The organism is Sulfuricurvum sp. (genome assembly GCF_041651515.1).
Classification (GTDB): Bacteria; Campylobacterota; Campylobacteria; order Campylobacterales; family Sulfurimonadaceae; genus Sulfuricurvum.
This window is the reverse complement of the sequence record NZ_JBAZJF010000006.1, coordinates 57672-115342: the sequence shown is the minus strand read 5'-3', so window position 1 is coordinate 115342 and position 57671 is coordinate 57672. Positions and strand designations below refer to the sequence as shown.

Annotated in this window: 58 protein-coding genes and 6 tRNA genes (2 of these 64 cut by a window edge); 30 read left to right on the top strand and 34 right to left on the bottom strand. The window is 44.3% G+C overall.

Annotation, left to right across the window (positions count from 1 at the left end):
• The 3 genes in view from WC407_RS11570 to WC407_RS11560 are tightly spaced (at most 10 nt apart) and all read right to left on the bottom strand, a layout consistent with a single transcriptional unit that may run on beyond the window.
• Positions 1-1620, bottom strand: the 5' portion of a protein-coding gene (locus WC407_RS11570; RefSeq protein WP_373022816.1) for a helicase-related protein. 1221 nt of this gene lie to the left of the window's left edge; only the first 1620 of its 2841 coding nucleotides appear in the window; the start codon lies at positions 1618-1620; its stop codon lies beyond the left edge, outside the window.
• Position 1621: 1 nt separating this feature from the next.
• Complete coding sequence (locus WC407_RS11565) at positions 1622-1915, bottom strand: HigA family addiction module antitoxin (protein WP_373022815.1); 294 nt, start codon at positions 1913-1915, stop codon at positions 1622-1624.
• A gap of 10 nt (positions 1916-1925) precedes the next feature.
• Positions 1926-2207 (bottom strand): type II toxin-antitoxin system RelE/ParE family toxin, encoded by a 282-nt coding sequence (locus WC407_RS11560; RefSeq protein WP_373022814.1) that lies wholly within the window; start codon positions 2205-2207, stop codon positions 1926-1928.
• Positions 2208-2379: 172 nt separating this feature from the next.
• Here WC407_RS11560 and WC407_RS11555 point away from each other — a divergent pair, with 172 nt between their 5' ends.
• The 4 genes from WC407_RS11555 to WC407_RS11540 are packed head-to-tail and all read left to right on the top strand — an operon-like array spanning position 2380 to position 4462.
• Positions 2380-2688 (top strand): hypothetical protein, encoded by a 309-nt coding sequence (locus tag WC407_RS11555; protein WP_373022813.1) that lies wholly within the window; start codon positions 2380-2382, stop codon positions 2686-2688.
• Positions 2664-3002 carry a DUF309 domain-containing protein gene (locus WC407_RS11550; RefSeq protein WP_373022812.1) on the top strand — a complete coding sequence of 113 codons (339 nt, stop codon included), beginning with the start codon at positions 2664-2666 and terminating at the stop codon, positions 3000-3002. Before WC407_RS11555 ends, WC407_RS11550 begins: the two co-directional genes overlap by 25 nt.
• Positions 2987-3607, top strand: a complete 621-nt coding sequence (locus WC407_RS11545; protein ID WP_373022811.1) for an NAD(P)H-dependent oxidoreductase — start codon at positions 2987-2989, stop codon at positions 3605-3607. The genes WC407_RS11550 and WC407_RS11545 overlap by 16 nt, the downstream gene beginning before the upstream one ends.
• 9 nt (positions 3608-3616) lie before the next feature.
• Positions 3617-4462: a mechanosensitive ion channel family protein gene (locus tag WC407_RS11540; RefSeq protein ID WP_373022810.1), complete on the top strand. Its 846-nt coding sequence runs from the start codon at positions 3617-3619 to the stop codon at positions 4460-4462.
• A gap of 4 nt (positions 4463-4466) precedes the next feature.
• On the opposite strand, the gene WC407_RS11535 is transcribed toward WC407_RS11540, so the two are convergent.
• The 6 genes from WC407_RS11535 to WC407_RS11510 form a co-directional block, all read right to left on the bottom strand.
• Complete coding sequence (locus WC407_RS11535; protein ID WP_373022809.1) at positions 4467-5588, bottom strand: MFS transporter; 1122 nt, start codon at positions 5586-5588, stop codon at positions 4467-4469.
• A gap of 1 nt (position 5589) precedes the next feature.
• Positions 5590-6096: an RDD family protein gene (locus WC407_RS11530; protein ID WP_373022808.1), complete on the bottom strand. Its 507-nt coding sequence runs from the start codon at positions 6094-6096 to the stop codon at positions 5590-5592.
• A gap of 251 nt (positions 6097-6347) precedes the next feature.
• Entirely contained in the window at positions 6348-8243 is a 1896-nt protein-coding gene (locus WC407_RS11525) for a flagellar hook-basal body complex protein (RefSeq protein WP_373022807.1), read from the bottom strand.
• A gap of 56 nt (positions 8244-8299) precedes the next feature.
• The gene (locus WC407_RS11520) at positions 8300-9634 is read right to left on the bottom strand and encodes a flagellar hook protein FlgE (protein WP_373022806.1); all 1335 of its coding nucleotides are present in this window, start codon (positions 9632-9634) and stop codon (positions 8300-8302) included.
• Positions 9635-9636: 2 nt separating this feature from the next.
• Positions 9637-10329 carry a FlgD immunoglobulin-like domain containing protein gene (locus WC407_RS11515; RefSeq protein ID WP_373022805.1) on the bottom strand — a complete coding sequence of 231 codons (693 nt, stop codon included), beginning with the start codon at positions 10327-10329 and terminating at the stop codon, positions 9637-9639.
• Between the two features lie 21 nt (positions 10330-10350).
• The gene (locus WC407_RS11510) at positions 10351-11898 is read right to left on the bottom strand and encodes a flagellar hook-length control protein FliK (protein ID WP_373022804.1); all 1548 of its coding nucleotides are present in this window, start codon (positions 11896-11898) and stop codon (positions 10351-10353) included.
• Between the two features lie 167 nt (positions 11899-12065).
• Here WC407_RS11510 and typA point away from each other — a divergent pair, with 167 nt between their 5' ends.
• On the top strand, positions 12066-13874 hold the full coding sequence (typA, locus tag WC407_RS11505; RefSeq protein ID WP_373022803.1) for a translational GTPase TypA: 1809 nt from the start codon (positions 12066-12068) through the stop codon (positions 13872-13874).
• A gap of 50 nt (positions 13875-13924) precedes the next feature.
• Here the strand turns inward: typA and WC407_RS11500 are convergent, their stop codons facing one another.
• Complete coding sequence (locus WC407_RS11500; RefSeq protein ID WP_373022802.1) at positions 13925-15145, bottom strand: NAD(P)/FAD-dependent oxidoreductase; 1221 nt, start codon at positions 15143-15145, stop codon at positions 13925-13927.
• A gap of 93 nt (positions 15146-15238) precedes the next feature.
• Here WC407_RS11500 and WC407_RS11495 point away from each other — a divergent pair, with 93 nt between their 5' ends.
• From WC407_RS11495 to WC407_RS11485, 3 genes are read left to right on the top strand one after another with little or no spacing between them, the layout of a single operon-like run.
• Positions 15239-15553, top strand: coding sequence for a nucleotidyltransferase family protein (locus WC407_RS11495; protein ID WP_373022801.1), 315 nt, complete (start codon positions 15239-15241; stop codon positions 15551-15553).
• Positions 15546-15818 carry a hypothetical protein gene (locus WC407_RS11490; protein ID WP_373022800.1) on the top strand — a complete coding sequence of 91 codons (273 nt, stop codon included), beginning with the start codon at positions 15546-15548 and terminating at the stop codon, positions 15816-15818. Before WC407_RS11495 ends, WC407_RS11490 begins: the two co-directional genes overlap by 8 nt.
• A complete protein-coding gene (locus tag WC407_RS11485; protein ID WP_373022855.1) occupies positions 15764-15904 on the top strand; it encodes a HepT-like ribonuclease domain-containing protein in 141 nt (46 codons plus the stop codon). Before WC407_RS11490 ends, WC407_RS11485 begins: the two co-directional genes overlap by 55 nt.
• 138 nt (positions 15905-16042) lie before the next feature.
• Here WC407_RS11485 and WC407_RS11480 read toward each other — a convergent pair whose 3' ends face one another.
• Positions 16043-17143, bottom strand: a complete 1101-nt coding sequence (locus tag WC407_RS11480) for a deoxyguanosinetriphosphate triphosphohydrolase (protein WP_373022799.1) — start codon at positions 17141-17143, stop codon at positions 16043-16045.
• Between the two features lie 126 nt (positions 17144-17269).
• Here WC407_RS11480 and WC407_RS11475 point away from each other — a divergent pair, with 126 nt between their 5' ends.
• Together WC407_RS11475 and WC407_RS11470 are read left to right on the top strand one after the other, a co-directional pair.
• A complete protein-coding gene (locus tag WC407_RS11475; RefSeq protein WP_373022798.1) occupies positions 17270-17704 on the top strand; it encodes a hypothetical protein in 435 nt (144 codons plus the stop codon).
• 48 nt (positions 17705-17752) lie between these two features.
• Positions 17753-17840: transfer RNA gene (locus WC407_RS11470), tRNA-Ser, on the top strand.
• A gap of 32 nt (positions 17841-17872) precedes the next feature.
• Here the strand turns inward: WC407_RS11470 and WC407_RS11465 are convergent.
• Entirely contained in the window at positions 17873-18031 is a 159-nt protein-coding gene (locus WC407_RS11465; protein WP_373022797.1) for a hypothetical protein, read from the bottom strand.
• 33 nt (positions 18032-18064) lie between these two features.
• Complete coding sequence (locus WC407_RS11460; protein ID WP_373022796.1) at positions 18065-18250, bottom strand: hypothetical protein; 186 nt, start codon at positions 18248-18250, stop codon at positions 18065-18067.
• Between the two features lie 106 nt (positions 18251-18356).
• On the opposite strand from WC407_RS11460, the gene WC407_RS11455 reads away from it, so the two are divergent.
• The 3 genes from WC407_RS11455 to rplT all read left to right on the top strand — a co-directional run bounded on the left by WC407_RS11455 (position 18357) and on the right by rplT (position 19550).
• On the top strand, positions 18357-18716 hold the full coding sequence (locus WC407_RS11455) for a hypothetical protein (protein ID WP_373022795.1): 360 nt from the start codon (positions 18357-18359) through the stop codon (positions 18714-18716).
• Positions 18717-18907: 191 nt separating this feature from the next.
• On the top strand, positions 18908-19102 hold the full coding sequence (rpmI, locus tag WC407_RS11450; RefSeq protein ID WP_373022794.1) for a 50S ribosomal protein L35: 195 nt from the start codon (positions 18908-18910) through the stop codon (positions 19100-19102).
• Between the two features lie 94 nt (positions 19103-19196).
• Positions 19197-19550, top strand: a complete 354-nt coding sequence (rplT, locus tag WC407_RS11445) for a 50S ribosomal protein L20 (RefSeq protein WP_295052720.1) — start codon at positions 19197-19199, stop codon at positions 19548-19550.
• 152 nt (positions 19551-19702) lie between these two features.
• Here the strand turns inward: rplT and WC407_RS11440 are convergent, their stop codons facing one another.
• From WC407_RS11440 to rsmA, 4 genes are all read right to left on the bottom strand, one after another.
• A complete protein-coding gene (locus tag WC407_RS11440) occupies positions 19703-19951 on the bottom strand; it encodes a hypothetical protein (protein WP_373022793.1) in 249 nt (82 codons plus the stop codon).
• A complete protein-coding gene (gene thyX / locus WC407_RS11435) occupies positions 19948-20571 on the bottom strand; it encodes an FAD-dependent thymidylate synthase (RefSeq protein WP_373022792.1) in 624 nt (207 codons plus the stop codon). The genes WC407_RS11440 and thyX overlap by 4 nt, the downstream gene beginning before the upstream one ends.
• A gap of 79 nt (positions 20572-20650) precedes the next feature.
• Positions 20651-22783, bottom strand: coding sequence for an RNase J family beta-CASP ribonuclease (locus WC407_RS11430; RefSeq protein ID WP_373022791.1), 2133 nt, complete (start codon positions 22781-22783; stop codon positions 20651-20653).
• Positions 22784-22875: 92 nt separating this feature from the next.
• Positions 22876-23655 (bottom strand): 16S rRNA (adenine(1518)-N(6)/adenine(1519)-N(6))-dimethyltransferase RsmA, encoded by a 780-nt coding sequence (rsmA, locus tag WC407_RS11425; protein ID WP_373022790.1) that lies wholly within the window; start codon positions 23653-23655, stop codon positions 22876-22878.
• A 156-nt stretch (positions 23656-23811) separates the two neighbouring features.
• Between rsmA and hisF the strand changes: the two genes are divergently transcribed.
• Genes hisF through rlmN form a run of 3 tightly spaced genes read left to right on the top strand, consistent with a single transcriptional unit; the run spans position 23812 to position 26166 of the window.
• Positions 23812-24576: an imidazole glycerol phosphate synthase subunit HisF gene (gene hisF, locus WC407_RS11420; RefSeq protein ID WP_373022789.1), complete on the top strand. Its 765-nt coding sequence runs from the start codon at positions 23812-23814 to the stop codon at positions 24574-24576.
• The gene (locus WC407_RS11415) at positions 24573-25109 is read left to right on the top strand and encodes a purine-nucleoside phosphorylase (protein ID WP_373022788.1); all 537 of its coding nucleotides are present in this window, start codon (positions 24573-24575) and stop codon (positions 25107-25109) included. Before hisF ends, WC407_RS11415 begins: the two co-directional genes overlap by 4 nt.
• Complete coding sequence (gene rlmN, locus WC407_RS11410) at positions 25102-26166, top strand: 23S rRNA (adenine(2503)-C(2))-methyltransferase RlmN (protein ID WP_373022787.1); 1065 nt, start codon at positions 25102-25104, stop codon at positions 26164-26166. Before WC407_RS11415 ends, rlmN begins: the two co-directional genes overlap by 8 nt.
• A 160-nt stretch (positions 26167-26326) precedes the next feature.
• On the opposite strand, the gene WC407_RS11405 is transcribed toward rlmN, so the two are convergent.
• Together WC407_RS11405 and WC407_RS11400 are read right to left on the bottom strand one after the other, a co-directional pair.
• Positions 26327-27022 carry an outer membrane protein OmpK gene (locus WC407_RS11405; RefSeq protein ID WP_373022786.1) on the bottom strand — a complete coding sequence of 232 codons (696 nt, stop codon included), beginning with the start codon at positions 27020-27022 and terminating at the stop codon, positions 26327-26329.
• Entirely contained in the window at positions 27019-27846 is an 828-nt protein-coding gene (locus tag WC407_RS11400; RefSeq protein ID WP_373022785.1) for a M23 family metallopeptidase, read from the bottom strand. Before WC407_RS11400 ends, WC407_RS11405 begins: the two co-directional genes overlap by 4 nt.
• A gap of 120 nt (positions 27847-27966) precedes the next feature.
• Between WC407_RS11400 and WC407_RS11395 the strand changes: the two genes are divergently transcribed.
• From WC407_RS11395 to WC407_RS11355, 9 genes are all read left to right on the top strand, one after another.
• Complete coding sequence (locus tag WC407_RS11395) at positions 27967-28863, top strand: hypothetical protein (protein ID WP_373022784.1); 897 nt, start codon at positions 27967-27969, stop codon at positions 28861-28863.
• On the top strand, positions 28860-31322 hold the full coding sequence (locus tag WC407_RS11390; RefSeq protein ID WP_373022783.1) for an EAL domain-containing protein: 2463 nt from the start codon (positions 28860-28862) through the stop codon (positions 31320-31322). Before WC407_RS11395 ends, WC407_RS11390 begins: the two co-directional genes overlap by 4 nt.
• Positions 31323-31330: 8 nt before the next feature.
• Entirely contained in the window at positions 31331-32557 is a 1227-nt protein-coding gene (locus WC407_RS11385) for an EAL and HDOD domain-containing protein (protein ID WP_373022782.1), read from the top strand.
• 70 nt (positions 32558-32627) lie between these two features.
• Positions 32628-33836: a TolC family protein gene (locus WC407_RS11380; protein WP_373022781.1), complete on the top strand. Its 1209-nt coding sequence runs from the start codon at positions 32628-32630 to the stop codon at positions 33834-33836.
• On the top strand, positions 33836-34888 hold the full coding sequence (locus WC407_RS11375; RefSeq protein WP_373022780.1) for an efflux RND transporter periplasmic adaptor subunit: 1053 nt from the start codon (positions 33836-33838) through the stop codon (positions 34886-34888). Before WC407_RS11380 ends, WC407_RS11375 begins: the two co-directional genes overlap by 1 nt.
• Positions 34888-37947, top strand: a complete 3060-nt coding sequence (locus tag WC407_RS11370) for an efflux RND transporter permease subunit (protein ID WP_373022779.1) — start codon at positions 34888-34890, stop codon at positions 37945-37947. The genes WC407_RS11375 and WC407_RS11370 overlap by 1 nt, the downstream gene beginning before the upstream one ends.
• Positions 37944-38231, top strand: coding sequence for a DUF3240 domain-containing protein (locus WC407_RS11365; RefSeq protein ID WP_373022778.1), 288 nt, complete (start codon positions 37944-37946; stop codon positions 38229-38231). The genes WC407_RS11370 and WC407_RS11365 overlap by 4 nt, the downstream gene beginning before the upstream one ends.
• Positions 38232-38876 carry a response regulator transcription factor gene (locus WC407_RS11360; RefSeq protein WP_373022777.1) on the top strand — a complete coding sequence of 215 codons (645 nt, stop codon included), beginning with the start codon at positions 38232-38234 and terminating at the stop codon, positions 38874-38876.
• Positions 38866-40074: a sensor histidine kinase gene (locus WC407_RS11355; RefSeq protein WP_373022776.1), complete on the top strand. Its 1209-nt coding sequence runs from the start codon at positions 38866-38868 to the stop codon at positions 40072-40074. Before WC407_RS11360 ends, WC407_RS11355 begins: the two co-directional genes overlap by 11 nt.
• On the opposite strand, the gene WC407_RS11350 is transcribed toward WC407_RS11355, so the two are convergent.
• The 9 genes from WC407_RS11350 to WC407_RS11310 all read right to left on the bottom strand — a co-directional run bounded on the left by WC407_RS11350 (position 40060) and on the right by WC407_RS11310 (position 44881).
• A complete protein-coding gene (locus tag WC407_RS11350; RefSeq protein ID WP_373022775.1) occupies positions 40060-41418 on the bottom strand; it encodes an amino acid permease in 1359 nt (452 codons plus the stop codon). The genes WC407_RS11355 and WC407_RS11350 overlap by 15 nt on opposite strands.
• Before the next feature lie 149 nt (positions 41419-41567).
• Positions 41568-41652, bottom strand: a tRNA-Leu gene (locus tag WC407_RS11345).
• Positions 41653-41669: 17 nt separating this feature from the next.
• Positions 41670-41746 (bottom strand) — tRNA-Arg (locus tag WC407_RS11340).
• Positions 41747-41755: 9 nt separating this feature from the next.
• Positions 41756-41832, bottom strand: a tRNA-Arg gene (locus WC407_RS11335).
• A gap of 53 nt (positions 41833-41885) precedes the next feature.
• Positions 41886-41962, bottom strand: a tRNA-His gene (locus WC407_RS11330).
• Positions 41963-42009: 47 nt separating this feature from the next.
• Positions 42010-42087: transfer RNA gene (locus WC407_RS11325), tRNA-Pro, on the bottom strand.
• Positions 42088-42229: 142 nt separating this feature from the next.
• Positions 42230-43006: a thiazole synthase gene (locus WC407_RS11320; protein WP_373022774.1), complete on the bottom strand. Its 777-nt coding sequence runs from the start codon at positions 43004-43006 to the stop codon at positions 42230-42232.
• A gap of 1 nt (position 43007) precedes the next feature.
• Positions 43008-43565 (bottom strand): phosphoribosylglycinamide formyltransferase, encoded by a 558-nt coding sequence (purN, locus tag WC407_RS11315; RefSeq protein ID WP_373022773.1) that lies wholly within the window; start codon positions 43563-43565, stop codon positions 43008-43010.
• Positions 43562-44881, bottom strand: a complete 1320-nt coding sequence (locus tag WC407_RS11310; protein WP_373022772.1) for an NAD(P)H-hydrate dehydratase — start codon at positions 44879-44881, stop codon at positions 43562-43564. The genes purN and WC407_RS11310 overlap by 4 nt, the downstream gene beginning before the upstream one ends.
• Positions 44882-44924: 43 nt before the next feature.
• On the opposite strand from WC407_RS11310, the gene WC407_RS11305 reads away from it, so the two are divergent.
• From WC407_RS11305 to WC407_RS11290, 4 genes are read left to right on the top strand one after another with little or no spacing between them, the layout of a single operon-like run.
• Positions 44925-45893 (top strand): SIS domain-containing protein, encoded by a 969-nt coding sequence (locus tag WC407_RS11305; protein ID WP_373022771.1) that lies wholly within the window; start codon positions 44925-44927, stop codon positions 45891-45893.
• A complete protein-coding gene (locus WC407_RS11300) occupies positions 45890-46885 on the top strand; it encodes a pseudouridine synthase (RefSeq protein WP_373022770.1) in 996 nt (331 codons plus the stop codon). Before WC407_RS11305 ends, WC407_RS11300 begins: the two co-directional genes overlap by 4 nt.
• The gene (locus WC407_RS11295) at positions 46882-47280 is read left to right on the top strand and encodes a secondary thiamine-phosphate synthase enzyme YjbQ (protein ID WP_373022769.1); all 399 of its coding nucleotides are present in this window, start codon (positions 46882-46884) and stop codon (positions 47278-47280) included. The genes WC407_RS11300 and WC407_RS11295 overlap by 4 nt, the downstream gene beginning before the upstream one ends.
• Before the next feature lie 2 nt (positions 47281-47282).
• Positions 47283-48452: a replication-associated recombination protein A gene (locus WC407_RS11290; RefSeq protein WP_373022768.1), complete on the top strand. Its 1170-nt coding sequence runs from the start codon at positions 47283-47285 to the stop codon at positions 48450-48452.
• 58 nt (positions 48453-48510) lie between these two features.
• Here WC407_RS11290 and WC407_RS11285 read toward each other — a convergent pair whose 3' ends face one another.
• The gene (locus WC407_RS11285) at positions 48511-49101 is read right to left on the bottom strand and encodes a TetR/AcrR family transcriptional regulator (RefSeq protein ID WP_373022767.1); all 591 of its coding nucleotides are present in this window, start codon (positions 49099-49101) and stop codon (positions 48511-48513) included.
• Positions 49102-49247: 146 nt separating this feature from the next.
• Here WC407_RS11285 and WC407_RS11280 point away from each other — a divergent pair, with 146 nt between their 5' ends.
• A complete protein-coding gene (locus WC407_RS11280) occupies positions 49248-50480 on the top strand; it encodes a hypothetical protein (RefSeq protein WP_373022766.1) in 1233 nt (410 codons plus the stop codon).
• A 181-nt stretch (positions 50481-50661) separates the two neighbouring features.
• Here the strand turns inward: WC407_RS11280 and WC407_RS11275 are convergent, their stop codons facing one another.
• The 5 genes in view from WC407_RS11275 to metH are tightly spaced (at most 35 nt apart) and all read right to left on the bottom strand, a layout consistent with a single transcriptional unit that may run on beyond the window.
• Positions 50662-51285 carry a phosphatase PAP2 family protein gene (locus WC407_RS11275; protein WP_373022765.1) on the bottom strand — a complete coding sequence of 208 codons (624 nt, stop codon included), beginning with the start codon at positions 51283-51285 and terminating at the stop codon, positions 50662-50664.
• The gene (locus WC407_RS11270; protein WP_373022764.1) at positions 51282-52712 is read right to left on the bottom strand and encodes a glycosyltransferase family 39 protein; all 1431 of its coding nucleotides are present in this window, start codon (positions 52710-52712) and stop codon (positions 51282-51284) included. The genes WC407_RS11275 and WC407_RS11270 overlap by 4 nt, the downstream gene beginning before the upstream one ends.
• Positions 52713-52720: 8 nt before the next feature.
• A complete protein-coding gene (locus WC407_RS11265) occupies positions 52721-53947 on the bottom strand; it encodes a glycosyltransferase family 9 protein (RefSeq protein WP_373022763.1) in 1227 nt (408 codons plus the stop codon).
• Positions 53948-53982: 35 nt separating this feature from the next.
• On the bottom strand, positions 53983-54888 hold the full coding sequence (locus WC407_RS11260) for a lysylphosphatidylglycerol synthase transmembrane domain-containing protein (protein WP_373022762.1): 906 nt from the start codon (positions 54886-54888) through the stop codon (positions 53983-53985).
• Positions 54889-54903: 15 nt separating this feature from the next.
• Positions 54904-57671 carry the 3' portion of a methionine synthase gene (gene metH, locus WC407_RS11255; RefSeq protein WP_373022854.1) on the bottom strand. 730 nt of this gene lie beyond the right edge of the window, so the window shows 2768 of its 3498 coding nt (coding positions 731-3498); the start codon falls outside the window, past its right edge; it ends in the stop codon at positions 54904-54906.

Genomic DNA, 57671 nt, shown 5'->3' with positions numbered 1-57671 from the left:
AGCGCCGATGATGGCATTGGCCCACGCCCAGCCGCGATCACGGTCTCCGATCATTTGTACCTCATCGATAACACAGCAATCGACCTCGGTCTCAAAACTGAGCATCTCGATGGTGGAGCTGATATGCGTGGCATTTTCATCGACGAGCTGTTCTTCTCCCGTAATGAGCGATGCACTGATGCCGTGTTCACGCAGATCTTCATACCCTTCCAATGCCAAAAGACGCAGAGGCGCGAGATAATATCCCGTCCCGCCGTGTCGGAGTTGTTCCATGGCTGTGTAGGTTTTACCGCTGTTGGTGGGACCGATGTGCAAAATGAGTTTGCGTCGAAGTGAACGGGCAAGGGGGAAAAGATTTTTAAAATCTCGGATACTGCGTGCAAGAAGCTCTTGGCGCTGACGTTTGAGTAGCTCACCAGCAATACGTTGATCAAAGGCAAACAATACTCTCCGTTGAGTTTTAGCACCGATATGGATGGTGTGTTCCAAGTAGGGGAGGAGCAATTCATAGACAAGTGTTTGAAGCTTCTCTTCACTTAGGTCAAGAAGTTTTGCCCGCTCACGGCACTCCTGTACCAGGGCAGAAAGTTCCTGATAGAATAGAGTTTCTACCTCTTTGCTTTGTATTTCAACACTTTGAGTGAGGTCGAGATTCTCTTGATTCCAAATTTGCCGACTCAGTTCTGTCGCATCTAAATGCAGATGCAGTGTATAGTGTAATACTTCTGATGTGTGGGGGAGGAGAAGGGTCTTATTGACGGTAACCATCAAATCCTCTCCGCCGAGTGTCACTTGTGCCGAGGGGATATGGAGCGAAATAAGGTTTTGGAGTCGTAGGGTGTCCAGTTGAAGCGCATTATCCGAGGGGGGAGCACTTTTGAGAATACTAATGATATCGTTTTGACTGAGATAGCGGTGCGAGGTAAGAGGCAGCGCTTTTAAAAACGATTCGGTTTGGATCTGTTTGAGTCGTGTTAGCTCCAATTTGAGTTCGGTGATTTCGGGTACCAGTACCTCTAATGGCTCTTCATGAAGCCGTTTTTCATTGAGAGGAGGAGTTTTTAAGACATGGATCTTATTAAAACTCTCCTCTCCTAACACATAACGGATAGGTGCATAATATTCGAGACGGTTGTCGTAATCGATCTTTCCCTCCAACGCTTTTTCGAGCGATTCACGCTTGTGGGTATATCGGATATACTCCAATTTTGCCGCTATTTTTTCAGGGGTGATTTTACGGGTGCGGATATCAATAAACGAAGTATGTAATGCCCGACGTTCATCGGGTGTAATATCGAAGCTCTCCAGTAGTTCATCGATTTTTTCTTCCCGCTCATGCGGTTTCTCTTTGGGTTTAGGGTTAGGGTAGGTTTTCCCCTCATTTTTGAAAAAGGCTACGATCATCTCGCGATTATCGGTCTCCCCTTCCGACCACAAACGGCGGAAGTTTTTAATCAAGGTTACTTTATCGGTTGCACCGTTAAATATTCCCAGTGTATGTGCGAGGGCGATTAACGATTCTGTCGGAACCCGCTCTATCCCCTCATCAAATCCCTCATCGCCGAAAAAATGGCGGATGGATTGGTTCAGTTTGATCATTTTTTTCTTTTTCTTTGCCAAACTATACCACCCTTGCTTTCACTTGTGAACTGATTCTATCCCATGCACTCTCTTTGGCCATTTCCAAATCGTATTTGGATTGCAGATGGAGCCAAAAATCGGGAGATGTGCCGAAATAGATGGAGAGACGTAATGCAGTATCGGCAGTAATGGATCGTTTTTTATTAACGATTTCATTGATACGTCGCGGTGATACGCCGATAGCATTTGCTAATGCATTTTGGCTGAGGCTATAAGGCTCCAAGAACTCTTCTTGGAGGATTTCGCCGGGATGGATGGGTGTTATATCAAACATAATGTCCTCTTTAATGGTAGTCGATAATTTCGACATTTTCCGCATTGCCGTTGTTCCATTGAAAACAAATGCGGTATTGTTGGTTGATACGGATACTATAGGAGCCTTCACGATCCCCGATAAGTTTCTCAAGACGATTCGCAGGAGGAATTTTTAGGTCATCGATATTTTTTGCCGCATCCAACATTAGTAATTTTTTGTAGGCTCCTCGTTGGATGTCGTGAGGGAGCTTTTTAGAAAAGGTTCGGTTGAAAATCTTTTCAGACTCTTTGCAAAGAAATGTCGTTATCATAAAAAGCAGTATAGTACCTATAACGTTAAATGTAAATAAAATTATATTCTTACGTCTTGACAATAAATTTTTTGTCTGCATTTTTGACAATTTTTTTTTTGTTATGAATCCTTAGCTTATTGCAACAATTATATTGATAAACTTTCGCAAAATGATAGATAAAGGGGCGGAAATGATCGATCTAAATGTCGATGAGTGGACGCAGGAAGAGTATTTGAAAAACAGACGTGAGTTGGAAGAGCAAGGGGTCAAAGTTGTATTGATCGATACCATTTTGAACCCTATTGAAGGGACGGATATCGTGACATACAGTCCCCCTCTTTTGCGTCAGGAACCCTCAGGAAGCGTATTCGTATTTTATTGCGACACGGGCAAATCGTCCAAAGAGCGACTCAAAGAGTTTCGTACCAAATTCCCTGACCATGTGTGTATCAGTTTGCGGGGAGGGCGAGGGTATTGGCGCAAGAACTTACGGGTATAACAGAATCGTGTGAGGCGTTTCTCCAATCTATTGTGCAAGAGCGCTATTACGATGCTCATGAAGATTTGGAACCGATATGGTATCCTCGCCGTTTTGAGGATAATGATGAAGTGCGATTATGGAAAGGGTTTATTAATGCGGCGGTGAGTTTTGAACTCTTAAAGCGGGGTCGTCCTAATCCAGCAGAAGTCGCGTGGAGTACGTATCTCAAATATCATCCCCTTTTAGAGCGCATTGTTACTCCCCATAAAGAACTCTACGTTAAAATGGACACACTTATTCAAAACCGGAGGAGACTATGTCTGAATTTATAGAAGCAATGACTTTTCGCCATGCATGCAAACACTTTGACACGACCAAACAAATTCCTGCTGAGCAGTTCGAGTCTATTTTGGAAGTAGCCCGTATCTCGCCATCCTCTTTTGGGATGGAACCGTGGCGCTTGATAGTGGTGCGTAATGAGTCTTTGCGCAAAGCTCTTAAACCGTTGTGTTGGAATCAAAGCCAAATTACCGAGTGCAGTGAATTGGTGATCTTGACAACCGATAATGACATCGTACGCAGTCGTAGCCCGTATGTCCGTAAAATGTTTGAGCGACGGGGATTGTCTGCCGAAGCGGTAGATACCTATGTCGGGGTGTATAAAAACTATCTCGCTCCGATAGAAAACGACGAACTGTTATTGGAAAACTGGACGGCAAAACAGAGTTATATTGCTGCGGCCAATATGATGACCTATGCGGCGACGCTCAAAATTGACAGTTGCCCTATCGAGGGGTTTGAAAAAGAGCAGGTGGAAGCGGTGCTTGACCTCCCTCAGGGGAAAACGGTAGCGCTGATCTGTGCCTTCGGGTATCGGGTTGATCCGCAGAGTCCTCAGATGCGTCTTGCGATGAAAGAGATTGTAGAGTACCGATAAGGAGAGAGTATGTTGCAAAAGATTGAACATTACGGGGATAAAGTCGGGCATTACACGGATTTGGCGTATCAATACGGTACAGAATACGGAATCAAGATTTTAGGTTCACTCCTTATTTTTTTAATCGGTAAATGGATCGCGGGACAAATCGTTTCTCTGATTAAAAAAGGGATGCAAAAAACCCATGTCGATCCGACACTGGTCTCTTTTGCCGCCAATGCAACTTATGTGGCCTTGATCGTTGTCATTGTTATCGCCGCCATCAGTAATCTGGGGGTGGAGACGACCTCGTTTGTCGCCGTATTCGGTGCGGCGGGATTGGCTGTCGGTTTAGCACTTAAAGATACCCTCTCCAATGTCGGTGCGGCAGTGCTGATTATCTTTTTTCGCCCTTTTAAAGTAGGGGATGCGATTGAGGCTTCCGGGGTGATGGGGACGGTAAAATCGATCAATCTTTTCTCGACAACCCTCACAACTCCGGATAACCGCTCTATCATTATCCCTAACGGTGCACTCATCTCAGGAAATATCATTAATAATACGGGCAACGAGACACGCCGCATTGATATGGTTTTTGATATTGACTACAAAGATGATTTGAGCCTTGCGAAAGAGGTGATTATGAATGTCCTCCTCGCTAATTCGAAAGTTCTCTTAGAACCGGCTCCTGTTGTCGCTGTCGGGGCATTAGCACCGCATTCGGTACAAATTTTTGCACGACCGTGGGTAGCAGTGGATACCTATGGTGATACGACGTTTGAGATTATAGAAGCGGTAAAAATGGAATTTGATAAACACAAACTCTCTATCCCCTTTCCTCAAATGGAACTGCACGTCCGAAAAGAGGAATTATAATCGGCTAGTGTGCTAAAGATCGTCGATTTTTGGCACTGTAGAGATAAAATGCGCTCCCTGCTGCAAGAGCGGCAACCGCTCCCCCCACAAAAAGATACGCCGGAGCGTATTGATACAGTACTCCCGATCCCAATGCCCCTATAAACCCCCCTAACCCATACGAGATCCCAAAGAAAAACTGCTGAGATAATCGACGCATTTTGTAGAGGTGAAAAAGGGTTGCAATGGATGCTGAGTGGAAAAGGGCAAAACTGAAGGCATGCAGTACTTGCGACGCAAACAAAAGGGGAGTTGAATCGGGAAAAAGTGCGACGATAAGCCATCGGATAGCGGTGATAAAAGCGGTAATTTGAAGGATCCGTAACAAATTCCCTTTTAGAAGCGGTCCCTGAAAATAAAACATAACGATTTCGGCGATAACCCCAAAACTCCACAGCCATACGGTGGTGTCAAGCGATACCCCGTGGTCGGTAGCGTAGATGGTAAAAAAGTTATAAAAAGGGCCGAAACTTACCTGCATTAGGAAAAATCCGATCCATAGCGGAGTATCTTTACGGATAGAAAAATGGCACGGCTCCTCGTTTGCATTGCATTCAGAAGAGCTAACGCGGTGTTGTTGTTTTCCGATCAGAGATCCGAATACGATGGTAAGTATCGCCATAGTGATTAAAAAAACGATTCCGGTTTGAGGGGTGGAGAGGAACCGTACCAATACCAGTGCAACGGCGATAAATCCGAACGATCCGAACAAACGGATTCGGCCGTATCGCTCTTTGCCGATATGCTCTAGGGCAATAACTTCGATATAAGGGAGTATGAGGGCTATTCCGATTCCAAAGAGGATATTAACCGCTAAAAGAGGCCAGAAATGCTCCAAAGCGGGATAAAACCCTATTGCACCGATCCCCATCAGCCCTAAGGCGGTAAAAAATGTCCGTTGGTCGAGTCTAAATCCTTTTAAAAATAGAAACGGAACCGCGAATCGGACGAGCGGGGCTGAAGCAAAAATAATCCCGATGTGAATCGGATCGTATCCGACCATAGAGAGAATTTTTGGGACGAATATGATGTGCACCCCGATTAGGGCGAAATAGAAAAAATAGAAAAAGGAGATTAAAACACTCACGTTAGTCGTTACGGATAACGGCGGTACCGCTTAAGAGATCGTGTAAAGCCCGTTTGTCACGTCGAAAAAATCCGATAAAAAATCCGACTAAGGTAATTAGGGAGATAAAATAACCGATAAAACGCAAGATAAGTTTCCAGTAAGGGGCATTTTCAAGGGTTGTGGCATCCACGACACGGATATGGGCAAGCTTTTTTCCCGGAGTTTGACCCCAGCGGTGCCATAACCAGACATAAGTAAAGAGAAAAAGGGTTATTTGGGTGATGGAAGCGATCGGATTGGGGGGATTGAGACGCGCTTTATCGCTGTGGACGATCACATCCATAGCAGTTGCCGAGTGCATCTGCTCGTGGCCGAATACCATCATCATCAAGATGGATATAGGTAGACCGATCATAAAAATATCGGTTACAAATCCCAGTGCTCTAGGCCAAAAGAGGGCATAGCTTATTTGTCTTTTCGGTGTTACAGAAGAGGGTTTATTTTTTTTAATAGTTCGCCATCGCATGACGAAATTATAGCTATATTACTGTTGGTTTACTAATTTGTTTCATAATTCTTTTATCCCGACTGACAGCAGCAAGTCAAGGGTACTTTTTTCATTCATTTCCCACTCCTTAAGTTTTAAAGTCCCATCAACGTTAAATCGTTGATGGGACTATCTATTATCCAAATCATTTTTAACGTTTTGTAAGTTGTTTAAGAGAGAAATTGATGGCTCCGCGCATTAAGCGCGAAAAGAAAGTTAGAAGATAAAAATTATTGTTTAATACCTAACAAGGTTTGGAGCAGTTGATCCGCAGTGGTAATGGTTTTTGCATTGGCCTGATATCCACGTTGGATAACGATGAGATTGGTAAGCGATTTTGACAAATCGACGTTGGAACCTTCCAGTGCGGAAGCTTGCATAAATCCACGTCCTGCCGTTGCCGCGGTACCGATGATCGGATCACCGGAGTTGGCAGATTGGAGATAAACGTTGCCTCCATCGCTGGTAAGACCTTCATTATTGGCAAATTTTGCCATCCCGATTTGTGCTAAACCAAATGAACGTCCGTTAGAGAATGAACCGACAAGGGTACCGCTTTGATCGATTCGAACCCCTTGCAAATCTCCACCGGGGAAACCATCCTGAGAGATACCGCTGGTACCTGATGGGTTGTCAAAACTGGTAATCCCGTCAAATCCGTTCATCGTACCGAAATTTAAATTAATCGATTGATTCGGTTTCGAACCATTGTTTCCGGTAAAATCGATTGCGGGGATGTTATATCCAGAGAGTGCACCCGTAGTATTAAAGCTGATAACTCCGGCCGGATTGAGAATATTCTGATAGGGGGCAACGCCTCCGATATCTGCAGGCTTAGGAACACTGACGGTGTAACTCCAGCTTGTTCCCGTTGTTGGATTGCTCGATTGTTTTCGAAAATCCATTTTTAAGGTATGTTTACTCCCTAATGAGTCAAATACGTCGATACTCGCAGAGTGGGTCGCCGCATTAACCGCTTGCGATTGTTTTGCGGATGTTGATCCTATTGCAATATTTCCCGAAAGGGTCAGAAAGTTAGAAGTAAAAACATCGTTTTTAACGGTATTAACATCACTAATCCCGGCAACATTGATGCTGAGCGCGGAGGCTCCTGCAGCATTAGAGATTTGGAGCTTTCCTTGGGGATTGTAATTGACTGTAGCCCCTACAGATTTTCCAGGATTGGCCGCATTGGCCGTGGTCCAATCGGCAATAGCAAGTTGAAAATCTTTTGTAGAGTTAAAATAATAGACATTGGCGTCCGTTGAAGGAGCACCATTGGATTGAGCTGGAGGGGTCGCAACCACCCCTCCAACCCCTGTACCTGTTGGACTAACCATAGCACTGTTGTTGGTATAACGGAACTCAGCATAGGTTACACCGCCGTCCGTACTTATAAAAATACCGTCTCCACCTTTTGATGTTGCCAGTGGACTTGTGGCAGAGGCCAGAGAAAATGCTTGACCGCTTGCGTCAAACATAACTCCCATGTCTTCAGGTGCCGCAGGCATCCCATTGGTATTGACAAAAGCCCCCGCCGAATTTGTTTCATAGGTAGGGGAATATTGGGTGATAAGAGTACTCGCGCTTAAATTGGCTTTAACGGAAACTTCTGTACTCGCTTGAGCCGGTGTCGTCAGTCCTGGGGGAATTTGGATGTTGCTGATCGGTGCGGTGGAATCGACAAGACCGGTTTTTGGATCTCGTGACCACCCTTGTACGATGAATCCGTTGTTATCAACGAAGTTACCGGCAGCATCAAATTTAAAATCACCGGAGCGACTATATTTGTAGGTATTACCCGCATCCGGAGAGACGATGAAAAATCCGTCCCCTTGAATGGCTACGTCGGTATTTTTGTCGGTATTTTGGATTGAACCTTGAGACATGATTTTGGTGACGGAATTGATCGTTGTCCCCAATCCGATTTGAACCGCATTTTTACCGCCCAGCTGCCCTTGAGGAGCTGTTGCAATTTGATTGGTCTGTGCTAACAGATCCGAAAAGTTGGCACGGGAGTATTTAAACCCGATCGTGTTGACATTGGCGATATTGTTGGATTCGACGTCCATAGCAATCTGATGCGATTGCAAACCGGTGACGCCGGAGTCGAGAGCCTTCATCATAATATGTCCTTTGTATCACTTAAAGTAAAATATACAAGCAAAATTTGTACCAAAAATTATCGGTGCATTTGCAATGCTTTTTGTATCATCTGATCTACGGTAGTAATGGTTTTTGAGTTCGCTTGATATGCCCGTTGCGATATAATCATATCCGTTAATCCCGCAGCCATATTGACATTTGACCCTTCTAAATAGCCGCTTTGGACAGTTGCTCCCGTAATGGCATTGCCTGTTTTGTCTGTCCAAAAAGTAGCTTTGCCGCTGTTGGCACCTTCGGTATAGTAGGTTCCGCCAGTATTGTTTAATCCTTGGTCATTTTGGAAATGGTATACGGCAACACGACCGATAGCACTTTGCTGCCCATTGGAAAAATCAGCCATAATGATACCGTCAGAATTGATTCCGTATTTGGTCAGTGTTCCGCCGGATACACCGTCTGAGGTTGAAGATCCGCTCACGGCAACGCCATCGGTAGAGATAACACCGCTGTAATTTGTCCCTAAATCTATGGAAACGGGTGTGCCGTCATTGTTTACCGAAGAGATATTAAAACTGCTAAGTGCTCCGGACGCACCAAAAATCGCTTGACCATTTTTGGTATCGTACGTTTTACTGCCGTCATTGGATGTCACGGTGGCGACAACATCCCATGCAACTCCGTCTGTTGGCTGGACCGCACTTTTGGTAAATGCCAATTTAAGTCGATTCGTGTTGTTGTTTGCACTAATGACGTCAGCACTGATGGTACGTGTACCACTGGCAATACCGAGATTACCGGTAAAATGGGTCTGGGTTGTCGGTGTGACCGGATAGGCCAGTCGTGTCGGAAATTCTAAGGGCCCTTGGCTGCCGATTCCCGCTAATGAAACATTATTGGTCGGATTGTTAATGACATAGGCACCGGTGGCACCATTCGTCGTTTTATCCCCATAATCAAAGGTTTTTTTGTACGTAAAATTGGTAAGCATCGTACCGGTAACGTATTGCCCATCCGCCGTTACTAAACGAGCAGAGGAGGAATTAACATCGCCACTTACTTGTTGAGACGTATCAAATGAAAAACTACCATCTCGAGTATAAGAGGTTTGGTTTTTGCCGACGACACCAAACCATCCATTTCCTCCCAGTGCAAGATCGTTAAATCGATCACCTTGGATAAATGAGCCTTGAGTAAATTGAGTACTGGTAGCCTGTAATTTTGAACCAAGGCCAATATCATTAGAGGTTGGCGTATTTCCCCCCGCGACTACTTGGCTCAAAAGGTCGGAAAATTCTGCCGTTGAGCTTTTGTAGGCAGTCGTCGATACATTGGCCAAATTATTCGAAATAACATCCATCCCAGCTTGATTGCTGACCAGTCCTGAGATCCCTGCATAATATCCTTGCGTCATAATCAGCCTCCAGAAATTTCTTTAATCGTACTAAAGTCAACATAATTGCCTGCAAGATTGGCATAGGTTTTCCCGCTATCAAACTTAATGGACTGAATAGGATACAGTCCAACCCGCGTTGTAGCTGCCGTGCCGTCTGTTTTGGTGTAGCTTAGTCCGGCGTAATATGTTCCCGCTTTTAGAGTTGCACCGGTATCATCGGTACCGTCCCAGCTGTATTGGGCTACACCGGCATTGGTGGCACCGATCGGCATGGTTTTGAGAACTTTGCCGTTTACATCCATAATTTGGACATTTCCGCTTGTCGCTGCACTGGGCAAATAGAGTTGAAAGCTTGTGCTAGAGCCGTTCGTCAGTGTGATAGCATTACTTCCCGTATCGGCAATTTTACCAATAGCGGATATACCAGTGAATTGCGCCGATGTCGTTAGTGAAGAGGCTAATGTTGTGAGCGCAGTAGTTGTATTGGTTGATGCTTCCAGTGTTGCCAGTTGAGAGGTCTGAGAAAGAATTTTTTCAGAGTCCATTGGGGAGGTAGGGTCTTGATTTTTAAGCTCCAGCATAAGAAGTTTTAAAAAGTCGTCTTTACCTAAAACTCCATTTGGATTTGTAACCGTAGTTGTACCTGAACTTGTATTTGTTGCTGTTGCAGCTGTGGACGTTGTTAGCGTATTGCCATATGCATCGATTGCCATAATAATCTCCTAGTTTTGGGTTTACGCGTAATGCGGAATGATGATTTCAAGAGCACTTAATTGCTCACCGTTAAGCTCGATATCTTTAAGCGACTCATACGCACGAAATCGATTTTGCTGCTGTTGTTGCTGCTGCCCTTGTTGTTGATTTTGTCCGTCGCCTCCAGACATAAAATTCATTGTCGCATTGGTAATTCCCTGATTGGCCAATTGGACTTTGAGTTCCGTTGCATTGTGTGCCAAAAATGCGACACTGCTTGCGTTATTTGACTGGATATTGACATGAACGTTATTGCCGCGCTGGACAAGCGTTACTTCGACTTCCCCTAGCTTTTCAGGATTAAGCGTCATAGATAAACGGGTAAATGGGGGTTTATAGCTATCTACGGCTTCTTTAAGATCGCTTGCAAAGTAGCGCATACTTTGCACGGCTTCTTTGGTTTTTACTTCAAGCGCGTCAGCTTTGGGTGCTTGGAACGTTGTAGGAATATCTGCTTCGGTTTTACTGCTTGGGGCCGTTTTTAGCTCTTCTTTTTTTTCCCCTTGCAGTAGTGTTGCAATCCCTTCGGTTTTAGGAGAAAGCGATACTTTTAATTCTGCAGGTTTAGATAGCGATGTTTGGGATACCGTATCAATGGATGATCCTTCGATAGGTTTGTTTAAAGATTGAAGGAGGACAGAGAGCGGTTGTTTTATGTCGGGATTCTTTTTGAGGGATTCACCCGTTACCTCGGGTTTAAGTATAGTCTCTTTGGACTCTATTTTAGAGAGATTATTTTTTAATTCTGTATTGACTGTATTGACTGTATTGACTGTATTATTTTGCGGTTCGGGTTTAAGTACGGTATTTTTGGACTCGGTTTTAGGTGTATTGCTTTTTACATCACTCAAAAGTTGAACAATCGCTTCAAAAGGGGGTGCAGGAAGGGTTTTCGCAGCAGAACTTAAAAGTTTCGTGTCAAGTAGCGGTTGAGAGAGAAGTGCCGGGGTGAAATTTGTTTGTTCACTAGGCTTTGTGAAAAGAGTTGAAAGGGTAATGCTTTGGGGATTTAGACCCATTTTATCGGCAAGTTGTACCAATCCCATTAACGTTTTTGGAAGAGATTTTGGATCAGCTTTGTATTCAGGTGCTTTGGAAGTGATCTCATTTTTTAGGTAATCTTTGGCGCGGCTGATCATCGCGCGAACCTGATCGCTACTGAGCGTATCGAGAAGCGTTTTTGGAATTAAAGTACTCTCTTGTGCGTTTGTCTGAGGCTGAGTATCACCCGAAAGAAGCTGCTGAAGGGAAGAGAGTTCTTGAGATTGTTTTGGATCAATGAGGGCATTAAACGTTTTAGACGTATCGGTTTTTGGTGTGACTGATTTAGAGGCAATAGTTTTTGTGTTGTTCGTATTGGTTATTTCTGTTTGCAGGGTACTTTTATTTATTTTGAGTCCTTCAGCCATTGACAGCAGAAGTTTAGAAAATGTATCGGTACTTTTGGCAGTATTGTTTTTTTGAGTACCGCCGAGCAATGCTATAAGAGAGGCTTGTGTTTTGGTCTCTTTAGTTGGTTGTACGATCATCGGATGATCCTTATAGGGCACGATTCAAGATTAATAACACTAATAAGCAAAAGGTATTCCATAAGTAGAGGTAACCTAAATGTAACAAATAGATATGGCTTAAACCATCCTTAAAATAAAAAAAGGTATAATTCGCGAAAATCATTGCCTACCTACAAGGATATTCAGTGCAAAAAATTCGTAACATCGCCGTCATCGCGCACGTTGACCACGGTAAAACCACTTTAGTCGACGGATTGCTCAAGCAATCCGGAACGTATGGCAGCCACGAGCAAGTCAACGAGAGAGCTATGGACTCTAACGCCCTAGAAAAAGAGCGCGGGATTACCATTCTTTCTAAAAATACTGCGATTCGCTACGGCGATCACAAAATTAACGTTATTGATACTCCGGGCCACGCCGATTTCGGCGGAGAAGTTGAGCGTGTATTGAAAATGGTTGACGGGGCCTTGATCCTTGTTGACGCGTATGAAGGGGTTATGCCTCAAACCAAATTTGTTGTTAAAAAAATGTTGGCTCTTGGACTCAAGCCAATCGTTGTTATCAACAAAATCGACAAACCATCAGCAGATCCTGAGCGCGTAGTAGACGAAGTATTCGACCTATTCGTTGCAATGGACGCAACGGAAGATCAACTCGATTTCCCAATCATCTATGCAGCAGCTCGTGATGGTATGGCAAAACTTAACATGACTGACCCTGATGGTGACTTCACTTGTTTGTTCAACACTATCTTAGAAAAAGTGCCTGAGCCTACTGGTGATTCTGAGAACCCAACACAATTACAAGTTTTCACATTGGACTACGATAATTATGTTGGTAAAATCGGTATTGCTCGTATCTTCAACGGACGCATTTCAAAAGGGGATAATATCCTCCTTGCAAAAGCTGACGGTGAGATGGTTAAGGGTAAAATCTCTAAACTTATCGGATTTATGGGTCTTAATCGTACCGAGATCCAAACGGCTGAAGCGGGTGATATCGTTGCACTTGCCGGTATTGAAACTGTAGACGTTGGGGACACTATCTGTGATCCTAACAATCCTATGCCGCTTGATCCGATGCACGTTGAAGAGCCTACGTTGAACGTATTCTTCTCCGTTAATGATTCTCCCCTTGCAGGTCAAGAAGGGAAACATATCACGTCAAACAAAATCCGTGAGCGTTTAGAAGCAGAGATGAACACCAATGTTGCAATGCGTTGTGAAGTAATCGGTGAGGGTAAATTCCAAGTTTCAGGACGTGGAGAGCTTCAAATTACGATTCTTGCTGAAAATATGCGTCGTGAGGGGTTCGAGTTTGGTATCGGACGTCCGGAAGTTATCATACGTGAAATCGAAGGGGTCAAATGTGAGCCATTCGAGCACCTCGTAGTTGACCTTCCTCAAGAGTTTGCAGGAAGTATCATTGAGCGTCTTGGCCGCCGTAAAGCGGAAATGACAGCGATGGTACCGATGGGTGAGGGCTTTACTCGCGTAGAGTTCGTTATCCCTGCACGTGGATTGATTGGTTTCCGTGGACAATTTTTGACAGAAACCAAGGGTGAGGGTGTTATGAATCACTCTTTCTTGGAGTTCCGTCCATACACTGCGAGTGGCGTAGAGAGCCGTCAGTACGGAGCATTGACTTCTATGGAAGACGGTGTTACCTTGGCATTCTCCCTTGCAAACTTGCAGGAGCGTGGTGTATTGTTCGTCAATCCACAAACCAAAGTATACAAAGGGATGATCGTAGGCGAGCACAGTCGTACCAACGACCTTGATGTTAACCCGATCAAAGGAAAAGCCCAATCAAACGTCCGTTCATCCGGAGCGGATGAAGCGATCAAGCTTATCCCGCCACGTGATATGAACCTTGAGCGTGCTCTAGAGTGGATCGAAGATGATGAACTTCTCGAAGTAACTCCTCTTACTATTCGTATCCGTAAAAAATGGTTGGATCCAACTGACCGTAAACGTTACGCAGGCAAAAAGTAACATATCTTCTTCATTATCGGGCTTGACCCGATGATTCATCTCCTGTAAAACTATTTCGCCATCTCTTTACCTGCGATCATTCCGCTAGCCCATGCAAAATTAAAGTTATATCCGCCGCGACGTCCGACGATGTCCAATACTTCGCCCGCAAAATAAAGCCCATTTACACGTTTTGATTCCATTGTTTTATGATTGATCTGTGCCGTACTGATACCACCTCCACTTACTTCGGCATGTTTGAATCCGTGTGTGTCAGAGACCTCGAATTTCCATTCACCGATCAGGTGGATCAGTTTTTTGATCTCTTTGGGGTTTAGAGTGGATACGATAGCTGAGGGGGAAATAGTGGCATCTTCGAGAAGATAGGTGGCTATTTTTGCAGGGATTAGTCCACAAAGTGCCGTATGGAGATCATGATGAGGGACGGAAACTAACAGTTTCTCAATTATATTGGCAAGGCTCGCTCTATCATAGCGTGGGAGAAGATTGAGGGTTATACTAACACGTTGTTTGTTGAAAAGGGCGTTAGAAGCCCTCTGGCTGATGTCAAGGATAGCGAGTCCTGAAATCCCGTATGAAGCAAATAGGATGTCCCCTTGGACTTTTTCTTTGGATTTGCCGTCGATGATGAGAGTTACTTCGGCAGTCGTCTTGACCCCTGCCATTTTGTGGTGATTTTTGGAGTTAAGATGAAGTTGGACAAGTGCGGGGTAGGTTGGCATAATTTCGTGTCCGAAGCTCTTTGCAAAATTATAGCCGTCTGCTGTAGCTCCCAGTTGGGGAGCTGCTTCAGAACCTGTCGCAATAAGTACTTTGTTAAAAAGGTTTTTATCTGAGGAGGTTTCGACGATAAAACGGTTCTCTATTTTTGAGATAGTCGTTACTTGTGTATCGATGAGGATTTTTACCCCTGCTTTACTCACCGCACTTTTGAGCGCGATCAGTACCGATTTGGCTTCATTCGAGAGGGGATAACATCTCCCGTCCTCCTTGATATCTAACACCAGTCCTATGGAAAGGCAGAATTTCTGAAAATAGTTAAAACCCAGTTGCTTGAGTGCATACGTAACAAACTGCGGATCAGCCCCTGAGTAATCGTCGGCAGAGGATGTTGTATTAATGATATTGCATCGTCCGTTGCCGGAGGCCAATATTTTTTTTCCGACACCGGAGTTGTGTTCATAAATGGTTACGTCCGCGCCGGATCGTGCTGCAAAGAGTGCCGCCATAAGCCCACTTGCACCGCCACCGATAATTGCTATTTTATTCATAGTGGTATTATATCTTTTCTCTCACTCGGGTGTAGCAAGTTCTTATTATGAACATTTGCTATAATGTGCTTAGCATAAACCTAAGGGTTAAAAATGATTACTAAAGAAGCTGTTTTAGATTATCTTCGTACCATCAAACCAAATCATGAGAAAGATGGAATCGTTATTCACGGAATTTTTGGATCATTTGCCAGAGATGAAGCGCAGGAAAATAGTGATATCGATATTTTGATTGAAACAACCCCTTTGTTTGTTCAACATACTGATCCTCTTAGAGCGTTTAGTATCTTGCAAGAACTACGTGAAGAGATATCACACCATTTTGCATGTGCCGTCGATCTTGCGGATAAGACAGGTTTACGAGGGCGTAGCGGTGAGCATATCCTCAAAAAGACCATCTATGTTTAATGATGAAGCGATCATCCGCTTCCAAACTATTATCGACAAAATCGAGGATATAGAGGCGATCATTGCGCGGCACGGTGCAATTACTCGCGCATTGGGTGATTTTGAAGGACAACCCGCATTATTAATGCTATTGGTTGCCATTGCCGAGCAGTTTCATAAGCTCAAAAAGTGTTGCAATGAAGAGCTGCTTCACCATTTTGAGGAAATGACATTAAAGGGATATATGATATTCGTGTCTTTATCGCTCATGATTACGACGGGGTAAATTTAGCGATCATAGAGAGAGTCATACGTGAAAAGATTCCGCAGTTAAAAGCGACAGTGGAACAAATTGTTAGTTTGGCGTTATAGCCCCCATCTCACTCGGTTTTGCTATAATGGCAATCTGTCTGTAATGATGATGAAGTTAGATTAGTGAGGCTATAATAAGAGGTTACAAGCTTCCTCGTAAAGCTCTGCTCTACGGAGCATCTTTAAAAAGCTTTTCTTTTATCCCTCTCTCCCATACAATTCATTATAAAGCTTCATCGCATAACGATCCGACATACTCGCGATATAGTCACTGACCACGCGATGTTTGTTACGCGTACCCAGTTGTTCAACATAATAGCGGGGCAACATTTTCGGGTCTTCCATCAGCGCATTAAAAAGTCCAATAACCGCCTGTTTGCCGGAAAACATCTTGCGGGCAATGTGTTTGTGCTGATAGAGTTCTTGGAATAAAATCTTTTTAAGTTTTTTGATCTGCGTTTCGAGCTCTGCGGAAAAGCCGATGGGAATAGGCTCGGAAGAGGGGATAACGGAGGCTAAAACACGGCTGTTATCGATTTTGTCGCGTGAATCTTCCAACAAAGAGTAAACAAGATGATTGATAAGATGGGAGCTAAAGCGGTATCGAAACATCTCGTCTTCATGCTCATGTATCCCCTCATCGTATACTTTTTGTAAGATAGTCTGGATCAGTTCACTGGAACGCAATGTGTCGAATGTGATGAGCCCGGCTGCAACACCGTCATCGATATCATGACTTATATACGCAATTTCATCGGCACGATCAACAATCATCGCCTCGATACTTGGATGGGTGTCAAGTGCAAAATCATTACGTATAACCGAGGGTAAAAAAGATTTGTTATACGGATAAGAGTGTTTTAAAATCCCTTCGAGTGTTGCATAGGTCAGGTTAAGTCCTAAAAAAGCTTTATAACGCTGTTCTAAGAGGGTTACGACACGAAAGCTTTGGAAATTGTGTTCAAATCCGTGGATAAATCCCCGTTGCTTTAAGCACTCATCTAATGTATCCCCGCCGATGTGTCCAAAAGGGGTATGCCCCAAATCATGCGAAAGCGCTATGGATTCAGCTAATGATTCTTGCAGCCCCAAATGGGAACTGATGGAGCGGGCGATTTGACTAACTTCTATACTATGGGTGAGTCGTGTACGGAAAAAATCTCCTTGGGAATTTAAAAAAACCTGTGTTTTATATTCGAGACGACGAAAGCTTCCTGAATGGATAATACGGTCACGGTCACGGGCATAAGGGGAGCGAAAATCATCGCTGATAGGAAAGAATCGTTTTTCGGGAGACATGATAACCCTTGCTGCTATAATTAATTTACTATTATACTATAGCGATTAAGAGTGTTGTAACGATTTGACGCTATTATCTCATTTAAACACGTTATAATTAGTGATCCTTACTGATAGAGGCAGATCATGGAATTGAAAAAAAATGAAGCTTTTCGATCATCGTTGATTAATAATGACTCACGTGAAAGTGCACAAAATTATCAGCGCGAAAATCTAAAATCCCGTCGTAAACAAGAAGATGATTTTTTCAATCAATCATTTGATTATCGTGATTATGTTATTTCACCGCAAGGATATGAAGGGGTGGCTTTATCCATTTATATCATTACCCTCCCATATCTTTTAGGGCTAATGTTTCTATTTTTATTTGTTGCGAAAGCGAGTTATGAATATTTTTTACAATTTGATTTGGCGTCATTTTTTATTATTTGGGCGATAGGATATGAAGCATGCGCTGTATTAATATTGGCAATAATTTTTCTTATCTGGCTTAAATCGATTAGTAATCGATGGAATGGTGAGAAGGCAAGAAAGCCTCCTACTAATCACCGAGGCTATTAGGGGTGTCCTTAAGCTAGCTTTGGTACAATTTCATTCTTTCTTAAATCTGGACAGCTGGCCGAGTGGTCGAAGGCGCACGCCTGGAACGCGTGTATAGGGAAACCTATCTAGGGTTCGAACCCCTAGCTGTCCGCCATATAATCCCCTATTTGCCGTACTTTCAGCGACTTAAAAAATCATCAGTGACACTATAGTGCCATAGCCATAAATATCAATCGATTTATTAAACGGTTTTCTCTCAGCTGATATATTTCTCGTATAACGTTCAAACAGCATCTGCGGTGTCGAGTGTCCTAAAATGGATGCAATCTCATTAACACCGTGCATCTGAAGAAGCAGTAGCTTAGGCTACTGCCAAGATTACATTTTGTTTGCATCTCTTTTTGCTTCTTTTTTAACTTGGCCTTCTGCTTTTTTCTCTACTTTTTCAACTTTAACAACAGTTTTTTCAACTTTTGTTGGAGGAACAGGAGCAGGCTGTACAGTTTCAGTAGCAAATACAGAAACAAGACCAAGAATCATTACGAGGGTAAGAGCTTTTTTCATTGGGTATCCTTCATACTTAGGTTAATACATCGATGTATATTTATTATTATATAACTATAAAGTATAATTAATGTTAATTTATATTTTTAGTTAAGATGTTAAGAGTATGTCCCAACTAAACAACACTCTGCCTATCGTGTATAAAGATATCCGATTTAATACACAAATGCAAGACCTAATTGCAATTCAAGATCTCGTTGATATAATGATTACGATGTCTTGTAAAGACAAATCTAATAACTATCAGGAATCAATTATGAGTTCACACAAAGATCAGTCACATTTAGAAAAGATCAAAGAGGCTATTGAAAAATCTGATCATTTAAGTGATAAAGATAAGGCAGAATCAGTAAAACACATCGAAGAGTGGCTTTTGGAAGACAAAGCAGAGGGTACACTCTATCAAGAACTCATTGAGTTAACTAGCGGTATGCGACCCGTACTTGCAGAATTAGGGCTTATATAAACCTTGATAAACTATCACAGTATATTACTAACCTACAAAATATTTACTGTACACAGCCATTAGACTGGTTATTTCTAGAATTATTTGAGATTAAAGAAGGTGTAAAATCAGTAATTTAAATAAAGTATAAAAGCTTTTTTGTGGTATAATTCGCCCCTCTTTTAGAGAATTATTGCGAAAGGATCAAGTCGATGCCAAAAATGAAATCGGTTAAAGGGGCGGTAAAACGCTTCAAAGTGAAGAAAAACGGCACCATCAAACGTGGTAGCGCATTCCGCAGCCATATTTTGACAAAACAAGATGCAGCAACTCGTCGTGGGCAAAACGCACCAAAAGTGGTTGCTAATGTAGACGTTAAAGCCATCAAAAAGATGATCGTAGACTAATATCTACTTACCCTCCAGCATAATGCTGGGCAAGTCCGCAAAGCGGCACCCCGTCATTTATATTTGAAGTGAACCGGGTCAAGAAAGGAAAAAAATGCCAAGAGTAAAAACTGGTGTCGTAAGACGCAGACGTCATAAAAAAGTATTGAAACTCGCACGTGGTTTCTACAGTGCACGCCACAAACATTTCCGTAAAGCGAAAGAGCAACTCGAGCGCTCACTCGTATACGCGTTTCGTGACCGTAAGCAGAAAAAACGTGAATTCCGTAAATTGTGGATTATCCGTATTAATGCGGCATGTCGCCTAAACGGAATGAGCTATTCAGTATTCATGAACGGACTTAAACGTGCTAACATCGAACTTGATCGCAAAATCCTTGCTGATTTCGCTATGAATGATGCAGCAGCTTTCACTGCTCTTACTGTTCAAGCTAAAGCAGCATTATAATTCTTCTAAACGCTTCAGGAGCAAAGCCCCTAAAGCTACGCTTGCCGTTAAGGCACTGATGCTTGCCTCTTTTGAGGCAGAATTCTCTTTCTTCTTTTTTCAAGCACTCTTTCCATCAATAAACTTTTTACTATTCCCGAAGGAATAATTTTTTACTGCTCGATTTTATACCCTTTGCTTTCCAAACATTTTTGGCATTCAATGGTTATCGGTGCTTTTGACGCTTTTTCTGCAGCTGCTAAATCGTAATAGCGACACTCTCTAAAATCGTTTTTAACGAGTTCATCTGTATGCCCTTCAGGGCAGACCATTCCATTAACAACAAGCCGTTTTTGGCTGCATCCTGTGACGGTAAGTGCAAGGGTTGCGAGTAACGTGGTAAATAGTAGAGCTTTTTTCATGAGTGCTCTCCTTTGAGTGAATTTTCGAATAGATATTGGTGCTCTTCGGGAAGAGTTTGGTAGAGCAAATGGGCTAAATCTCTGATTTCCCAAAGAGCAGCTTTATCGCTTCGCAGAGAAATAAAGTTTTGCAGACTTCTAGCATTGATACTCCAGGTAAGTTCGGTCTTATAGCTTTCCGGAAGACAGTATTTAGCGCGATCATTACTGATCCCCTCAACCAGAACGGTGCGGAGATTTTCGAGAGCGCGAATGCTCATTTCATCAATGATCAAAACATCGGTATATACCAAATATTTTTCCGCTCTTGCTTTATCATCCAAGCTAAAAGGGGCTTCGTCTTTTAGCTCTTTAAGGGTATATCGGGTACTTTTTACTGAGAGACTTGCCATTCTATGGCGTGCAAGCTCTTGTAAGAGGGCACGGCTAACTCCTTCGATATAGAAATTATAAATAATGTGTTCTAATGTTGAAGCATGCTTGAACTTATTGCCCACACGGTCAATGAGCTCACGGTCTTTTTCGCCGCCGTTATCGCTTTTATCAAAGCTTTGCCAGCAGGTGCGGATAGCATCGGAGCAGATAACAAGAGGGGTATAGTGCTGTAAGGTTACGTTCATTGGGTATTCTTTATTAAAGTTTGAGAGAGTATAGCGAAGAAGAGTTTAAAAACGGAGAGTAAGGTGTGCGAAGCACACCTTACATAACAAAAACGTGAGGGACGATAAGGGGATATTTTTTCATTTTGCGATAGATGTGTTTACGTACTACTTGGCGTAGGTCATTTTCCAGCGCTTTAGGATTTTCAATAAGCCCAGGTTTGAGGTTGATAAGGAAATGCTCTAATACATCTTCCATCTCTTGTGCAAATGCTTTATCATGACGGTCAGCTACGATACCGAAGCTGGTAACAAGCGGTTTGGAGAGAAGTCGAGACTCGGCGGCACTGACTTGAGCCACGAGCATAACCATCCCCTCAGATGCCATTTTTTGGCGATCGATAACGATATCGTCTTCGATTTGGTGATTGTTTTGATTGTCAATATACGTTTTTCCGGTTTTAACGGTTTTGGCTTTACGCATGAATTTTGTTCCGACTTCAATACAATCTCCGTCGCTCATCAGGAGGATATTGCGTTCAGGAACACCACAGGTAATCGCGGTATCGCGGTGTTTCATGATATGGTTGTATTCACCGTGTACCGGAAGGAAGAATTTAGGATTGGTGAGGCGAAGCATTAATTTTTGCTCTTCCAAGCTTCCATGCCCTGATACGTGGATATCTCGGTCGTTGGCAACACGGGCACCGGCACGTTGGAGGTAATTGAGCATACCGGAGATGGATCCTTCATTTCCCGGAATTGCACGGGCGGAGAGAACGATCAAATCGGTCGGTTTGATCTTGATGTGACGGTGTTCTCCGATTGCCATACGGAAAAGGGCTGAGCTTGGTTCCCCTTGGCTTCCGGTAGTAACGATGAGAACATCTTTATCGCTCATACGGTTTGCTTCTTCCGCATCAATGAAGATATTTTTGGGGAGCTTGATGTAATCGTATTGCATACATACTTCAAGGTTACGTTCCATTGAACGGCCGATAACACACACCTTACGGTTGTATTTTAATCCCGTTAATATTGCCTGATAAACACGGTGAATATTGGAGCTGAACGTAGACATGATGACGCGACCTTCTGCTTTGGCAAAAATACGGTCAAAGCCAGGAGCAACTGAAAGCTCACTTGGGGTCCACTCTTTGTTATACGAGTTCGTTGAGTCGCTGAGGAGACACAAAACCCCTTTTTCCCCGTAATGGGCAAGACGATGAATATCGGCTGTATAGCCATCCACCGGAGTAAAATCGATTTTAAAGTCACCGGTATGGATAATCGTTCCTGCTTTGGTTGTGATTGCCAATGACGATGAATCGATGATTGAGTGGGTCATGTGCATCCATTCAATTTCGAAATCGTTACCGATTTTATAAGGGATACGTTTAACAATCGGATTGAAGTAACGGCGGAAATCACGCATATGGTGTTCGTCGAATTTATTCCCGATCATTGCAAGGGGAAGAGGCGTTCCATAGATCGGAAATTGCATCTCTTTGAAGAAATACGGTACACCGCCGATGTGGTCTTCGTGGGCATGGGTAATGATAACGGCGACGATTTTTTTGCGGATTTCGCGTAAATAGGTGAAATCAGGTACGAGAATATCGACACCGTGCATCTCTTCATCCGGAAAACTCATACCGATATCGATAATGATTGCTTCATTCTCGGTTTCGATGACGGTGATATTTCCGCCGATCTCTCCAAGTCCTCCAAGTGGAGTAATACGAATTTTCTCATTACTGTCTAAATTGAGTTTGTAGTGAGGATTGAGGCGGTTTTTATGTGCCTCTTGATTTTGAATAACAAAATCTCGAAGATTACTGTCAATCGGTGCACTTGGAGCACCGCGACGTCCGCCGCGACCGCGATCACGGCCAGGACGTGCATCAGCAGCTGCACCGGCTTCACCTTCGGGACGTTCCGTGCGTGGTGGGCGATTGTCTGTCCGTGGCGGACGATTTTCATTAGGTGTTCTATTCTCGCGCGGCGGACGATTGTCAGTGCGTGGCGGACGGTTATCGTTGCGTGGCGGACGATTGTCATTACGAGGACGATCTGCCTGAGCGCTTTGCCCTTCGCCTGCTACGGCTGCTTCCCCTTCAGGACGCTCGGTACGTGGAGGGCGGCTGCGAAAAGGTCTGCGATTATTAGGGCGCCGAGGAGCGGTTCCATCCGGAGTTTGTGTTGTTTGTGGTTCAGTTTTTTCATCTGTCATAAGGAGTTCCTTTGGATGCACGGTGCCCATGGTCGAGCACAGCGTGCGATTTTTATAAATATCGTAATGCTCTTGCTAAAGCCAAAATATGGCTATTTTAAAATAGAGTAGAGCCGGTGAAAGTCCAAGGTGCTTAGCTGATGAGGTCGTAGGGTTCGTTCGAGTTCGAGGGTGCTGAAAGCACTTTCGATCTCTGCAACCCCATAGCGTGAGGTGAGATTTTTGTGGAGGGTTTTACGAGGCTGTGTAAAGGCACTCCGTAAAAATTCTTCAAACCCTTCATCATTACGATTCGACCGTTTTGAAATGAGCAGTACGGCAGAATCGACTTTCGGAGCAGGCTCAAACGCACTGGGCGGAACATGCAGGACGATGCTCACATCCCCTACACTTTGCGCTATGACGCTGAGTGCTCCGAAAGCTCTCTCGTTGGGAGCAGCAGAAAACTTTTCCGCTACTTCACGCTGAATCATGACAAGCAGATTTTTGCACGCCGGATCGGCGAGGGCTTTGAGGATGATATTCGTTGCGATGTAATAGGGCAGATTTGCCACTAAATCGTACGGTTCATCCAAAAGCTCACTCTTCCAATGCTCTAACACATCTCCGCAACGGAGAGTCAGAGCTTCGGTAGCGATGGCATCGGCAAATTGGTGCTTTAAATGCTTGCACAAGTCGGTATCGACCTCAAAAGCGGTAACACTCTTGACATCAACTAAATACTTAGTTAAATCACCTAATCCAGGCCCGATTTCAGCGATACGGTTCGGCGTATCGGGCATCGATTGGATGATTTGTGCTAAAACAGCTTCATCTTTTAAAAAATTCTGGCCAAATTTTTTCTTGGCGATCGCGGTACGGTCTTTTTGCATTGCTCTGATTGTACCTGATAAAGTGTTAATTCCCTATTAAATCACAAAACAAAACGTTTATAAGCTTTTTGAATGAAGTTAGACAACTTATTTACTTTATCGTTACTTTTGGTAATGGGGGATATACTTTCGCAATGATTGCATGCAAGGTTTTAAATGGATAATAACTATTTTGCAAAACGGATAATTCCCTGTTTGGATGTAAAAGACGGGCGCGTTGTTAAGGGTGTTAACTTCGTGGGGCTTAAAGATGCGGGAGACCCTGTCGAAGTGGCTAAACGCTACAATGAAGAGGGTGCCGATGAGCTGACATTTCTCGATATTACCGCGTCCCATGAAGAGCGTGATACCATCGTTCATATTGTAGAGCAGGTTGCCAAAGAGGTTTTTATCCCTCTCACTGTCGGTGGCGGTATCCGTAAACTTGATGATATTTATCGGCTTTTGGCTGTAGGATGCGATAAAGTGAGTGTCAACTCCTCTGCGATCAAACGTCCCGAATTTATCAATGAGGGTGCAAAACGGTTCGGAAGCCAGTGTATCGTCGTCGCGATTGATGTGAAGCGTACCGGTGATCAATACAATGTCTATCTGAACGGAGGTCGTATCGATACGGGAATTAATGCTCTCGAATGGGCCAAAGAGGTTGTGGATCGTGGTGCGGGTGAGATTCTTTTAACGTCGATGGACGCGGATGGAACCAAAGCCGGGTTTGATCTCTCCATCACCGAGCAGATTAGCCATGCCGTGAATGTTCCCGTAATCGCCAGCGGCGGTGCCGGAACGATGGAACATATCAAAGAGGCGTTTGAGCACGGTGCGGATGCGGCATTGGCGGCGAGTATTTTTCATTACAAGGAGATTGATATTATGGATCTCAAACGTTATCTCAGCAGTAATGGAATTCCGGTACGCTTATGATTTTATGTGCCGGAAACAATGAAACATTTGATTTTGCTACACCGATAGGGGTCGGATTAATTGACAGTACGATTAATCTTACGCGCCACTGCTTAGTCAGCAAACCCGAATTTCTTCTCTTTATTGGAAGTGCGGGAAGTTACGGCGAACACAAAATTAATGATCTTATCGAGTCTAAAACGGCGGCTAACATCGAGTTAGGATTTTTGGATAAAAGTGCCTATACACCGATTGATAATGTCATTTCTGCACAAACGGAAGCGATCAAAGATGTTATCGTGAACTCCTCGAACTACATTACAACGTCAGAGCGGGCGATGGAGCAAATGAGAGCGCTGGGGATGGGGATTGAAAACATGGAGTTTTTTAGTGTTATGCGAGTGGCACAGGTTTTTGGTATCCCAGCGGGGGGCGTTTTTTGCATCACCAATTACTGTGATACGAATGCCCACCGCGATTTTATTGCTAACCACGGATTTGCCAAAGTGCTGTTACGTGAACATCTCAAAGAAAAAGGGTTAATTCGTGGCTAAAAAGTGCATCCTCGATTACACCAAAGTGGAGCTTGCCTCCATGGTGAAACCGTCATTTCGTGCCAAACAAATTTGGGGATGGATTTATCACCAATATGCGACCTCTTTTGAAACTATGCAAAACCTCCCTAAAGCAATGCGTGAAGAGCTGGCGAATGAATATGAGATTATGCCGCTCAAAATCGCTCGTAAAGAGTGTTCAACCGATGGGACGATCAAATACCTATTCGAGTTGAGTGATGGTAAAACGGTCGAGACGGTGTGGCTAAAGATGAAAGATGAAAGCATCGATGAAGAGGGGAATATCGAGCACGAAGCACGGTTTACCGTCTGTGTTTCGACACAGGTAGGTTGCAAAGTGGGATGTTCGTTTTGTCTGACGGCTAAAGGGGGCTTTACCCGTGATCTGAGTGCCGGAGAGATTGTGGCTCAGGTTTTGGCCGTGAAGATGGATAACAATCTTGCTGCCCACCGCCGCCTTAACATCGTCTATATGGGGATGGGTGAGCCTTTGGATAACTTGGATAATTTGGCCAAGGCGATTACGATTTTCAAAGATGAAGAGGGGTTGAGTATTTCTGGGAAACGGCAAACCGTTTCTACCAGCGGATTGAGCAGTAAAATCGATAAACTCGGAGAGATGGACTTGGGGGTTCATATCGCGATCAGCCTTCATGCCGTCGACGATGAACTTCGTACCGAACTGATTCCGATGAATAAAGCCTACAATATAGCCTCTATTATCGACGCGGTAAAGCGGTTCCCGATCGATACCCGTAAACGGGTGATGTTCGAATATCTTGTTATCAAGAACAAAAATGACGATTTGGTTTCGGCTAAAAAGTTGGTGAAACTTTTGCACGGGATAAAAGCAAAAGTGAATTTGATCTATTTTAACCCCTATCCGGGAAGCGATTACCAACGTCCAAGCCGCGAAGATATGGTCAAATTTCAAGAGTATCTCGTGAACCACGGGGTGCTTTGTACGATCCGTGATTCCAAAGGGCTCGATATTAGTGCGGCATGCGGACAGCTAAAAGAAAAATCGTTAACTTAGTTGGAGTATTCTTTTGCCAAATTAGTTTCGTTTGGATGAAATCGGACGATAAAAGGACAGACAGTGAGTGGAGCGGATTGGTTTCAAGTAGGATTTTTAGCCGTTTTTGTAGGTATTAGTTTGGGCGGCTTTATTTGGGTCGCGATGAAAAAAGAGTAATTCACCAAACGTATTTGATCATCGCCTGAAAAACGGTGTTGTTTTGATGGTAGATGTTTTCACGGTAGGTATGCACTTCACTCCCCACCTCTAATTTTCCTGTATGTATTCCTATTGAAGAAGATAGATTGAATAAAAGCTGATTTTGGCTCAAAAAATCTATGGCAGTCCAATCAATAAACCCTTCAAAATGCCATCGCTCACTCAGCGGCACATAATAATTAGTCGAGAGTTGATAGGTATCTTCTCCGATATTTTGGACTTTTCGGTAAAGGTTGAGTCCGAATACACTAAAACCGGGGATATTCAGATCGCTCCCTATTCCATATAGCCACGCGTGGTACGTATTGGATCCGTTGTATTGAAATGCGCTATACCACTCTTTTACAAAGCCCTCCGATCGTGACGTACCGGTAAGCTTATTGAGACTTAGGCGGGGTGAAAATTCACCGTAAAGATCATTTTTCTCATTGGTAAACTGTAACCCTCTAGGTGCGTAAGTGTAATCGGAAAAGGCAAAAAGATCGCCGTAATCCCATGTACGATAATGCTCAACGGTAATAGTGTGTTTGGCGCCGCTTTGGGTATCTAGAAAGGTGGGACCTTCAAACTTTCCATACAGATATTGGATATTCGTTGTAGAGAAACCATAAAGGTGCGCTATCAGCAATGTGCTGAGGGTGAGCAGTCGTTTCAAAGCATCTCTTTTTGGGTATCAAAGAGCGCATTGATTTGGGTGATGAGGTTGAGAGGGTCCGCTTGAATACCATAAACCATAACGCCAAAATGAAGATGAGGTCCTGTGATCCGTCCGCTTGCGCCGCTAAGAGCAATGTTTTGGCCTTGTGTTACCTTGTCTCCTACTCTGACATTGAATTGGCTCAGGTGGAAATAGCAAGTATAGAGCCCTTCTCCATGGTCGATAATGATAGTTCCTCCGGAGTAATACCGATCGTGTGCCAGTACAACGATACCGTCATTGGAGGCCAAAATTTCGGTAGGGGTAAGGGCACGAAAATCGATTCCACCATGGTAACTTTTTAATGAGCCGTTGTAGGTGCGTGCTGATCCGTAGGCGCTGGTGGTAATCGATTCGATCGGACGGATAAAGGGCTTGTTCCAGTAACGAATAGGGGTGAAATGAGCATAAATAGCGTTGGCTTCAGCTCTTTCACGTGCGATTCGCTCTTGCGCTTCCGGGGGTGGGGTCACTTTGGACGGGTCAACACTGAGGGTCTCGGTAGGATAAGGTGCGGGAAGGATACTTAGCGGGAGTACCGTTGTTTTGCCCGGTGCAATCCATGTGATGTTTTGTTCGCTTGAGGGTGCATAATAATCGATAGGAATAAATGCTATACCTCGTGTAGGGTCACTTGGATGGGCTAGAACACTGATGTTTTTATCTCCGATAGCAATAACACCCGAAGGTGAGTCCAGAAGGATAAGGGAGGTTTTTCCGTTGAAGGCTTCGATCCCAAAAAGGGAGATGGACAACGATAAAAAAAATACAAATAATCGCATGAAACCTCATATAAAAAAGTGCAGTATTGTACCATGACATGGGAGCTTTTGGAAGAAATTGCGTTAAAAGAGGTGTTTTTTGTTACAATGGTTTAGCTAAACCCTAAAGAGGTAGTTAAGATGAAAAGCGCTCGGGTCGTTTGGATTATTATCATCGCTATGATGCTTATTTCCTTGGGATTTTTTTATTATCTTTCCCGTTCGGATCAAGGTCAAATACGGATATCCAGTAACCCGTGGGTGGGATTTACCCCATTTATTTATGCCCAGGAGAAAGGGTGGCTTGATAAGACACCTTTTCGGTTTATGTGGCTTGTGGATTTAAGTGAAAATGGGCGGTTGTATGAACGGGGCTTTACGCAAGGGTTTACCGCAACCCAATACGAACTTCTCCGTTTTAAAGAGCATAGTCATATTAAACCGGTTTTTTTGATCGATCGTTCTGCGGGGGCGGATGCAATCCTTTCCAATCGCTCTTTAGAAGCCCTGAAAATTTCGGATGAACCGATTCGGGTATATTTGGAAATGGGATCATTGAATGAGGACTTTTTCAATGCATTTATCCGTGAAAATGGACTCGACAAAACACACTTTATCCTCACAAACATCTCTCAAAAATCGATTACAGAAGTTAAGTTGTCGGGTGAACCAGTGATTCTTATTTCTTACGCACCGTATGTATCAGAGCTAAGGGCAAAAGGGTTTGTCACAGTAGCTTCAACGCAGACTATGCACTCTTTTTTTGTGATTGATGCTCTTTACATGGATGAGCGTTCTATTGTGGGACGGGAAGAAGAGTATCAAAATTTAAAAACGATTTTTGATCGTGCTCTGGAAAATTTTTATTCCGACCCGAAAGAGTATTATGAAACGGTTCGTGGTTATTTGGAGGGAGAAACGTATGATGAATTTATGGAGACAACCGAACAAATAGAGTGGCTTAACCGTTCCGTGGATCGAAGCATTATGCACCAGTTGGAAAAACAGGGTATTTCTACGGATAGGGTTTTACCGTGAGAATCAGCAAAATTGCTCTTATTGCACTTTTTCTCTTTGGATTTATCATTACTGTACTGTCCGGAGGGTTTTATTTTTTAGAACGTTCCGTGATGCTCCGTACCGTTGCCGATGGACTGAATCAAAGTTTTTTCCATTTGGAGGAAGAACTTAAAAAAGCACTTCAAAGTCCCCATCCCGAGGATGCTCAGGCCATTCTCGACCGCATAGTTGTGATCAATGACGAGATTGAAGAAGTATCGCTTTCGAAGGATGGGCGGCGCATTGATATCTCCTCGTCCCGCTCCCTCAGAGGAAATTTAGTTCACTACAATGAGTATCTTCCTGTATCGCAAATGGAAGAGGGGTTGAGTAGGAATCATTGCGTGAAGTTTCGGAGTGAATTTCATTATTTTAAAGGGGATGTGAATCAACATGCTCAGATATTGGTGAAGATTGATGAGGGCTACGTATTTGGTCGCTTGAATCAGATTGCACTCTTTTATGGTGTGGGGATTTTCTTAATACTCGGCTTTTTAAGCATGATGGTGTTTGCGATAGCTCGACGATATTTAGTGCAGCCGCTGGAGCGGGTGACTCGGCATGCTCAAGAGGGAAGTTCCCGGAATGAAACCTATTTTATTCATGAGTTTTCTGAACTGGACCGTACCCTTAGTGAATCGTTTAGCGCAATGCGTTCTCAACAATCGAATCTTCAAGAAGCATTGGATGAGACGCGATATTTGGACGGTATTCTCCGTACTGTTACCGATATAAACCAGCTGTTGATCTCAGCTAAAGGGGTTCAAGAACTGATTGCCAAAAGTGTCAACCGTCTTTCAGAACATCCCGGATATGCCCTGTGCTGGCTTGCGCTGGAAAAGGAAGGGAGGATAGAGGTACAAGCTTTTTCGGCCGATTCGACCCGATATTTGAGGGTAGGTACCGTGATGGGGTATGGTGTGAATACGAATGCAACCGATCCTGTTTTGAGAGCATTTGTCCACAGTGAAAGTGTAGCCATTGATCATTTGGAACGACTTACCTCTACGGCTCCATGGCACTTTATTGCCGAACTTGGAGGGTACGGATCGTTTATAGCCCTCCCTCTACGCCCCAGCGTTCATGAAAAACCTACCGGTGTTCTTGGGTTATATATGCTCCGTTCTGAGGGTTTTGACCCTAAAGAGATTGCGATGCTTGAAGAGCTGGCGGGAGATATAGGATTTGCCATTAGAGCATTCACTCAGCGTGAGCAACTGGAATATCACCTTACTACCGATCCTATTACCTCTCTTCCGAACCGAGTCTCCCTTGTAGATTCTCTCTCGCTGAACTCCGATGTCGTTTTAGCGATCATCAATATTGACCGTTTCAGTGACATTAACGAAGTCTACGGTATAACGATCGGAGATGGGGTATTGGCCGGATATGCGCACTGGTTGTCCCGTGTAATCCTAGCGCATAAAGGGCTATCATTATATAAATTGGGGAGCGATGAATATGTCCTTCTGTTTAGCGGGTGGAATGATATTGACCGATGCAGAGAAATTTTGGAGCAGCTTATTGGAATGAGCGCTAAAGAAGTATTTGTTGTCGAGGAGATCGAAATTGAGTTGACGATTACGGTGGGAATGGCGGCGCATTCTGATCGGATTCTTGAACAGGCTACGGTCGCACTGAAACAGGCCAAGTATGAGCATCAAAGTATCCAAATGTACGGGAGTACTCCATCCAGACGAGATCAAGAGAATAACATTGCTTGGTACAAACGGATCAAAGAGGCCATTGAAGAATCCCGTATCGTCCCCTATTTTCAGCCTATTGTGGATAACAAAACGGCTCAAATCGTTAAGTACGAAGCGCTTATCCGTCTTATCGATAAAGATGGGAGCGTTATCGGTCCGTACTCTTTTTTAGCGATTGCCAAAAAAACGAGATTGTATGGACAACTCACCAGAATCATGGTTGAAAAAACCATAGAACGGTTCAAAAACAGCACCATTCCCGTCAGTGTTAATCTCTCTACCGAGGATTTGCTCAATACCGAGTTGGCTGATTATATTGAGGCAAATATTTTGAAACACGCAATGGGTCATGCGGTTATTTTTGAAATTTTAGAGAGTGAAGGGATCGATAACTATACCGAAGTAAGTGCTTTTGTGGATCGCTTCAAATCGATAGGATGCCACTTTGCTATCGATGATTTCGGTTCGGGGTATTCAAATTTTGACCATTTACTTAAGCTTAATATCGATACGTTGAAAATTGACGGTAGCCTTATCAAAAATCTTCCCCATGACCGGAATGCGAGAATTTTCGTTCAACATATTCGCGATTTTGCCTTTGAAATGGGGATTAATACCGTAGCGGAATTTGTTGCGGATGAAGAGATTTACGCATGGGTAAAAGAGATAGGGATTGATGCGTCGCAAGGGTACTACTTTTATGAACCGTCAGCAACACTGATTGAAGGATAAGGGAAAAGATGGGAAGAAGCTATATCGGGCGTCAACCGATTGTTGATGCAAAAGGGAAAGTGTTTGCTTATGACTTGTTGTATACAAAGCCTACGACTGAAACCGTAGAGCATGCTACGGCTATTCTTATCAATAATCTTCAAAGTTCCTTTGGCATTGATCCGATTTTAGGTAAGCGGTTGGGATTTATTCGCGTTGACCGGGATGTTATTGTCCACGGACTGATTGATTTACTTCCAAAAGATCGAATAGTATTTGCTTTGTTGGAAACTAGTATAGTAGATGAACTATTGCAGAAATCTCTTGCTCAATATACCGCGCAAGAATATCGTTTTGCCCTGAATGACCTCCCGCTTACCCCTGAGAATATAGAGAAGTTTTCCCCAATATTCTCCTATATGAGTTATATTAAGGTAGATACGACATACAGTGAAAGTCTGATAGGTGAGTCGTACCAGAGAATCCACAAATTGGGGATACCTCTTATTGGCGCTAAAATAGAGTCACACGATATGCATGCTGCATGTGTCGTGCAAGGATTTAGCTATTTTGAAGGGTTTTTTATCTCTAAGCCCAAAGTACTTGAAAACCCTTCATTTTCTCTCGATCCGATGGAAGTGATGCGATTATGGAATATGCTCCAAGCCGATGAAGCGATCGATGTTTTGGTCGAAGCGTTTGAAAAAAATCATATGGTCAGTCTAAAATTAATCCGATTCATCAATTCGGCAATCTTTTCACTGCGCAATCCTGTTTCTTCAATCCGCCATGTTTTGACATTGATGGGGCGTGAACCATTGGCACGATGGGTGATGCTGCTGATGTATTCGGAAGCACAGAATTCGGATAGAAATACGATTCCCCTATTGTTGATGGTGGTAGAGCGTACGGAGTTGATGACACAACTCCTAGCACTAACTACCCCTGCACCGAGTAAAAAACAACTATCTACCGCTTATTTTGTGGGGATGCTCTCTTTAATTCATTTGCTTTTTCAAATTCCGCATCGGGAATTGCTTCATAGACTAAATGTGGCTCCTGAAATTGAGCGGGCATTGTTTGAAGGGGATGGATTTTACGGTGAGTTATTAACCATGGTTCGAGCGATTGAGATGTTTGATGTAGAGGCTATTGATCAGTTTTTAGAGAAACACGCGATTACCTATGAACGATTTGAACCGATTATTGCACAAGCGCGAGAAAAAGTAAATCAATTTGATGAAGCGATGGGGTGATAGCTCTCAAGATTTTCTCATCTACACCCATTATACTTTCTCTTAATTATTATAGTGTGAAGGTTTTCTTATGAAAAGAAGTTCCGTTTTGACACGGAGTATTATAGGCTATGGAGTGATCTTTATCCCTTTACTGGGGTGTGCTATGAGCTTTCAAGAGGTATCAGAACGGGCCTATGGCGTTTCCGGCGAAATGATTACCCTCGGTGGAAAAGTAGAAGCGACCGAGTATGAACGGGCATCGGTTGTTGCCAGCGAACCCTTATCGCTAGAGGGAACTACCCGCCGTATTCGAGCGGATGATCCCAGCGCCAATGGGCTGGAATATGGGATGATGGTCGGATTTACGATGAAGAACCCTCAAGTGGTGAGTGCACAGTATCGTCAGTACGATATTCGTTCAAAAGTATTTCAATATGAACTCAAACGGCAGCAAGGCTCGATTCAAGTCGCTTTGAAAAAAGATTGGCTGCTCTCACAACTAAGTATAGAACGGGTAAACATATTAGCGGAGAAAAAAGCATTTGCTGAGGAGGCTTATCGCCTCTCGTCCAAAAAATACCAATCCGGTCGCATGTCGCAGATGGAATTGCTTCGTCAAGAGACTGAATTGCATAATGCGACGCAAGAGTATGCTATAGCAGCTATGGAAGCGGAACATGCCCAATTGCGCTTGCAAGAGATGACGATGATTAAAGAAGAGGTCGTAGTAGATGATCTCCCGTTCTCTTTTATCCATGATGAAGGGCAAACACAAAAGCGGATCAATGAGGCATCTTCTATCACCCTTTTACGAGGGCGTGAAGAAGAGTTGAATGCGGAGATTGAAGTATTACGCCGCTCACGAGTAGACCGAATGAGTGTTGGGGTTGGTGTGACGAAGGAACCGATTCAAAACAGTGTCGATATGAAAGTGATCATCCCTCTGGTTTGGAGTGAAAAGAATGAAAAGAAAATTGCCGCACTGATGAGTGAGCGCAGTGCCTTAATCGCTCAACGCAATAGCGCCGAGGGGAAATTACGTGTAAGTGTTTTCGGGGCATTGGAGCATCTTGAAGAGAGAGAAAACCGAATTAAAGAATTGATGGCGGCAGAAAAAAGCTATGAAAACCTTTTTCGCATGGCACACAAAGGATTTGAAGGGGGCGTTGTGTCCCAATTTGAGTATTTGGCAACCAAGAACGCTTTTTATGATGCTCGGTTGCGTAGTGTCGCCCTTAAGGCGGATTATGTCGAAGAGATGAGCGCTATGGAAGAAAAACTAGGGAGAATTTGGTAATGAAGTGGAGTTTACTTTTACTGTCTATAGCGACTGCCGCTATCGCACAAATCACAATGAACAATGAGCAAATAAAAAGAATAGGGATTAAACTTGATACGGTTCATTTGATTAAGAGTGAAGCGATGGGTCCTTTTATCGGATTGTTTGAATACAGCGATAAAGGGTCTAAAAATTATACCCTCAGTTCGGAAGCGACGGTGGTAGAGTTAATGAAGCAAACGGGGGATCGTGTCAAAAAAGGGGAGGCAATTTGTAAAATTGCTTCCTCTGAACTTCTCGCAAGCCGATACGAATTGATCGATATCCGTAATCGCCTTAAATTAGCACAGGAGTATGCTAAAAAGGATGCCGGATTGTATAAAGACGGAGTGATCTCTCAGCGTGAATCCCAAAAAAGTACCCTCGAAGTGATGAGTCTTCAAGCGAAAGTCGGTGAAATACAGAACCGGTTTATTTTTTCCGGAGCAGATATGGCACCTAAAGATGGGATGATTTTTACGATTCGCGCTCATCAAGACGGAATTCTTGCCCATGCTCCGATTAAAACCGGAGAAAAAATTGACCCTTTTGTCCCCTATTTGAAAATAGCGAATGCAAGTGCCTTTAGTGCATATATCAAAATTCCCCCTAAAATGATCGGATCAGTCCACAAAGGGGCGGATGTCATGGATAAAACAGGGGCTCAAGTAGGAAAAGTGAGTGCAGTCTCCTCTTCGGTGGATATGATGAACAACTCCGCTACCGCCGTAGCGACCATTACCAAAGCCAACGAAGATTATCGAGCGGGAACATCGAGTGAATTTTTTATTGCATCGAGCAAAATGGAAAACTGGATGCTGCTTCCTCGGGTATCAGTGACCAAATACAAAGGTCAAGATATCTGTTTTGTGAAAACGGCGACCGGATTTGAACCGAAAACGGTAGCAATTCAAAAAATCTACAAAGAACATATCGCTGTTAAGGCAGAAGGATTTGCCCCTCATGACCAGGTTGTGACCGAAGGGATTATTAATCTCAAAGGTATTTTAAGCGGTATGGGATTTGAATAATGCTTAATTCTATTATTGAATTTTCTCTCAAACAACGACTGATTGTTATTCTCCTCTCTCTGGCCCTTTTTTTGTATGGGGTCTACTCCTTCTTTAAAATCCCGATTGACGCATTCCCGGATATCTCTTCGACTCAAGTTAAAATTATTATGAAAGCTCCGGGGATGACACCCGAAGAGGTGGAGAGTAGAGTTGTTAAACCGCTTGAAGCCGAACTTTTGGGGCTGGAAAATGAAAAACTTCTCAAAAGTACATCGAAATACGGTATCGCCGATGTAACGATCGATTTTTTCGACGGTTCGGATATCTATCGTGCCCGCGCACAAGTCTCTGAAAAACTTGGAAGTATCTTGCCAAATCTTCCCAAAGGGGTGAGCGGAGGGATGGCCCCGATCACGACTCCGTTGGGTGAAGCGTTTATGTTCACCATCGAAGGGGAAATCAGCCAAAAAGCCAAGCGTGAACTGCTTGATTTTATGATTCGTCCTGCTTTACGAGGTGCTAAAGGGGTTGCGGATGTGAATGCGCTGGGGGGAGAAGTCCGAGCGATTGTCGTACAACCCGATTTTATGGCGATGCGTCACTTGGGAATTCCGCTGAGTACCCTTCAGGATGCTCTGGAAAAGAATCTCAAAAATGATGGAGCGGGGCGGATTGATGAGCATGAAGAGAGTTTTTTGGTTAAAGTTGAAAGCGGTGTAAAAGATCCCGACGAGATTGCCAATATTACTATCCACTCTCCGAATGGTCCGATCCGAATCGGCGATTTTTGTGAAGTGCGCGATGATGCCAGAACACGGATGGGATTTGTAACCAAAGACGGGGTAGGTGAAGCAACCGAGGGGTTGGTTCTGACCCTCAAAGGGGCGAATGCCAAAGAGACCATTGTTCAGATCAAAGAGCGGCTCAAACAGCTTGAACCACAGCTTCCTGAAGGGGTCAGTATTGTCCCTTTTTATGATCGAAGTAATTTGATCGACAAAGCGGTCGGAACGGTAACAAAAGCATTGGTTGAAGCCATCGTTTTGGTTATTATCCTCTTGATGCTCTTTTTGGGGGATATTCGAGCGGCGATAGCGGTGAGTGTGATTTTGCCGTTTTCACTTGCGATTGCTTTTTTAATGATGAAATATTTCGGATTGAGTGCGAATTTGATGAGTTTGGGCGGATTGGCGATTGCAATCGGGATGTTAGTCGATTCGGCAGTCGTAGTGGTCGAAAATGTTTTTGCTCAATTGAGCAAAAATGATCAATCGCTTCCAAAACTTCATCAGGTATACCGCGCGACTAAAGAGGTTAGCATAGCGGTATTCAGCGGTATTTTGATTATTGCCGTCGTCTTTTTGCCGTTGTTGACCCTCGAAGGGTTGGAGGGGAAACTTTTTGCCCCTGTAGCGATGACCATTGTTTTTGCATTGTTCGGTTCCTTGGTTTTATCTTTGACTCTTATTCCGGTGGTTGCTTCGCTGATTCTAAAAAGTACACCGCATGAAGAGACCCATTTGGGGGCTTTTTTTGCCCGTATGTATGCCCCGATGCTCTCGTTCGCCCTCAATCGTACGAAAACTCTTTTTATAGGAGCGATCATTTTTTTAGTGATCAGTTTCTCCCTTTTTGGGGTTGTGGGTAAAAGTTTTATGCCTACCCTAGATGAGGGAGATATTATTTTGGGGGTTGAAACACCGCCGTCCATTTCGTTGGATGAATCCAAAGAACTCAATCTGGCGATACAGCGATCTATTTTGGCACATGTCCCTGAAGTGAAAAGAATTATTGCACGAACAGGGTCGGATGAGCTCGGACTTGATCCGATGGGATTGAATCAAACCGACACCTTTATTACCCTTAAACCGATGGAGGAGTGGAAAGCTGCGAATAAAGAGGAGGTTAAAGCAAAAATTCATGATGCCATCAAAAATTTTCCCGGGATCAGTTTTGGATTTACCCAGCCTATTGAGATGCGGGTTTCCGAGATGCTAACCGGTTCACGGGGTGATTTAGCCGTTAAAATCTACGGTACTGATATCGAAACTTTGAATGCTCTCAGTGAAAAAATAGCAACGACGTTGGAAAAAATCAAAGGTTCTTCCGAGGTATTTACCACGTTAAACGAGGGGGTAAATTATCTGCGGGTTAAGCCAAACCGGATTGAATCGGCTAAAACAGGGGTGGATACGGCAGAATTGGGCCTTTTTCTGAAAACAGCGTTAGAGGGGGTTACAATTACAGAACTTCCGATCAAAAATTCAAGAATACCGGTATTGATGCGCCTTGATAGCGAAGTCTCTCAGGATATGGGATTGTTTAAGTCGCTTGAACTTCCGTTGAGCGAGGGGATATCGGTGCCGATTTCCAGCATCGCTGATATAGAGTCGGTTGAGGGTGTATTGAAAGTAGATCGCGAAAATGCCGAGCGACTGAGTACCGTTCGCGCCAACGTAGAGGGGCGAGATTTGGTTGGATTTGTCGAAGAGGCGAAACAAAAAATTGCCCAAAATGTCCCTCTCCCAAAAGGGTATCATTTGGTATTTGGCGGACAGTTTGAGAATCAACAGCGCGCGGCAGCTAAATTGATGACCGTTATCCCGGTCAGTATCGGGGTTATCTTTTTAATCTTATTTTTCACATTCCGATCCGTAAACTCAACATTGCTGATATTGCTCAATATCCCCTTTGCTGTTACCGGGGGGATTATCTCACTTACCCTCAGCGGTGAGTATCTCTCCGTCCCCGCGTCGGTCGGATTTATCGCCCTCTTCGGGATCGCCGTCCTTAACGGTGTGGTGATGGTGAGTTATTTTAATACATTACTCAAAAATGGCAGTACGATTGACGAAGCCGTTCGGGATGGGGCAACGCGGCGGCTTCGACCGGTACTGATGACGGCGTTTATCGCGGCGTTGGGCTTATTGCCCCTGTTATTTGCTACCGGAGTCGGAAGCGAGGTTCAGAAACCCCTTGCCATCGTTGTTTTAGGGGGACTGGTTACCTCCACCATCCTAACGCTATTGATTTTACCGCCGGCCTTTAAAATGATCTATCTAAGGGGAAAACGATGAGCCTAAAAGGGATGGATATCTATTTCGAGATGGAAAACAAAGATACTCTGGTCGATTTTTTACTGGCAAAAGGGTATGATGATTTTTACTTTTTCCGTTGCAGTCATTATGGGGCAGGGGCATTTTTAATCAGTCCCGAAGAGCAGGTGAGCGCGAGACGGGAGTTTGGATTGTTTCGCCTTTTTGCGGAAAAGGAAGAGATACCTCCTCTTGCTCAGGCAATAAAGGGTGAACTGAAAGGTAAAACCCTTAAAATATTTAGCTATGAGGTTAATGAGATATAGATGCGAATTTTAATTGCGGATGATGAAGAAGAATTGCTTGAACTGTTAAAATTCTCATTGCAAGGGGAGTGGATTGTAGATACGGTTTCCACAATAGAGGAAGCAAAAGCGCATCTGGATGCCTATCACTATCAAGTGGTTCTACTGGATCGTACCTTTAACGGTGTCGATAGAGTCCATGAACTCATCCGTTATTCTAAAGCGAAACATCCGCAGCTTCCCGTATTGGTACTCAGTGCGCTTGGCAGTGTTGATGATAAAGTTCAAGGTTTTGAATTCGGTGCAGACGATTATCTTGAAAAACCGTTTGACATCAAAGAATTATGGGCCCGTATCAGTGCATTAGCTCGTCGTTTTTCACCTAAAATCAAACATTTTGAGGGGATCGAAATTGATCTTGCCACTCAGAGTGTTCTCAAAGAGGGTATTCCGATTACCCTTAGTAAAAATGAACAAACCCTCTTGTTTTACCTTCTCTCTCGAGAATCGGTGGCAACGCGCGAAGAGATCATGGATGCTCTGTACGATAATCCTCAGAACGTTACCCAAAATGCGGTAGATGAATTGGTCGCACGGCTCCGTAAAAAACTTCACCCTTCCCTCATTAAAACCATTAAAACACGGGGATACCTGATTGAACGTTAAACAAAGCGGATCGCTGAAGATTCAAATAGCTTTATTGTTTTCGTTATTGATGGCTATCGCTTTTAGTATTAACTGGGGTGTTGCAACGGAAACTATGCAGGGGGAAAAAGTTGAAGATCTAGAAAAAGTTCTCCACCATATTCTGATTGAGAGTGTGGATGAATATATAACTGAGCCTTTGGATACTCATAGCAATCTCTCCTTTTTGTATGCCGTTCCCCACAATCAGATGGTTTTACGCAATTCCGAATCCAATCATTTACGGTTTATGATTTCCAAAAGCCCCTTGCCGAAGTCTCAGAATCTTATATGCGCATCGGTAGAACTTCCTAACGGCCTTTACCTCAATGCGCTCAGTGATGATCTTAAAGTACGTGCCTCGGTTGATAAATACGCCCAAAAGCTTCTCGTGCGGTATTTTTATTCTCTGTTGGCGATTTTAATTGTCAGTTTTGCTCTCTTACATTATTACATGAAACCCTTGGGGATATTGGCACAAAAAACAAGGGCATGGAAGAACGGTGATCCGTTTGAATTTGCGTTGGACAATCCGGGGTATGAGATAGCCGAAGTTTCCTATGCATTTAGTGCATTAATCCGTCGTATTGAAGGGTATCGTTCCAAAGAAAAAGAGTTATTCAAAGAAGCGGCGCACGAGCTTAAAACACCGCTTGCACTGATGCGTTCACGTTTGGATGTGTATGAAAACAGTGTAGGGTACGATAAAACCAAATTTATCGCCGATTTGGGAAGCGATATCGAGCGGTTAACGACGGAATTGAAAAATGTCCTTTTTCTGGAGAGTTCCGATTTTGAAGATCCGGTTTTAGTGGATATGAATCAGGCCCTTAGAACCATAATTCATAAAGTAGACATCCTCGCACAGCGAAAACGATTGCGTATTCATTTGCCAATTCAAAATTTTACGGTCAATATTCCCGAAAAAGTGTTGAATAAAGTACTGGTAGCTTTGATTGAGAATGCGATGACGTATGCAGTTGAGGGGAGTGTCATTGATATTGAAATTGATCCTGTTCGTCGCAGCCTCTCGCTGGTAAATGAGGTGGGGGAAGACAAATATCTGTTTAGCTCCAAGATCGGGCAAAAAATACTAAAACGGATCAGCGAAGAACTCCAATTTAGCTATGAAATTCTTCACGATGAGAAAAGGTACCGGATTACACTAATCTTTAGTTAAACGTCCGCGCATTAAAAAATAGATGCCGATTCCAATACCGCTCCAAATGACAAATCGTATCCACGTGTGCAATTCCAATCCCGACATGATAAACAATAAGAGGAAGAAATTCAGAGGTATCAGTACCCAGAACATCGGAACACGAAACGTCCCTACCAGACCCTTACGGCGTAACAAGATAATGGCGACCGCAACGATAAAATAGGCGAAGAGGGTTCCGATATTGACGAGTTCAGCCAAAATTTTTAGCGGTACGAATCCGGCAAGAAATGCAAGGAAGAAGCCGCCTATAAGGGTGAGTTTGAAAGGGGTATTGTATTTAGGGTGAACTTCACACAGCTTTTTCGGGAGGAATCCGTCACGTGAGAGGGCAAACGCGACGCGGGTGAAGCCCAATCCCATAACAAGCATTACGGTTGTGATGGTGACGACGGCGCCCAAAGCGATAATGCTGGCCAGAAAAGGCTCATCCACTTTGACCATCGCAAATGCGAGGGCATCAGGGACATTAAGCTCTTTGTAATTGACCATAGAGGTGAGGGTGAAACTGACCAATATGAAGAAGAGGGTTGAAAATGCGAGCGCGAGCATCAACGCTTTCGGGATCGTTTTCGTTGGGTCTTTGGTCTCTTCGGCGACAGTAGAGATCGCATCAAATCCTAAATAGGCAAAAATGATTAAACTTGTCGCATGCCACACCCCCTCAAAACCAAACGGGAAGAAATTTCGGATATTGTTGATATCGAAATGCTGCAATCCGAAGAACACGAATATCGATAACACAGCAATCTTTATATAGACAATAATGTTATTGACTCGTGCGCTCTCTTTGATTCCGATCGCAAGGAGGGCAAAGATGAAGAAAATAACCAGAAATGCGCTCAAATCAACAAAGGTCCCTTTGGCAGGATCATAGGCACCGCTGAGTGCGGTGGGGAGGGCAATATGAAAATTGGTATCGATAAAGGTGCGAAAATAGCCCGACCACCCCGTTGCGACGGCACTGGTGGCAACACCGTATTCGAGAAGCAGATTCCATCCGACCAGCCAAGCGAAAAACTCACCCAGTGTAGCATAGGTATAGTTGTATGCGCTTCCCGATACAGGATAGATCGAACTCATTTCTGCATAGATTAACGCCGTAATGCCGATCGCTACGGCCGCAACCAAAAAGGACAACACGATAGCCGGTCCTGCCGTAGTTGCCGCCGCTTGACCCGTGATGACAAATATCCCCGCTCCGATGATGGCACCGACACCGATGAAAGAGACATCCAAAAGATTCAAATGCCGAGCGAGGCCGGAACCTTCTGTTTTTGGAATTTTGGTACTAAATAATCCCATTAAAACCTGCTTGTTTTGATTTTATATACGCAATCATGCTTTCTCAATATGATTTTACTGTTAATGAACAAAAAGTTATCAAAAATAATGGGAATTGGTGTATAAAAAATGAGTAATGGGAAATAAAAGAAAGAAGTATTATAAAGTGATGGTGCGGATGAGAGGACTTGAACCTCCACACCTTGCGGCACCAGATCCTAAGTCTGGCGTGTCTACCAATTTCACCACATCCGCACATAAAAAGTCTAAGGTGGTACGCCCTAGAGGATTCGAACCTCTGACCGATGCCTTAGAAGGGCATTGCTCTATCCAGCTGAGCTAAGGACGCATGAGTATATGGTGCGCCCGATAGGGTTCGAACCTATAACCTACGGATCCGAAGTCCGTTACTCTATCCAGTTGAGCTACGAACGCACAATCGCCTTCTAAAACATCGCGTATCAAAAGTGTTTCAAACCAGAAACAAATGGGGTGGAATATGGGAATCGAACCCACGACCCTCAGAACCACAACCTGATGCTCTAACCGACTGAGCTAATTCCACCATCTGAAAAAGAATCTGTTTGAAATGATACATATAAAGAAAAAACATGGTCGGGGCGAGAGGACTCGAACCTCCGGCCCCTTGGTCCCAAACCAAGTACTCTAACCATACTGAGCTACGCCCCGACACATTCCTAAAATGACTCTTGCGAGCTAAATTAGTGAGGCGAAATTATAGTGTACTATTTTAAAAATGTCAAGATAACTTGCAAAAAGGGCACCTGAGCTTACTGTTGAAGTAAACTCAGTGTTAGCGTAGGTGTGTTAATTAGAATTGGATCATCCCGTCAACCGGCGAGCTTGCGGTTGCATAGGGACGTTTCGGAATACGTCCTGCCAGGTAGCTTAAACGACCTGCAATGACAGCATTTTTCATCGCTTCCGCCATAAGGATAGGGTTTTGAGCCTGAGCAATAGCGGTATTCGTTAAAACCCCGTCTGCTCCGAGCTCCATCGCCAATGCCGCATCGCTTGCGCATCCGATACCTGCATCAACGATGATAGGCACTTTTACCGCTTCACGTACAAACACAATGTTATAACGGTTTTGGACACCCAATCCTGATCCGATCGGTGCTGCAAGGGGCATAATAGCATGTGCTCCCGCATCTTCAAGACGGCGGGCCATAATCGGATCATCACTGGTGTAGGCCATGATCGTAAACCCCTCTTTGGCTAACACTTCACACGCTTTGATCGTTTCTAAAACATCGGGATAGAGCGTTTTTAGGGTATCCCCGATGACTTCGAGCTTGATCAGGTCGATTCCTGTCGCTTCGCGGGTAAGACGGAAAAGGGTGATCGCCTCTTCGGCAGTGGTACATCCTGCGGAGTTAGGGAGGAATTTGACATTGGTTCCGGCAAAGGTATCGCGTAGATTGGCTTCATTGGGGTTGGTAATATTGAGACGGCGGACGGCTACGGTAATGAGTTCAGAGCCTGATGCAAGGGTGGCAGCTTTGGTCGTTTCAAATGAGTCATATTTGCCGCTTCCTACGATGAGGCGGCTGCCGAGGGTGTATTTTCCGATTTGTAATGTGTGCATTTTAAAGTTCCTTTAGCAATTGAATAATACTCAGGGGCAATATTTCATGCTCGATTTGGCGAATTTTAGCCGAAAATTCTTCTAAAGTATCGGATGAATTTTTGGTAAAACTTTTTTGCAAGATTATGTCACCGCCGTCGAGTTCATCCGTGACCCAATGGACACTTACACCGCAAACTTGTTCATCACTTTCAAAACTCCGCTCAATAGCTTTGGCCCCTTTGAATGCGGGGAGGAGCGAGGGGTGAAGGTTGATGGAGCGGATATTGGATGTGAATATGGGGGTTAAAATCCGCATAAATCCGCACAATACAACGAGGTCAGGATTGTAGTCGCGAATACTCTGCACTAAGGCTTCATCATACGCTTCTCTGGAGGGAAAGAGGGTATGATCGATCACTTCGACCGGTATGCCGGCTGCGCGTGCTTTGGCAATCCCTGCAGCATTAGGATTATTGGTAATAGCGCAGGTTATGAGGGCGTGTTTATGGTGGATTTTTTCGATTATATTGGCGAGGTTGGTCCCCTCGCCGCTAAAAAGTGCGACGATACGCTTCATAATGTTGTGATTCCTTCGATAATGTCATAGGGGGTGAGTGCGTAGTTGTTCTTGTCAAATTTTTGCGCTGCAAGTGTGTGTGCAAGCGAGGCTTGAAGTGCGGCGTTCATTGGGTCAACGCCTTGTGCGAGGAGTGCGCCGACAAGGCCGCTCAGAACATCCCCGCTCCCTCCCTTCGCCAAAGCAACCGTGCCGTGAGGATTGATGAAAAAACGCTCTTGGGTACCGATGATGACATTGGCGCCTTTTAGAAGTAACACGGCATTAGGATACGCTGCGCAAAACTGTTCGACATAGGCAAATCGATCGTTTTGTAAGGTTTTCACGTCTATATCGGCGATTCCGCATACCCGTAAGATGTGGGTGAACTCTTTGGGATGAGGGGTTAGAACAATCTGTTTACGCATCAATAGCGTACTAAATAATGTGTGATAAAAAATATCGGCATCGAGAACAAGCGGAAGGTCGTTATCCAGCAACTCTGAGAGTTCATCGTCGCAAAACTCTTCTCCCAATCCCATTCCCAGTGCAATGGCGGTTGCAGTCGAGGGGAGCGAATGACTCTGCATCAGTTCGAAGGGGATGGTGACGTTTTCATTGCTGATTAAACTGACCAAACCCGTACCGAAACGGAGGGCGGCAGAACCTGCGATGATCGAAGCCCCGATTTTCTCGCCGCAGATAACACTTAAATGTCCGTAGCTTCCTTTGTGAGTGGAAATTTGTGTACGAAGCGGCAGAGACAGATCGCTTGGATCGAGTAATTGCCATGTCGAGGATATTTCATAGCGTGAGCGTGAAATCCCAAGATTGGCAACACGGATTTCACCCACGTATTCTTTGGCTGCGTCACTAAAGAGACTCCGTTTAAGTCCCCCCATAGTGATGGTGAGATCGGCTTTAAAGGTATGGGGGTCGAGTGCCCCGTTTGCGAACAAACCGCTGGGGACATCGCAGGCTATTTTAAAAGCATCAAAGCGATTAAGCAGATCGAGCAGTTCGCACGTTGCAGGGTCGAGGCCGCGATTAAGCCCACTGCCAAAGAGGGCATCGACGATGACGTCGTAGTGCGTATCGTTTTGATACTGAAGTGAAATACGATAATCCCCTTCGAGCTGCCGTGCGAGGATCCGTCCATCAGCTCCATTATTTCCGTTTCCACAGACGATCAAAACAGAAGAAGCAGGGGGGAAGTGTTCCAGAATATAATGGCCCATAGATGCAGCCGCATGCTCCATCATAAGTTCTTCGCTTAACGCGAATTTACTCACAGCACGCTGATCAAGAGAGGTCACTTCACTATAAAGGTTTTGCATTGAAATACCTGTTTTAAAGGGTTATTGGAGTATAATAACTTTTATGAAAAACGATTATATCGCAATAGCCTGCAAGACACTTGAAATCGAATCCAATGCCCTTGTCGAAGCGATGGGGAGGGTAGGTGATGAGATCACCCGAACCGTGGAAATTATCCTCGCGTGCCGTGGAAAACTGGTTATTACCGGAGTGGGGAAATCAGGACTGATCGGTGCCAAAATTGCCGCGACGTTTGCCTCTACGGGGACACCCAGTTTTTTTCTTCATCCTACCGAAGCGCTTCACGGTGATTTAGGGATGATCGGTAAAGAAGATGCAGTTCTTGCAATCAGCTACAGCGGGGAGAGTCCGGAACTCAGTTCCATCCTCCCTCACATCAAACGTTTTGATATCCCTCTGATCGGGATGACGCGAAATGCTGATTCAACGTTGGGCCGTTACAGCGATGAGGTGATTAATATCAATGTTTCAGCCGAAGCGTGTCCTCTCGATATAGCCCCGACAAGCTCAACGACCCTTACTCTTGCTATGGGGGATGCTCTTGCGGTGTGTTTGATGAAGGCCCGCAATTTTCAGAAAGAGGATTTTGCCTCCTTCCATCCCGGCGGAGCATTGGGCAAACGGCTGTTTGTCAAAGTGTCCGATTTGATGCGTACCGAAAATTTGCCGATTGTCGATGAAAACACTCCGCTAAAAGAGGCACTTTTAACCCTTAGCGAGGGGAGACTCGGTACAGCGATGCTTACCGATGAATCAGGAAAATTGTCAGGATTGCTCAGCGATGGCGATATTCGCAGAGCACTTTTGAGTGAGACATTTTCACTGGAGGCTCCTGCCAAAATGTTTGCTACTAAAAATCCTCTTGTCATCAGTGACGCTACGATGCTTGCAAGCGATGCGTTGGTTTTGATCGAAAACAAAAAAATTCAGTTGCTGGTGGTCACTGACCAAAACGGCATTATTCAAGGTGCATTGCACCTTCATACACTCGTGGAAGCAGGTATCTCATGATGCGTTTAAATAAATTTATTGCTCATTACTCGACGTATTCCCGTCGTGAAGCCGATCAGGCTATTTTGGACGGATATGTCCGTATCGACGGTGAAATTGAAAAGAATCCCGCTGTTTCGGTGGATGAACGTCATGCAAATGTGAGTGTGAGCGGTAATAAAATCACCGCAACCGATCAATTTACGGTGATCGTTTACAACAAACCTCGCGGGGAACTGGTGACCAAGAAAGATCCTCAAGGGCGCAAAACAATCTACGATTCGCTTTCAAAAACGTATCGACATTTTATCCCTGTGGGACGTCTTGACTTTGCCTCGGAGGGGTTGTTGCTCCTCACCGATGCATCTCGGGTTGCTACGGCATTGATGACTTCCAAAATGGAACGGGTCTACAAGCTTAAAATCAAAGGCCCCGTTACCGATGCAATGAAAGTGGCCATGGGGGAAGGTTTGGAACTTGAAGATGCCAGCGCGGGAGCACACGAGCATGCTGAAGCCGGGCCGATGAGCTTCGCTCCGTTTTATGCCTATCAGGTGCAAAAAGATCAAGGGGATTATTCGATTCTGAAAGTGGCTATCGGAGAGGGACAAAACCGGGAATTGCGCCGCTTTTTTGCCCATTTTGGCGCTGAAATCGTTGACTTGAAACGACTGAGTTTCGGGGGGATTGAACTCAATAACCTCCCTACGGGAAAAGTCCGTTTTTTAGAGCGTAACGAATATACCTCTTTGAGAGAATTTTTAGATGCCAGCGAGAAAGCGGGCAAAATGAAACAAAAATCGCAACCCAAAGCCCCAAGAGCCGAAGGGAAACCGGAGTATAAAACCGAGCGCAAGCCGGAGCCGAAGTTTGCCAAAGAGAAAGCCAAGTCTGAAAAAAGAGTCTTTACCAAAGACCGGGCAAAAGTAAAAGCGAAGCCGGAGAATGACTCGTTTTCAACCAATAAATACAATCCGGATAAAAAATTTGCAAAAGGGGCTTATAAAAAATGAAAATATTGAAATTTCCAACCAGTCATAAAACACAGTTGATGGATATCAGTGCTGAGGTGAAAGAGGCAGTGATTAAATCGGGGATCAAAGAGGGCGTTTGTGTCGTATTTACCCCCCATACGACGGGAAGTGTTTTTTTATTTGAAAACGCCGATCCGAACCTTCGTCGTGATCTTTTGAGTGCACTGAGTAAGGTGATTCCGAATGATGAACCTTATACGCACGTAGGGGATAATGCGGCAGCGCATCTGAAATCTTCTCGTATGGGTGCATCGGTCAGTATTCCGGTATTGGATGGGCGTCCGATGTTTGGTAAATGGCAGGGGGTGTTTTTCGGTGAATTCGATGGCCCTCGCCAGGCACGCGAAGTGATTATCAAAGTCATCGCAGGTTAATTGTGGCAGACTTTACCTATCTGCTTCGTCCGAAAAAATTTGACGATGTGGTAGGTCAGTCTCATCTATGCTCACCCGATGCTCCACTCCGTTCTCTGTGCGAGAGCGGCAACCTTACCCACTCTTTTTTTTACGGCCCTCCCGGATGCGGCAAAACAACCCTTGCTCGAATTATTGCTGCCGTTATGGAAATGCCCTTTTATGAATTTAATGCCACTTCACTTAAAATCGAGCAGCTTCGCAAAATTTTTGACCAATATGAAGGCTCTTTAACCAAACCCCTTGTTTTTATCGATGAGGTGCACCGCCTCGCAAAAAATCAGCAGGAAGTGTTATTGCCGGTTATGGAAAAAAACAGTGTGTTAGTGATCGGTGCATCGACAGAAAATCCCTATTTCTCGCTTACTGCGGCGATGCGATCGCGCTCATTGTTGTTTGAATTGCACTCTATCGGTTTTGAAGCGTTAGACGATTTGTTAGTTCGAACAGCCGTGGCGGTCGATGACGAGGCACGTGAATATTTGATCAGCAGTTCGGGCGGTGATGCTAGGGCGATGCTTAAACTTCTCGAAGTTGCATCCGCACTGGGTAAACCGATCACATTGGCACTCTTAAAATCACTCCGTCCTGCGGCGCAGAGTTTGGGAAGTTCGGAAGCGGGAGTCCATTATGATCTTGCTTCGGCCTTGATTAAAAGTATTCGCGGGAGCGATCCTGATGCGGCTATCTATTATCTCGCACGTCTTATTGAGGGGGGAGAGCCGCCGGAGTTTATTGCGCGGCGTCTTGTTATCCTTTCGAGTGAAGATGTGGGTAATGCCAATCCTCAGGCGCTCATTTTGACAACTTCAGCGATGATGAGTGTCAAGCAAATCGGCTATCCCGAAGCGAGAATTATCCTTGCTCAAGCGGTAATTTATCTCTGTGCATCCCCAAAATCCAATACCGCCTACAATGCGATCAATGCCGCACAAAATGCTGTGAAAAACGGGGTGCTTATGGATATTCCCGAACATTTGCGCCAGCAGCACAAAGGGTATCTCTATCCGCATGACTTCGGCGGGTGGGTAGAGCAGAAATATCTCTCAAAACCGCTCAAATTTGTCGAGTTTAAAAACAGCGGCTACGAAGCAAAGATGGGAGAATGGATCGAGAAGGTATGGGGGAAATAGTTCTCTCTTCTGAATAACCCGAGGTGTGTTCACAATTGACAACTACAACGGTGATAGTTTATAAACTTCCAACATACTTTGTTAAAACTGCAAAACTTTTTTTTAACGATTCTAAATTATTATGTGCTTTTGCGACACCGATTGAGCCTTCTATGGATGAAATAATAAAAAGGGCTTGATCGTTGGTATCGAACTGGGTTTTAGTCTGCTTTAGTTCTTGTGCTTTTTGAAGTACTTTATTGACCGATTCTTGCCATCTAGCATAGACACTTTGGAGATAGCTGAAAAATGCTTCGTCTTTGTCACTCATATCCAGTACGAAATTGATGAGCGGACAACCGTGTTTGATCTCCAAAAAACTCTCCGTATCTGCATACATATACAGATAGGCATTGATCTGTTGTATTAATGTCTCGATAGGGTGTTCGCTCTCGTCGAAAGGGGCTATCCAGTGTGCTTGTAAAATAGTCTCTAAATAATGGTGTATACTCGCCAAAACTAACTCATTTTTGTTGGTAAAATGGTAGTACATCGCTCCTTTGGTGATTTTGGCTATTTTTAAAATATCCATTAAACTAGTAGCGCAATACCCTTTTTTATACAAAAGATCGAAGGTTATATCTATAAGTAGTTTTTCTGTCTTTTTCATACTTTTGGCATCCGATAAATTAATAAATAATTATATTGCATAAAAGTATCTATTTGATTAATAACCAGGATTTAAATACAGACCTATCGGTATAAATTGGAATATTTCTTGCTTGAAATATGTTTAATACAGGTTAGGAGCACTTCATGATCGTAACATCCTCAGCAAATTCAGCGCAAGTTTACACAACCAACAAGACTAAAGCTACGTCGGCGTACGAAAGTACAACAACTCCTACGCAAACACAGCAAACGGATCAAAATACTGAAATACAAAAAAAAGAAGAACCTACAAAAGCAACTACAGAGGTTCAAAATGAAACTCAAGAACCCATAACGACACAGCAAGAGATAGAAATAAAACAACAAGCATCGCAGACTGCGAGCGAGACAAAAGATAGCCCACTAGCAACGGCTATACAAGAGAGTTCGCAAACGCAAAGCGTGGAGCAGACAAAAGCAACAGATAAAATGGCGCAAATGGAAGAGAAGTACAAAGATATCTACACCCCTATGCCTGAAAAGTTTTCTCAAGAGATAGAGGATTTACAAACAAAGCTGATACGAGAGAGATATCCTGATTATCTTACGATTGATGAATTTGCCAAAAAATATTTAGTTCCGATTGAAAGCCCAACTCCAGAGGCCGAGGCGAAAGCAAAAGCCCTACAAGACGCAAAGATGGCTGAATCCCTAAAAACGGAAGGACCAAACCACTATAACGGCGGTTTGCCGCGTGATGAAGAGCGGGAAGCTTTTATCGCTTCCGTTATGAAACAACATCCCAATAATACAATGGATAAATACTTTGACCTCTCAAACTCTCCGCAGAGAGCTAGAGCTTTGAATGCGGCAATATATGAAGGATTGGAAAATGGAGAAACTCTTGATGAAGCCAAAGCAAAGGCTAGTCAAGTGATGGATACGTATTTGGACAACACTGAAATGGTTCAAAAGATGTTTGATCGTTCAAGGTCGTTTTTCCATGAGTATTATGATGCAATGGAGAAAAGCACTGAAGAAAGTAAAAAAATCATGGAAAGAGATGGAATTCTTCAACTTCAAAAAGATGACGGTTCCATCAAATACGATGGGACGGTGCTTGATCTAAGAGAGTATGGATTCGATAGAAAGATATCAACATTTACGCTGTCTAAAAGCAATAATACCATGATTGCCTCCCTACAAGAGCAAATCAAATTTTTTGACTTTATACTCAAGAATCAAGATCTCGTAAAGAGTAAATATGATGAACTTGACGAAAAGTATAAACAACGAAATAGTTTTAACGATACGGTTATAACGCCGGTCAAAGAGGCTCTTCCCATTGCCCAAAGAGCCTTAGACGTTTTTAGTAAATATGAGATTTTTGACAATTGAATGAAAGGGATGCTGGTCTTATCGATTTTTAGCTATTCTTGTATATAAAGCCCATTTTGACGGAAATTTGAAGCAAATTTGTCACTTAAGGCCTTAGCTAACGTAACTGCAGCGTTGAGGTTGGCATCCATTTGGATGGAGGGAAAATAGCTAATTATGATGCCTCAATAAACAATTCCCACTAGAATTTTAGGGGTTGAAGCCATTTTGATGTGGTGGGATTCCAAAATCGTATGACTATAAGTGTGCTAGCGGTACCGACAAAAGCGCCTGCGATCACATCGCTGGGGTAATGGGCACAAATCATAAGTCGACTGATTCCTATAAGAACAGCAAAGAGCCATACCGGAGTTGCTTTAGGCCACAGATAAGTGATGGCTGTGGCGAGGGCAAATGCTGTTGCGGTATGGCCTGAGGGGAATGAGGTGAGGGCTCGGTCAATATGGAGAAAATCAAATCCGTACAATCCATGCGCAAACAATTCTGAAGGTCTGTATCGTCCTGCGATCCATTTGATAATATCAGCGCTTATTCCCGATGCCGCAACTACGGAAAAAAGAAAAAAGGTGATATTCGCCCAGTGATATTTTTTCCATACGTAGCGAAATAAAAGGGATGTAATACTAAATCCCACAAGATAGTAGAGGGCATCCCCGAATTCGGTGATCGTTGTAAAAAGCTCATGATAGGCTCCCAGAATATGAGAATGTGACCATGTTGCTACTGTTTGATCAATAAATAAATAGGAGAAAATGATTGCAATTACACTTAGACCAGTGAGTAAGAGTCGTATGTTAGGGATCATTTTTTACCTTGATAATTTACACACCACAGATACTCAACGGTATCTACTTTATGATGATTTAAGAGGGTGTCTCGTTTTGCAACAGGGCGCAGTGAATCACATCGAAGTGAACTAAGTGCGTTGGAATCGGAAAAATGGGAATGGACGATGAGCAGATCGTATCCGACGGGTTTTTCCCCTTCCCAGAGAGAAAATTGCCGATTGTAATCATCCAGTACAAAGGTTTTGACGCCATAGGATTTTGCGTAATAGCCGAGACGGCTTCCATACGTCCAATTGGTAACTGCCAATGCTGTTTTGGGAGAGTTGAGGTTTTTTAAAAGGGTAACCCCGTCAGCAACTTGCCTATCGAATCCGTAAATATCTCGAAAAGGGGATTGGTAATCGGGAAAATTCCCCCATTTACCAAAAAGTTCTGCATGGAGTATCACACTTAAGAGGAGTGAAAATATCACCGTATAGCGTACTACGGTTGAGTGTTTTTCTCCGCGCTTCAACAGAGAAACGACTCCGATAGGTATAAATAGGAGATAAAAGAGTGCAGGCCAATGGGGAAGAACCGGCTTTAAAAAGGAGGTCGCAATAAAAAACAGCTCTAACCCAAGTCCGATCCAAAGGGCGAGGAGGATAGCCGGATTTTTAGAACGGAACGATACGAATACTCCGTAGAATGCTATGAGAAACAAAAAGGGGTTATAGGCTCCAAATTGTGCCAACAGGGAGCGGATAAAAGGTTTGAATGCTATCGTACTGCTTCCCGCAACGTGAGAAGACTGATAGGTAAAGCTGATCCATTCATGGGAGGCGTTCCACAGGATAACAGGCAAAATCATAAGGATTCCGATAGCCGCGCTGAGGAGAATCCGTGGGTTGATAAGCAGGTCATATCGGCGTTTCATGAGTATATAAAGGAGGATCGGAGGGAGGAAAATAACGGCGGTATATTTACCCAAACCTGCCAGTCCTAATAGGATTCCCAACCAAATGAAATCGCGGGTTTTACCCCTTTGTTCGATACGTATGATAATCGTGATCAGAGGGAAAACCAACGCAAGGAGAAAATTTTCCGGCAAGAGCATCAGCCCGATCGCTCCGAACATAAAAGAGCTGTTCAGGGCTGTAACTCCCCATAAGGCTTGAGTTTTGGTTGCTTGAGTTGTGAGTAAAAAGCGGTAACATTGCCATGAGATGAGTGCCATTAATAGAATAGCAGGAAGTCGCGCGATCAATACACTTTCTCCGAAGAGATGAAGAAAAAGAGCTTGCGTCCATCCGACAAGCGGCGGATGATCGACGTAACTCCAATCCAGATAGTATCCGTAGAGGACGTAATGGGCTTCATCTACCCCAAGGCCGAAAGAGGGGGCGACAAGCAACCGCATAGTGGTAAAAAAAAGGATGAGTAAAACGATTTTTTTATCGGCCATAGGGGTATTTACCGGAATCGACTGGTTTTCAATGAAGGTTCAAGAATGGAGTAAACTAATTCGACTCCCAACACTTGCATACAAACATTATCATTGCAGGCAGTTTTCCGGTGATTGGTTGCACTGACACAAGGAGAGCATGCCAGCCCCGCGTAAATGGGGGTTGTAATTCCCAACGACCCGTAAAGTTTTGGTGTTTCCGGTCCGAAAAAGACGAAAGAAGGCATAGAGGTAACGGCGGAAAAGTGGCCGGGACCGGAATCGTTGGTCAGCATAAATTCGGATACTTCATAAAGGGCTACCAGCTCGGCAAAGGAAGTCTTGCCGGCAAAGTTAGCACAGCGAGGCGATTGGAGAGCATCAGGGATATTTTGAAGCCCCTCGTATTCCGCCGGAGCTCCGGTGAGGAGGATAATAACATCGGGATAGGTCTCAAGAACACGGCGTGCAAGTTCGATGTAGTTTCCTCTGTCCCAACGACGAAGCGGCATCAGATCACTGGCATTGGCATTAAAAAGGATAATGCGGTGCTGTGTCGGATCGTATATCGGGCAGATAGAGGCTATTTTGGTTCGCATGGATTCTTTGGCTTCATGGGAGAGGGTCACTTTGTTTAGGATGATTTCATCATCGCTGATCAATGTTTTGGAGTAGGGGATCTCTTTGTTTTGTACGAGTAGTGCATTGACGAGGGCAATAAAATTTTTAGCAATGTGAATATGGGGATTATAGGCCACTTCATGGGTCAACATAGAGCCGCGATAGAGTCCTTCATTGTAAAATGCGTGAAATCCTACCCGTCTCTGTGCTCCTGAAAATCCGGTTAAAAGAGCGGTAAATCTAGAGAAAAGTTCGAGATCTATGACCGTATCGATCTTTTTGGCACGACTCCAAAAGAAAAATTTGAGGGTGTCGCTGATTAAGGTAAAAAGGCCATCTTCTCGAATGGTGAAAATATTCTCTTCGGGAATTGTTCTGAGAAGATCGAGACTCGGTTTGTTTTTTTTGAAAATGACAAAGTGGAGATTGGCATTCAATTCCCGTTTGAGCTTTTGCATTGCCGGATCGACAAGGATGGTACTCCCCATCTCGGAGAGTTCGACCAAGAGAATGTTGGAGGGGGCACTTGCATGAGCGGAGGGGAGCCAAGCGAATGTTTTTTTGAGGATACTCCCTAAAAAACAAAGAGGGACTCCCACCCAATAGTCTACGGCTCTCATGGTATCAACGTGCACGTGCAACTCCTGTAATAACTAAATGATAAGGGTGATTATACAAGCTTTTTCCCGCGAAGCCAGACGAATAAGCCTGGGAGACTTGCAACAATCAGCATCACTCCATACAAAATTGAAACCGAAAGGATCAGCTCTTTGGAGGCTCCGACGAGAATAAATATTCCGACCATGGCGCTTTCTCGAACACCCCATCCTGCGAGGGATATAGGGATCAGCGTAAGCAAAAATACCGGAGGGACGGCCACTAAAAAAATGCTCAAAGAAAGTTCAATTCCAACGGCGCGCGAGAGTTCAAACAAGGAGAAGATGGATAGAAAATGGATAATTATGGAGAGGCCGAGTTGAAGAACGATCGCTTTTTTGTTGGCATAAACCTGTCGGAAACGACTTGAGAGATCGGCAAATACCCGAGTGACTCGGTATTTGCGCAGCCAAGCCATTTTCCGCAATAAGATTAAAACGAGAAAGCCTGATATCCCCCCAATACAGATGGTGTTGATTAAATGAAATAGCCATGCGGGGAGAATATCGCCGCTGAGTAGATTGGCACCGAGATTTAGGATTAGCAATCCGGCAAGCCCAACAATGCGATCGATAAAGATTCCGAAAAATGCCTCTTTTTTACTGTAGCCCAGACTTCCGAGTTCGAGTCCTCGAACAGCGTCTCCACCAATGCTTCCGGGCAATGCCTGATTAAAAAAAGCTCCCTTGAAATAGCTTCCGAGATAGAATGAAAAAGTTTGGTGAAAAGCTAATGCATCCATAATAAGCGACCATCGATAGGCGGCTAATGAGGTACTGATGAGCTGAAGGAGAATGGCAAAAAGGATAAATTTTGCATCGGCATTGAGGATAATATGGTGGATAAATTGAAAATCGACCATCCTAAAGGCAATCCACAAAAAAAGGGCAGAGAAAGTAAATTTGATAAGGTTAATCATGATCCTACCGATCCTCTAAATATTATAATAGGTTGCATCTTTGTGATGCACGACCAGCGCGGTGGTACTTTGTTCAGGGTGGATCTGGTACGTTTCGCTTAGGGTAATGCCGAACTCTTCAGGACGCAGCAGATCAAAAATAATACGGCTCGGCTCCAAATCAGGGCAGGCAGGATACCCGAAACTGTATCGTGCTCCCGCATAACGGTTGAGGCGGACATCGCGCAAAGAGAATCCCTCATCATCATGGGCAATATTCAAATCAAGGCGGATTTGTTTGTGTGCCACTTCCGCTAACGCTTCGGCCAGTTCCACTCCGAATCCATGTACCATATTGTATTCGAGATATTCATTCGCAGCGTAGAGCTCTTTTTCGTATTCGCTGAATTTATCTCCGACACTTACGCAACTGATGGGGAGGACGTCATCACGTGTATGGGCGAAAAAGTCGCTTAGTGCACGATGGGGGGCTTTGCGTTGGCGCGGAAACTCCAAAACGTATTGGGCGTTTCCGATCACTTCATCGAGATTCTGGCGATTCGCATTTTCATCGATGTTCCATCCGCAGCTCTCATCGAAAATGAGGAGCTCTTGATCATTGCTTCGGACGGGATAGTATCCGTAAATTACCGTAGGATCAAACAACCCTCGTTTCACAATTTCACGTTTTATTCTCTCGTATGCCGGATAGACTTTGGTCTCTAAGAGTTTTTTATACTCATCTACGCTCATTCCTGCACGCTTGTATCCCCAGTGCATTTTGAAAAGGCTTCGTTTGTTGACCCATTCACATACCATATCAAAGTCGAGCTGCTCTTTGCGCAAAACCCGACGTCCCCAAAACGGAGGGGTCGGAATTTTTACCTCGCTCGGCATTTTAAGTTCATGAAACGGCGGGATAATAACGTCAACGACTTCTTTGGGCGCTCGTTCGATCATATCTCCGCCGAGGCGGGTATCGAGACCCACGCTTGGCTCGGCATTGTATTTTTCGATTCGGCTCATTGCGATGACCCCGTCAAAGGCATCACGGCAGTAAAAGATCGCCCCCTGATAGATCGGTCGGCAAAAATCGTCTACGAAGCTGCGGGTAAGTGCCGCACCCCCTAATAGCACGGGTGTCGTAATCCCCATGCTTGCCATTGTCTCCAAGTTGTCTCGCATCACCTGAGTCGATTTGACGAGCAATCCCGACATCCCGATGGCGTGAATCTCTTGTGCTTTCATGACGTCGAGATACTCTTCGAGCTCCGTTTTAATCCCGACATTGATCACTTTGAAGCCGTTATTAGAGAGGATGATATCGACGAGGTTTTTCCCCACGTCGTGAACATCCCCTTTGACGGTTCCGATAACGAGGGTGGTATCGGTATCTTTTTCCTGTTTAGAGAGGTAGGGATTGAGATAATCGACGGTGGTTTTCATCGTTTCCGCACTCTGCAATACAAACGGCAATTGCATTTTTCCCGATCCGAAAAGCTCACCGACCACTTTCATTGCATCGATAAGGATCTCATTGACGATGCGGTCGGGATTGATCGTGTGACGCGCTTTTTCCACTAAGGGAATCATCCGCTCTTTGTCCCCATCGAGGAGGAGTTGGGCAATTTTTTCTTCGTCACTCATCGCCTCATAGGCTTCATCGTTTTTGCCGTTGTCGATGGTTTTGTCACTGAAATGGCCGATGAATTTAAAGAGAGATTGATCATTCGGTGTAAAAAGTAACTCTTCACAAATGGCACGATCCTCTTCGGACATTTTGGCAAGGGGTACGATGTGTTTGACGTTAATGATAACGCTGGTCATCCCCGCTTCGATGCAGTGGTGCAAAAAGACACTGTTCAAAAAGACACGGGCATTCATGCTAAGACCGAACGAGATATTAGATAGTCCGAGGGTGGAGCCGACATTCGGGTACTTGGCGTGGAGTTGACGAATCGCTTCGAGGGTTTGGATAGCGGCATCACGGTACTCCACATCTCCGCTTCCCACCGTAAAGGTGAGCATATCAAACATCAAGTTGCGTGGATCGATTGCGTGACGGTTGACACACAGATCATAAATCCGATCCGCGATCCGCATTTTATCTTCCGTCGTTTTTGCCATCCCTTTTTCATCGATCACCAGACACACCAACGCGGTTCCGAATTTTTTGGCGAGGGAACAGATGGCATCGAGACGCTCTTCTCCGTCTTCGAGGTTGACCGAGTTGATGATCGGTTTGCCGCCGATACATTTGAGTGCCTCTTCCATGGTATTGACCCGTGTGGCATCGGGCATAAGAGGAATAGGGATTTTTTGGTTGTAGAGCCTCATGACATGCGCCATATCTACCGCCCCGTCCCGCCCCGCGAACTCGACGTTTACATCCAGACAATGGGCGCCGTCGCGTACCTGTGCTTGACCGACGCTGAGAGTCCCCTCGTAGTCACTTGCAATGATGAGTTCCCGAAACGCTTTTGATCCGGTCGAATTGGAGCGCTCTCCGATCAAGAGTGGAGCCGGTGTTTGGATCAGCTCGACGGTATTGAAAAGCGATGCGATAGAGGGTATAGTCTCTCCGCTTGGTTTTTTCGGGGCGATAGCAGAGACTTTATTCACGAGGGCGCGGATATGTTGAGGGGTGGTTCCGCAGCATCCGCCGAGGAAACTGACCCCGTCGTAGTTTAAAAAGTCACATTGCAACTGAGCAAATTCATCGGGTCCCATCGGATAGTAGGAGTGTCCGCCACGGTTTTGAGGAAGTCCCGCATTGGCATGGACGGAAATCGGTTTTCCCCACA

Excerpts from the sequence above, each read along its gene's own strand:
- WC407_RS11260 (WP_373022762.1), bottom strand. The coding sequence starts at position 54,888 with ATGATTAACCTTATCAAATTTACTTTCTCTGCCCTTTTTTTGTGGATT.
- WC407_RS11360 (WP_373022777.1), top strand. The coding sequence starts at position 38,232 with ATGCGAATTTTAATTGCGGATGATGAAGAAGAATTGCTTGAACTGTTA.
- WC407_RS11275 (WP_373022765.1), bottom strand. The coding sequence starts at position 51,285 with ATGATCCCTAACATACGACTCTTACTCACTGGTCTAAGTGTAATTGCA.
- WC407_RS11270 (WP_373022764.1), bottom strand. The coding sequence starts at position 52,712 with ATGGCCGATAAAAAAATCGTTTTACTCATCCTTTTTTTTACCACTATG.
- WC407_RS11310 (WP_373022772.1), bottom strand. The coding sequence starts at position 44,881 with ATGCAAAACCTTTATAGTGAAGTGACCTCTCTTGATCAGCGTGCTGTG.
- WC407_RS11415 (WP_373022788.1), top strand. The coding sequence starts at position 24,573 with ATGATTTTATGTGCCGGAAACAATGAAACATTTGATTTTGCTACACCG.
- WC407_RS11475 (WP_373022798.1), top strand. The coding sequence starts at position 17,270 with ATGGAATTGAAAAAAAATGAAGCTTTTCGATCATCGTTGATTAATAAT.
- WC407_RS11350 (WP_373022775.1), bottom strand. The coding sequence starts at position 41,418 with ATGGGATTATTTAGTACCAAAATTCCAAAAACAGAAGGTTCCGGCCTC.
- WC407_RS11370 (WP_373022779.1), top strand. The coding sequence starts at position 34,888 with ATGCTTAATTCTATTATTGAATTTTCTCTCAAACAACGACTGATTGTT.
- WC407_RS11530 (WP_373022808.1), bottom strand. The coding sequence starts at position 6,096 with ATGCGATGGCGAACTATTAAAAAAAATAAACCCTCTTCTGTAACACCG.
- WC407_RS11285 (WP_373022767.1), bottom strand. The coding sequence starts at position 49,101 with ATGAAAAAGACAGAAAAACTACTTATAGATATAACCTTCGATCTTTTG.
- WC407_RS11500 (WP_373022802.1), bottom strand. The coding sequence starts at position 15,145 with ATGAATAAAATAGCAATTATCGGTGGCGGTGCAAGTGGGCTTATGGCG.
- WC407_RS11375 (WP_373022780.1), top strand. The coding sequence starts at position 33,836 with ATGAAGTGGAGTTTACTTTTACTGTCTATAGCGACTGCCGCTATCGCA.
- WC407_RS11510 (WP_373022804.1), bottom strand. The coding sequence starts at position 11,898 with ATGATCGTACAACCAACTAAAGAGACCAAAACACAAGCCTCTCTTATA.
- WC407_RS11540 (WP_373022810.1), top strand. The coding sequence starts at position 3,617 with ATGTTGCAAAAGATTGAACATTACGGGGATAAAGTCGGGCATTACACG.
- WC407_RS11295 (WP_373022769.1), top strand. The coding sequence starts at position 46,882 with ATGAAAATATTGAAATTTCCAACCAGTCATAAAACACAGTTGATGGAT.
- WC407_RS11395 (WP_373022784.1), top strand. The coding sequence starts at position 27,967 with ATGAAAAGCGCTCGGGTCGTTTGGATTATTATCATCGCTATGATGCTT.
- WC407_RS11480 (WP_373022799.1), bottom strand. The coding sequence starts at position 17,143 with ATGTCTCCCGAAAAACGATTCTTTCCTATCAGCGATGATTTTCGCTCC.
- WC407_RS11385 (WP_373022782.1), top strand. The coding sequence starts at position 31,331 with ATGGGAAGAAGCTATATCGGGCGTCAACCGATTGTTGATGCAAAAGGG.
- rpmI (WP_373022794.1), top strand. The coding sequence starts at position 18,908 with ATGCCAAAAATGAAATCGGTTAAAGGGGCGGTAAAACGCTTCAAAGTG.
- WC407_RS11460 (WP_373022796.1), bottom strand. The coding sequence starts at position 18,250 with ATGAAAAAAGCTCTTACCCTCGTAATGATTCTTGGTCTTGTTTCTGTA.
- WC407_RS11455 (WP_373022795.1), top strand. The coding sequence starts at position 18,357 with ATGTCCCAACTAAACAACACTCTGCCTATCGTGTATAAAGATATCCGA.
- hisF (WP_373022789.1), top strand. The coding sequence starts at position 23,812 with ATGGATAATAACTATTTTGCAAAACGGATAATTCCCTGTTTGGATGTA.
- WC407_RS11560 (WP_373022814.1), bottom strand. The coding sequence starts at position 2,207 with ATGATAACGACATTTCTTTGCAAAGAGTCTGAAAAGATTTTCAACCGA.
- WC407_RS11495 (WP_373022801.1), top strand. The coding sequence starts at position 15,239 with ATGATTACTAAAGAAGCTGTTTTAGATTATCTTCGTACCATCAAACCA.
- WC407_RS11380 (WP_373022781.1), top strand. The coding sequence starts at position 32,628 with ATGAAAAGAAGTTCCGTTTTGACACGGAGTATTATAGGCTATGGAGTG.
- WC407_RS11515 (WP_373022805.1), bottom strand. The coding sequence starts at position 10,329 with ATGGCAATCGATGCATATGGCAATACGCTAACAACGTCCACAGCTGCA.
- WC407_RS11565 (WP_373022815.1), bottom strand. The coding sequence starts at position 1,915 with ATGTTTGATATAACACCCATCCATCCCGGCGAAATCCTCCAAGAAGAG.
- WC407_RS11305 (WP_373022771.1), top strand. The coding sequence starts at position 44,925 with ATGAAAAACGATTATATCGCAATAGCCTGCAAGACACTTGAAATCGAA.
- WC407_RS11320 (WP_373022774.1), bottom strand. The coding sequence starts at position 43,006 with ATGCACACATTACAAATCGGAAAATACACCCTCGGCAGCCGCCTCATC.
- WC407_RS11555 (WP_373022813.1), top strand. The coding sequence starts at position 2,380 with ATGATCGATCTAAATGTCGATGAGTGGACGCAGGAAGAGTATTTGAAA.
- purN (WP_373022773.1), bottom strand. The coding sequence starts at position 43,565 with ATGAAGCGTATCGTCGCACTTTTTAGCGGCGAGGGGACCAACCTCGCC.
- WC407_RS11430 (WP_373022791.1), bottom strand. The coding sequence starts at position 22,783 with ATGACAGATGAAAAAACTGAACCACAAACAACACAAACTCCGGATGGA.
- WC407_RS11490 (WP_373022800.1), top strand. The coding sequence starts at position 15,546 with ATGTTTAATGATGAAGCGATCATCCGCTTCCAAACTATTATCGACAAA.
- WC407_RS11365 (WP_373022778.1), top strand. The coding sequence starts at position 37,944 with ATGAGCCTAAAAGGGATGGATATCTATTTCGAGATGGAAAACAAAGAT.
- rplT (WP_295052720.1), top strand. The coding sequence starts at position 19,197 with ATGCCAAGAGTAAAAACTGGTGTCGTAAGACGCAGACGTCATAAAAAA.
- WC407_RS11520 (WP_373022806.1), bottom strand. The coding sequence starts at position 9,634 with ATGACGCAAGGATATTATGCAGGGATCTCAGGACTGGTCAGCAATCAA.
- WC407_RS11280 (WP_373022766.1), top strand. The coding sequence starts at position 49,248 with ATGATCGTAACATCCTCAGCAAATTCAGCGCAAGTTTACACAACCAAC.
- rsmA (WP_373022790.1), bottom strand. The coding sequence starts at position 23,655 with ATGCAAAAAGACCGTACCGCGATCGCCAAGAAAAAATTTGGCCAGAAT.
- WC407_RS11400 (WP_373022785.1), bottom strand. The coding sequence starts at position 27,846 with ATGCGATTATTTGTATTTTTTTTATCGTTGTCCATCTCCCTTTTTGGG.
- WC407_RS11465 (WP_373022797.1), bottom strand. The coding sequence starts at position 18,031 with ATGCACGGTGTTAATGAGATTGCATCCATTTTAGGACACTCGACACCG.
- WC407_RS11525 (WP_373022807.1), bottom strand. The coding sequence starts at position 8,243 with ATGATGAAGGCTCTCGACTCCGGCGTCACCGGTTTGCAATCGCATCAG.
- thyX (WP_373022792.1), bottom strand. The coding sequence starts at position 20,571 with ATGAACGTAACCTTACAGCACTATACCCCTCTTGTTATCTGCTCCGAT.
- WC407_RS11545 (WP_373022811.1), top strand. The coding sequence starts at position 2,987 with ATGTCTGAATTTATAGAAGCAATGACTTTTCGCCATGCATGCAAACAC.
- WC407_RS11440 (WP_373022793.1), bottom strand. The coding sequence starts at position 19,951 with ATGAAAAAAGCTCTACTATTTACCACGTTACTCGCAACCCTTGCACTT.
- WC407_RS11300 (WP_373022770.1), top strand. The coding sequence starts at position 45,890 with ATGATGCGTTTAAATAAATTTATTGCTCATTACTCGACGTATTCCCGT.